General features: G+C 67.3%; 59 protein-coding genes, 1 tRNA gene and 1 pseudogene (1 of these 61 cut by a window edge). 43 read left to right on the top strand and 18 right to left on the bottom strand.

Features of this window, described 5'->3' with window-relative positions:
• The 3 genes from H162_RS30705 to H162_RS0112625 all read right to left on the bottom strand — a co-directional run.
• Window positions 1-1620, bottom strand: a 1620-nt coding sequence (locus H162_RS30705) for a cobalamin-dependent protein (RefSeq protein WP_020653836.1), incomplete at its 3' end; no start/stop codon positions are given.
• Between the two features lie 119 nt (window positions 1621-1739).
• Window positions 1740-5306, bottom strand: coding sequence for an indolepyruvate ferredoxin oxidoreductase family protein (locus H162_RS0112630; protein ID WP_020653835.1), 3567 nt, complete (start codon window positions 5304-5306; stop codon window positions 1740-1742).
• Between the two features lie 192 nt (window positions 5307-5498).
• A complete protein-coding gene (locus tag H162_RS0112625; RefSeq protein WP_020653834.1) occupies window positions 5499-6440 on the bottom strand; it encodes a LysR substrate-binding domain-containing protein in 942 nt (313 codons plus the stop codon).
• Window positions 6441-6545: 105 nt separating this feature from the next.
• On the opposite strand from H162_RS0112625, the gene H162_RS0112620 reads away from it, so the two are divergent.
• Entirely contained in the window at window positions 6546-7772 is a 1227-nt protein-coding gene (locus H162_RS0112620; protein ID WP_026354571.1) for an HD-GYP domain-containing protein, read from the top strand.
• Here the strand turns inward: H162_RS0112620 and H162_RS0112615 are convergent.
• Window positions 7769-8509, bottom strand: coding sequence for an SDR family oxidoreductase (locus H162_RS0112615; protein WP_020653832.1), 741 nt, complete (start codon window positions 8507-8509; stop codon window positions 7769-7771). The genes H162_RS0112620 and H162_RS0112615 overlap by 4 nt on opposite strands.
• Window positions 8510-8708: 199 nt before the next feature.
• On the opposite strand from H162_RS0112615, the gene H162_RS0112610 reads away from it, so the two are divergent.
• The 4 genes from H162_RS0112610 (at window position 8709) to H162_RS35570 (ending at window position 11748) form a co-directional block, all read left to right on the top strand.
• Window positions 8709-9317, top strand: coding sequence for a 2-hydroxychromene-2-carboxylate isomerase (locus H162_RS0112610; RefSeq protein WP_020653831.1), 609 nt, complete (start codon window positions 8709-8711; stop codon window positions 9315-9317).
• 68 nt (window positions 9318-9385) lie between these two features.
• Window positions 9386-10297, top strand: coding sequence for a LysR substrate-binding domain-containing protein (locus H162_RS0112605; protein ID WP_020653830.1), 912 nt, complete (start codon window positions 9386-9388; stop codon window positions 10295-10297).
• Between the two features lie 114 nt (window positions 10298-10411).
• Window positions 10412-11626, top strand: coding sequence for an MFS transporter (locus H162_RS0112600; RefSeq protein WP_020653829.1), 1215 nt, complete (start codon window positions 10412-10414; stop codon window positions 11624-11626).
• Window positions 11623-11748 carry a hypothetical protein gene (locus tag H162_RS35570; RefSeq protein ID WP_020653828.1) on the top strand — a complete coding sequence of 42 codons (126 nt, stop codon included), beginning with the start codon at window positions 11623-11625 and terminating at the stop codon, window positions 11746-11748. Before H162_RS0112600 ends, H162_RS35570 begins: the two co-directional genes overlap by 4 nt.
• Before the next feature lie 7 nt (window positions 11749-11755).
• On the opposite strand, the gene H162_RS0112590 is transcribed toward H162_RS35570, so the two are convergent.
• Window positions 11756-12793 carry a GGDEF domain-containing protein gene (locus H162_RS0112590; protein WP_020653827.1) on the bottom strand — a complete coding sequence of 346 codons (1038 nt, stop codon included), beginning with the start codon at window positions 12791-12793 and terminating at the stop codon, window positions 11756-11758.
• Between the two features lie 314 nt (window positions 12794-13107).
• Here H162_RS0112590 and H162_RS0112585 point away from each other — a divergent pair, with 314 nt between their 5' ends.
• From H162_RS0112585 to H162_RS30700, 13 genes and pseudogenes are all read left to right on the top strand, one after another.
• Window positions 13108-13293 (top strand): Flp family type IVb pilin, encoded by a 186-nt coding sequence (locus tag H162_RS0112585; protein ID WP_020653826.1) that lies wholly within the window; start codon window positions 13108-13110, stop codon window positions 13291-13293.
• Between the two features lie 324 nt (window positions 13294-13617).
• A complete protein-coding gene (locus H162_RS0112580) occupies window positions 13618-14136 on the top strand; it encodes an A24 family peptidase (RefSeq protein ID WP_020653825.1) in 519 nt (172 codons plus the stop codon).
• 104 nt (window positions 14137-14240) lie between these two features.
• The gene (locus tag H162_RS0112575) at window positions 14241-15611 is read left to right on the top strand and encodes an ATP-binding protein (RefSeq protein WP_229452043.1); all 1371 of its coding nucleotides are present in this window, start codon (window positions 14241-14243) and stop codon (window positions 15609-15611) included.
• Window positions 15608-16459, top strand: coding sequence for a Flp pilus assembly protein CpaB (cpaB, locus tag H162_RS0112570; protein WP_020653823.1), 852 nt, complete (start codon window positions 15608-15610; stop codon window positions 16457-16459). Before H162_RS0112575 ends, cpaB begins: the two co-directional genes overlap by 4 nt.
• Window positions 16460-16483: 24 nt before the next feature.
• Entirely contained in the window at window positions 16484-18025 is a 1542-nt protein-coding gene (locus H162_RS0112565) for a type II and III secretion system protein family protein (RefSeq protein WP_020653822.1), read from the top strand.
• Window positions 18026-18049: 24 nt separating this feature from the next.
• Window positions 18050-18313 (top strand): hypothetical protein, encoded by a 264-nt coding sequence (locus tag H162_RS0112560; RefSeq protein WP_020653821.1) that lies wholly within the window; start codon window positions 18050-18052, stop codon window positions 18311-18313.
• Between the two features lie 31 nt (window positions 18314-18344).
• Window positions 18345-19520, top strand: coding sequence for a CpaE/TadZ family protein (locus H162_RS0112555; protein ID WP_020653820.1), 1176 nt, complete (start codon window positions 18345-18347; stop codon window positions 19518-19520).
• 26 nt (window positions 19521-19546) lie between these two features.
• Window positions 19547-20893 (top strand): TadA family conjugal transfer-associated ATPase, encoded by a 1347-nt coding sequence (locus tag H162_RS0112550; RefSeq protein WP_020653819.1) that lies wholly within the window; start codon window positions 19547-19549, stop codon window positions 20891-20893.
• A 12-nt stretch (window positions 20894-20905) separates the two neighbouring features.
• A complete protein-coding gene (locus tag H162_RS0112545) occupies window positions 20906-21883 on the top strand; it encodes a type II secretion system F family protein (protein ID WP_020653818.1) in 978 nt (325 codons plus the stop codon).
• 7 nt (window positions 21884-21890) lie between these two features.
• Entirely contained in the window at window positions 21891-22838 is a 948-nt protein-coding gene (locus tag H162_RS0112540) for a type II secretion system F family protein (RefSeq protein ID WP_020653817.1), read from the top strand.
• A 2-nt stretch (window positions 22839-22840) separates the two neighbouring features.
• A pseudogene (locus tag H162_RS35730) lies at window positions 22841-23257 on the top strand (tetratricopeptide repeat protein); the annotation flags it as partial.
• 82 nt (window positions 23258-23339) lie between these two features.
• Window positions 23340-23903 carry a LytR C-terminal domain-containing protein gene (locus H162_RS0112535; protein ID WP_020653816.1) on the top strand — a complete coding sequence of 188 codons (564 nt, stop codon included), beginning with the start codon at window positions 23340-23342 and terminating at the stop codon, window positions 23901-23903.
• 151 nt (window positions 23904-24054) lie between these two features.
• The gene (locus tag H162_RS30700) at window positions 24055-24507 is read left to right on the top strand and encodes a BON domain-containing protein (RefSeq protein ID WP_020653815.1); all 453 of its coding nucleotides are present in this window, start codon (window positions 24055-24057) and stop codon (window positions 24505-24507) included.
• Window positions 24508-24540: 33 nt separating this feature from the next.
• Here the strand turns inward: H162_RS30700 and H162_RS0112525 are convergent, their stop codons facing one another.
• Both H162_RS0112525 and H162_RS0112520 read right to left on the bottom strand, forming a co-directional pair.
• A complete protein-coding gene (locus H162_RS0112525) occupies window positions 24541-25308 on the bottom strand; it encodes a head GIN domain-containing protein (RefSeq protein WP_026354569.1) in 768 nt (255 codons plus the stop codon).
• Window positions 25309-25480: 172 nt separating this feature from the next.
• Entirely contained in the window at window positions 25481-26782 is a 1302-nt protein-coding gene (locus tag H162_RS0112520) for a sugar MFS transporter (protein WP_020653813.1), read from the bottom strand.
• Window positions 26783-27123: 341 nt separating this feature from the next.
• On the opposite strand from H162_RS0112520, the gene H162_RS0112515 reads away from it, so the two are divergent.
• The 9 genes from H162_RS0112515 to makE all read left to right on the top strand — a co-directional run bounded on the left by H162_RS0112515 (window position 27124) and on the right by makE (window position 36224).
• On the top strand, window positions 27124-29433 hold the full coding sequence (locus H162_RS0112515) for a sigma-54-dependent transcriptional regulator (RefSeq protein ID WP_020653812.1): 2310 nt from the start codon (window positions 27124-27126) through the stop codon (window positions 29431-29433).
• A complete protein-coding gene (locus H162_RS0112510; RefSeq protein ID WP_020653811.1) occupies window positions 29423-30628 on the top strand; it encodes a DUF917 domain-containing protein in 1206 nt (401 codons plus the stop codon). The genes H162_RS0112515 and H162_RS0112510 overlap by 11 nt, the downstream gene beginning before the upstream one ends.
• 11 nt (window positions 30629-30639) lie before the next feature.
• Window positions 30640-31350: an aspartate/glutamate racemase family protein gene (locus H162_RS0112505; protein WP_020653810.1), complete on the top strand. Its 711-nt coding sequence runs from the start codon at window positions 30640-30642 to the stop codon at window positions 31348-31350.
• Between the two features lie 258 nt (window positions 31351-31608).
• On the top strand, window positions 31609-32007 hold the full coding sequence (locus H162_RS0112495) for a DUF1842 domain-containing protein (protein WP_026354568.1): 399 nt from the start codon (window positions 31609-31611) through the stop codon (window positions 32005-32007).
• A gap of 48 nt (window positions 32008-32055) precedes the next feature.
• Window positions 32056-32448: an alpha-pore-forming tripartite toxin MakABE regulator gene (gene makC, locus H162_RS0112490; RefSeq protein WP_020653807.1), complete on the top strand. Its 393-nt coding sequence runs from the start codon at window positions 32056-32058 to the stop codon at window positions 32446-32448.
• Window positions 32449-32467: 19 nt separating this feature from the next.
• Window positions 32468-32860, top strand: coding sequence for an alpha-pore-forming tripartite toxin MakABE regulator (gene makC / locus H162_RS0112485; protein ID WP_020653806.1), 393 nt, complete (start codon window positions 32468-32470; stop codon window positions 32858-32860).
• 1 nt (window position 32861) lies between these two features.
• Window positions 32862-33926, top strand: a complete 1065-nt coding sequence (gene makB / locus H162_RS0112480; RefSeq protein WP_020653805.1) for an alpha-pore-forming cytotoxin subunit MakB — start codon at window positions 32862-32864, stop codon at window positions 33924-33926.
• A 36-nt stretch (window positions 33927-33962) separates the two neighbouring features.
• Complete coding sequence (gene makA / locus H162_RS0112475) at window positions 33963-35111, top strand: alpha-pore-forming cytotoxin MakA (RefSeq protein WP_020653804.1); 1149 nt, start codon at window positions 33963-33965, stop codon at window positions 35109-35111.
• A 57-nt stretch (window positions 35112-35168) separates the two neighbouring features.
• Window positions 35169-36224: an alpha-pore-forming cytotoxin subunit MakE gene (makE, locus tag H162_RS0112470; RefSeq protein WP_020653803.1), complete on the top strand. Its 1056-nt coding sequence runs from the start codon at window positions 35169-35171 to the stop codon at window positions 36222-36224.
• Window positions 36225-36277: 53 nt separating this feature from the next.
• Here makE and H162_RS0112465 read toward each other — a convergent pair.
• From H162_RS0112465 to petA, 6 genes are all read right to left on the bottom strand, one after another.
• Window positions 36278-36353: transfer RNA gene (locus H162_RS0112465), tRNA-Thr, on the bottom strand.
• A gap of 30 nt (window positions 36354-36383) precedes the next feature.
• On the bottom strand, window positions 36384-36860 hold the full coding sequence (locus H162_RS0112460; RefSeq protein ID WP_020653802.1) for a ClpXP protease specificity-enhancing factor: 477 nt from the start codon (window positions 36858-36860) through the stop codon (window positions 36384-36386).
• Between the two features lie 114 nt (window positions 36861-36974).
• Window positions 36975-37586: a glutathione S-transferase N-terminal domain-containing protein gene (locus H162_RS0112455; protein WP_026354566.1), complete on the bottom strand. Its 612-nt coding sequence runs from the start codon at window positions 37584-37586 to the stop codon at window positions 36975-36977.
• A 98-nt stretch (window positions 37587-37684) separates the two neighbouring features.
• Entirely contained in the window at window positions 37685-38449 is a 765-nt protein-coding gene (locus H162_RS0112450; protein WP_020653800.1) for a cytochrome c1, read from the bottom strand.
• A gap of 31 nt (window positions 38450-38480) precedes the next feature.
• Entirely contained in the window at window positions 38481-39896 is a 1416-nt protein-coding gene (locus H162_RS0112445; protein ID WP_020653799.1) for a cytochrome b, read from the bottom strand.
• A gap of 1 nt (window position 39897) precedes the next feature.
• Entirely contained in the window at window positions 39898-40512 is a 615-nt protein-coding gene (gene petA / locus H162_RS0112440; protein WP_026354565.1) for a ubiquinol-cytochrome c reductase iron-sulfur subunit, read from the bottom strand.
• Window positions 40513-40739: 227 nt separating this feature from the next.
• Between petA and mscL the strand changes: the two genes are divergently transcribed.
• From mscL to H162_RS0112420, 4 genes are read left to right on the top strand one after another with little or no spacing between them, the layout of a single operon-like run.
• On the top strand, window positions 40740-41150 hold the full coding sequence (gene mscL / locus H162_RS0112435; RefSeq protein WP_020653797.1) for a large conductance mechanosensitive channel protein MscL: 411 nt from the start codon (window positions 40740-40742) through the stop codon (window positions 41148-41150).
• Window positions 41147-42340 (top strand): Do family serine endopeptidase, encoded by a 1194-nt coding sequence (locus H162_RS0112430; RefSeq protein WP_020653796.1) that lies wholly within the window; start codon window positions 41147-41149, stop codon window positions 42338-42340. Before mscL ends, H162_RS0112430 begins: the two co-directional genes overlap by 4 nt.
• Before the next feature lie 19 nt (window positions 42341-42359).
• On the top strand, window positions 42360-43049 hold the full coding sequence (locus tag H162_RS0112425) for a DUF2461 domain-containing protein (protein WP_020653795.1): 690 nt from the start codon (window positions 42360-42362) through the stop codon (window positions 43047-43049).
• A 14-nt stretch (window positions 43050-43063) separates the two neighbouring features.
• Window positions 43064-43438, top strand: coding sequence for a cupin domain-containing protein (locus tag H162_RS0112420; RefSeq protein ID WP_040787223.1), 375 nt, complete (start codon window positions 43064-43066; stop codon window positions 43436-43438).
• A 133-nt stretch (window positions 43439-43571) separates the two neighbouring features.
• Here the strand turns inward: H162_RS0112420 and H162_RS0112415 are convergent, their stop codons facing one another.
• The 5 genes from H162_RS0112415 to H162_RS0112395 all read right to left on the bottom strand — a co-directional run bounded on the left by H162_RS0112415 (window position 43572) and on the right by H162_RS0112395 (window position 46420).
• On the bottom strand, window positions 43572-44600 hold the full coding sequence (locus H162_RS0112415) for an NAD(P)H-dependent glycerol-3-phosphate dehydrogenase (protein ID WP_020653793.1): 1029 nt from the start codon (window positions 44598-44600) through the stop codon (window positions 43572-43574).
• Between the two features lie 18 nt (window positions 44601-44618).
• Window positions 44619-45059 (bottom strand): SH3 domain-containing protein, encoded by a 441-nt coding sequence (locus H162_RS0112410; RefSeq protein ID WP_020653792.1) that lies wholly within the window; start codon window positions 45057-45059, stop codon window positions 44619-44621.
• A 74-nt stretch (window positions 45060-45133) separates the two neighbouring features.
• Window positions 45134-45592, bottom strand: a complete 459-nt coding sequence (gene secB, locus H162_RS0112405; RefSeq protein WP_026354562.1) for a protein-export chaperone SecB — start codon at window positions 45590-45592, stop codon at window positions 45134-45136.
• Window positions 45593-45733: 141 nt separating this feature from the next.
• Window positions 45734-45997, bottom strand: coding sequence for a glutaredoxin 3 (gene grxC, locus H162_RS0112400; protein ID WP_026354561.1), 264 nt, complete (start codon window positions 45995-45997; stop codon window positions 45734-45736).
• A 21-nt stretch (window positions 45998-46018) separates the two neighbouring features.
• Entirely contained in the window at window positions 46019-46420 is a 402-nt protein-coding gene (locus H162_RS0112395) for a rhodanese-like domain-containing protein (protein ID WP_020653789.1), read from the bottom strand.
• A gap of 86 nt (window positions 46421-46506) precedes the next feature.
• Here H162_RS0112395 and gpmA point away from each other — a divergent pair, with 86 nt between their 5' ends.
• From gpmA to gspN, 12 genes are all read left to right on the top strand, one after another.
• Window positions 46507-47253: a 2,3-diphosphoglycerate-dependent phosphoglycerate mutase gene (gene gpmA, locus H162_RS0112390; protein WP_020653788.1), complete on the top strand. Its 747-nt coding sequence runs from the start codon at window positions 46507-46509 to the stop codon at window positions 47251-47253.
• A gap of 10 nt (window positions 47254-47263) precedes the next feature.
• On the top strand, window positions 47264-48703 hold the full coding sequence (locus H162_RS0112385) for a murein hydrolase activator EnvC family protein (protein ID WP_020653787.1): 1440 nt from the start codon (window positions 47264-47266) through the stop codon (window positions 48701-48703).
• Window positions 48704-48711: 8 nt separating this feature from the next.
• Window positions 48712-50187 (top strand): S41 family peptidase, encoded by a 1476-nt coding sequence (locus H162_RS30695; RefSeq protein WP_020653786.1) that lies wholly within the window; start codon window positions 48712-48714, stop codon window positions 50185-50187.
• Between the two features lie 87 nt (window positions 50188-50274).
• Window positions 50275-51027 (top strand): HesA/MoeB/ThiF family protein, encoded by a 753-nt coding sequence (locus H162_RS0112375; protein WP_020653785.1) that lies wholly within the window; start codon window positions 50275-50277, stop codon window positions 51025-51027.
• A gap of 141 nt (window positions 51028-51168) precedes the next feature.
• Window positions 51169-51597, top strand: coding sequence for a type II secretion system major pseudopilin GspG (gene gspG, locus H162_RS0112370; protein WP_020653784.1), 429 nt, complete (start codon window positions 51169-51171; stop codon window positions 51595-51597).
• 9 nt (window positions 51598-51606) lie between these two features.
• On the top strand, window positions 51607-52089 hold the full coding sequence (gene gspH, locus H162_RS0112365) for a type II secretion system minor pseudopilin GspH (RefSeq protein WP_020653783.1): 483 nt from the start codon (window positions 51607-51609) through the stop codon (window positions 52087-52089).
• Window positions 52090-52091: 2 nt separating this feature from the next.
• A complete protein-coding gene (gspI, locus tag H162_RS0112360) occupies window positions 52092-52472 on the top strand; it encodes a type II secretion system minor pseudopilin GspI (protein WP_020653782.1) in 381 nt (126 codons plus the stop codon).
• Window positions 52469-53149 (top strand): type II secretion system protein GspJ, encoded by a 681-nt coding sequence (locus H162_RS0112355; RefSeq protein WP_020653781.1) that lies wholly within the window; start codon window positions 52469-52471, stop codon window positions 53147-53149. The genes gspI and H162_RS0112355 overlap by 4 nt, the downstream gene beginning before the upstream one ends.
• Window positions 53149-54126: a type II secretion system minor pseudopilin GspK gene (gene gspK, locus H162_RS0112350; RefSeq protein WP_020653780.1), complete on the top strand. Its 978-nt coding sequence runs from the start codon at window positions 53149-53151 to the stop codon at window positions 54124-54126. The genes H162_RS0112355 and gspK overlap by 1 nt, the downstream gene beginning before the upstream one ends.
• A 16-nt stretch (window positions 54127-54142) precedes the next feature.
• Window positions 54143-55351, top strand: coding sequence for a type II secretion system protein GspL (gspL, locus tag H162_RS0112345; protein WP_026354558.1), 1209 nt, complete (start codon window positions 54143-54145; stop codon window positions 55349-55351).
• Window positions 55348-55866, top strand: a complete 519-nt coding sequence (locus H162_RS0112340) for a type II secretion system protein M (protein ID WP_020653778.1) — start codon at window positions 55348-55350, stop codon at window positions 55864-55866. The genes gspL and H162_RS0112340 overlap by 4 nt, the downstream gene beginning before the upstream one ends.
• On the top strand, window positions 55863-55926 hold the start of the coding sequence (gspN, locus tag H162_RS0112335; protein ID WP_026354557.1) for a type II secretion system protein N. 710 nt of this gene lie beyond the right edge of the window; only the first 64 of its 774 coding nucleotides appear in the window; the start codon lies at window positions 55863-55865; the stop codon falls past the right edge of the window. The genes H162_RS0112340 and gspN overlap by 4 nt, the downstream gene beginning before the upstream one ends.

Below are 55926 nucleotides of genomic sequence, written 5' to 3'. Positions count from 1 at the left end.
GCGGATTTCCTTGTCGCGGATTTTGACGACATAGTCTTCGCCCGCATAGGCGGCCTGCATGTCGGGCCACATCGCCAGCAGCTTCTTGGCGCCGCCGTCCATGGCGTGGTCGCGCTCCGTGATCAGGTCGTCGAAGTCGGCGCCCTTGTTGGCGGCGGCCAGCATGCGCTTGGTCTCGCTGAGTTGCTGGCGCTCGCGCGCCAGCGTGACCTGCTTCCTGACGTTGCGGTGGTAGCCGCGCACGGTATCGGCGATCTCGGCCAGGTAGCGCGCGCGTGCCGGCGGAACGATCACGTTCTTGCCGCTCGAGTACTTCTGCGACGGGCCCTGCAACTTGCCCGTTTCGATGCGAAGGCCCAGTTCGGCCAGCTTCGGCAGCAGGCCGTGGTACAGGGCGGTCACGCCGTCGTCGTTGAAGCGCGACGCCTGGGTGCCGTAGACCGGCATCTCGTCCGGGGACTTGCTCCACAGTTCGCGGTTGCGCTGGTACTGCTTGGCGACGTCGCGCAGCGCGTCCTGGGCGCCCTTGCGGTCGAATTTATTAATCGCGATGAAGTCGGCGAAGTCGAGCATGTCGATCTTCTCGAGCTGGGACGCGGCGCCGAATTCCGGGGTCATCACGTACATCGAGCTGTCGACGTGCGGGACGATGGCGGCGTCGCCCTGGCCGATGCCCGAGGTCTCGACGATCACGAGGTCGAAGCCGGCCACCTTGCAGGCGGCGATCACGTCCGGCAGCGCCTGCGAGATTTCGGAGCCGGCTTCGCGGGTGGCGAGCGAGCGCATGAACACGCGCGCCTGGCCGTTCCACGGGTTGATCGCGTTCATGCGGATCCGGTCGCCCAGCAAGGCGCCGCCCGACTTGCGGCGCGACGGATCGATCGAGATCACGGCGATGTTCAGGCGGTCGCCCTGGTCGAGGCGGATGCGGCGGATCAGTTCATCGGTCAGCGAGGACTTGCCCGCGCCGCCGGTGCCGGTGATGCCGAGGGTCGGCACCTTCAGGGTGTCGGCGCGCTCGACCAGCTGCTTGCGGAGAAGAGGGTCGACCTTGCCGCTCTCCAGCGCCGTGATCAGCTGGGCCAGCGGGCGGTGGCGCGCGGCGATCTCGCCTTCGCGCAGCACCTCCAGCGAGGTGGGCGCATAGGGCGACAAATCGATGTCGCAGGTTTCCAGCATCGAACGGATCATGCCGACCAGGCCCATGCGCTGGCCGTCTTCCGGGCTGAAGATGCGGGTGACGCCGTAGGCGTGCAGTTCCTCGATCTCGCTCGGGACGATCACGCCGCCGCCGCCGCCGAACACCTTGATGTGGGCGCCGCCGCGTGCCTTCAGCAGGTCGATCATGTACTTGAAGTATTCGACATGGCCGCCCTGGTAGCTGGAAATGGCGATGCCCTGCACGTCTTCGGCCAGCGCCGCGGTGACGACTTCGTCGACCGAGCGGTTGTGGCCGAGGTGGATGACTTCGGCGCCGTTCGACTGCAGGATGCGGCGCATGATGTTGATCGAGGCGTCATGGCCGTCGAACAGCGAGGCGGCAGTGACGAAGCGCACCTTGTTGGCCAGCTTGGTCTGCTCGGGGATGTCCAGTTTCGCGGCGGGGGTGATGTCGTTCATTGGTAGTCCTTGGGGTCGGATGAGGACGAGGGATTCTTGGTACGGTATATGACGTTAACGTTAACGTCAAGAAGGGTTCGCGGTCGCCCCCGCCAAGGCAGGGGCGACATGTCGGTCGATCAGGCTGCGCGACGCTTGACCTTGCCGGACAGCAGCTCAGCCTTGCGTTCACGGAACTCGGCCACGGCCTTTTCCTTCACGTGGCCGAAGCCGCGGATCTGTTCCGGCAGCGAGGCCAGTTCGACCGCCTGGGCGTGGTTCGCGGCATCCAGTGTGCCCAGCAGGCTGTCGATCATCCCGCGGTATTCGCCAATGAGAGCACGCTCCATCTTGCGCTCCGCGGTGTAGCCGAACACGTCGAACGCGCCGCCGCGCAGGCCCTTCAGCCTGGCCAGCATCCTGAACGCGCCGAACATCCACGAGCCGTACTGCGCCTTGACCATGTGGCCCTTGGCGTCCTTCTTGGCGAACAGCGGCGGGGCCAGGTTGAACTTGAGCGAGAAGTCGCCTTCGAACTGGGTCTTGAGCTGCTCGACAAACTTGCCGTCGGTGTACAGGCGCGCCACTTCGTACTCGTCCTTGTAGGCCATCAGCTTGAAGTAGTACTTGGCGACCGCGGTCGACAGCTTGCTGCCCAGGCCCTTCGCCGTCTCGGCGGCGCGCACGCGCGCCACCAGGTCTTCGTACACGGCGGCATAGGCGCGGTCCTGGTAGCCGGTCAGGAACTCGATGCGCTTCCTGATCAGGCTATCCAGGCTTTGCGGCATCTGCACCACGATCGCCTGCGACGGGATCGCCTGCTTCTCGACGCGCTTGAAGTCCACGGCGGCGCGGCGGCCCCACAGGAAGCTCATCTTGTTCGAAGCGACCCCCACGCCATTCAGTTCGATCGCGCGCAGCAGGGCGGCTTCGCCCAGCGGGATGCGGCCCTTCTGCCAGGCGTAACCCATCAGGAACAAATTGGTAGCGATCGAGTCGCCCATCAGCGCGGTCGCCAGCCTGGTGGCGTCGACGAAGTCCACGCCTTGCTCACCGCCGGCGGCTTCCAGGATCAGCGCGCGCACTTCCGCGGCCGGGAATTCCCAGTCGCGCTGCTGGGCGAAGGTGCCGGTCGGCTGCTCGTGCAGGTTGACGATCGCCAGGGTGCGGCCCGGACGCATCTTCGAGACGGCATCGGCCGCGCCGGTGGTCAGCATGTCGCAGCCGAGGATCAGGTCCGCTTCGCCGGTGGCGATGCGCTGGGCGCGCAGGCGCTCCGGCGTGGCCGCGATCTTCACGTGCGAGGTGACCGAACCGTTCTTCTGGCTCATGCCGGTCATGTCCAGCACCGAGGCGCCCTTGCCCTCGAGGTGGGCGGCCATGCCCATCAGCGCGCCGACGGTGATCACGCCGGTGCCGCCGATGCCGTTGATCAGGATGTTGTACGGATGCTCGATGCCCGGCAGGGTCGGGGCGGGGAGGGCGCCCCAGCCGTCATCGGCGCCGTTCTTGCTCACGCCGGCCTTGCTCTTCTTCAGCGTGCCGCCTTCGACGGTCACGAAGCTCGGGCAGAAGCCCTTGGCGCACGAATAATCCTTGTTGCACGAGGACTGGTCGATCTGGCGCTTGCGGCCGAATTCCGTTTCCTTCGGCAGGATCGAGACGCAGTTCGACTGGATGCCGCAGTCGCCGCAGCCTTCGCACACGGCTTCGTTGATCACCATGCGCTGGTTCGGATCCGGGAACTCGTTCTTCTTGCGGCGGCGGCGCTTCTCGGCGGCGCAGGTCTGGTCGTAGATGATGACGGTCACGCCCGGCAGCTCGCGCAGTTCGCGCTGGATGTCGTCCATGTGCTTGCGGTCGTGCAGGGTGACGAGCGCCGGCAGGGCCGAGCGATCGGCGTAGCGCGACAGGTCCTCGGTGACCAGGGCGATGCGCTTGACGCCTTCGGCCGCCATCTGCTGCGCGATCATCGGCACCGAGGTGGTGCCGTCGACCGGCTGGCCGCCGGTCATCGCGACCGCGTCGTTGTACAGGATCTTGTAGGTGATGTTGACCTTGGCCGACACCGCCGCGCGGATCGCCAGGTAGCCGGAGTGGAAGTAGGTGCCGTCGCCCAGGTTCTGGAACACGTGCGGCACCTTCGAGAACGCGGCCTGGCCGATCCAGGGCGCGCCTTCGCCGCCCATGTGGGTGGTCAGCTTGTTCATCTCCGGGTAGATCGAGGTCGCCATCACGTGGCAGCCGATGCCGGCCAGCGCGAACGAGCCTTCCGGCACCTTGGTCGAGCTGTTGTGCGGGCAGCCGGAGCAGTAGAAGGCCGGGCGGAACGGCGTCGTAATAGCCTTCTGCAGTACGGCGTCCTTGGCGTCCAGGAAGGCCAGGCGCGCCTTGATCAGGTCACGGGTGGCGTCGTCCAGGCCGAGGCGGCCGATGCGGCTGGCGATCACGCGCGCCACCTGGGCCACCGAGAAGTCGGCTTTCGGCGGCAGCAGCCAGTCGCCGCGCGGCGCCACCCATTCGCCCTTGTCGTCGAACTTGCCGACGATGTGCGGACGCACGTCGTCGCGCCAGTTGTACAGCTGTTCCTTGAGCTGGTACTCGACCACCTGGCGCTTTTCCTCGACCACCAGGATCTCGTCCAGGCCCTGCGCGAATTCGCGCACGCCGTCCGGTTCCAGCGGCCAGATCATCGCGACCTTGTACAGGCGCAGGCCGACTTTGGCGGCCATCGCTTCGTCGATGCCCAGTTCTTCCAGCGCTTCCAGCACGTCGAGGTAGGACTTGCCCGAGGCGATGATGCCCAGCCTGGCGTTGGCGCTGTCGATCGTGGTGCGATTCAGCTTGTTTTCACGGGCATAGGCCAGCGCCGCATAGATCTTGTAGTCCTGCATCAGCGCTTCCTGGTTGCGCGCCTGCTGGCCCAGCGGCACCGACGACAGCCTGGTATTCAGGCCGCCTTCCGGCATCGCGAAGTCCTTCGGGTACTTCACTTCGACGCGGAACGGGTCGGCGTCGACCGAGGCGCTCGATTCGACCGTGTCGGCCAGCGCCTTGAAGGCCACCGCGCAGCCGGAGTAGCGCGACATGGCCCAGCCGTGCACGCCCAGGTCCAGGTATTCCTGCACGTTGCAGGGGTAGAGCACCGGGATCATGCAGGCCGAGAAGATGTGGTCGGACTGGTGCGGCAGGGTCGACGAATAGGCGCCGTGGTCGTCGCCGGCCACCAGCAGCACGCCGCCGTGCTTCGCGGTGCCGGCGTGGTTCATGTGCTTGAAGACGTCGCCGCAGCGGTCCACGCCCGGGCCCTTGCCGTACCACATGGCGAACACGCCGTCGTACCTGGCCGGGCCGATCAGGTCGACGGTCTGGGTGCCCCAGACGGCGGTGGCGGCCAGGTCTTCGTTCACGCCCGGGACGAACTGGATGTGATTGGCGTCCAGGTGGCCCTTGGTCTTCCACAGGGTTTCGTCCAGGCCGCCCAGGGGCGAGCCGCGGTAGCCCGAGATGAAGCCGGCGGTGTTCAGGCCGGCGGCGGCGTCGCGCTCGCGCTGCATCATCGGGAGGCGGACCAGCGCCTGGATACCCGACAGGAAGATGTTGCCCGATTTGGCGGTGTACTTGTCGTCCAGGGTGACGGTGGTGAGGCGGGACGAAAAGTCGGGGGCAACGCGGGGCTCATCGCCCGGCATGACGGTATCTGGCATGTCTGGTCTCCAAAATGGTAATTCGGCTGGTTCCCGCGTGCGGCGCCGGGTAGGCGGGCGGCAGGTGGCGTCGCAGGGCGACGGCGGCAAGGCGCCGGGTATGGCGCTTTTTAACCGCGTGGAGTGTAGGGTTTTAGCCGTCCACAAGCCAATAGGGTTTGCGGATGGGGGTATAAGAAAAAATGATGACTGTTATTCAGCCAGGGCGGCCAGCCGCGCCCCGGGCCAGGCCGCGCGGGCGCACAGGTCTTCGGTGACTTCGCGCACCAGGCGGCTGATGGCGGCGGCGGCATTCGTCAGCGGGATGTTGCGCGAACCGCACAGGATCACGTGCCGGGTCACGGCCGGGTCGCCCACCGGCCAGGCGGACATGGCCCCGCGCGCGATGTCGTCCTGCAGCGGCGCCAGCGGCAGCAGGGTGGCGCCGATATCGGCCAGGATGGCCGAGCGCAGGATGGTGATCGAATTGATCTCGAGGACGTTGCGCAGCGCCAGTCCGGCGCCATGCGCCACCTGCTCGACCAGCGGCCGCACGCCGTGCTGGCGCGCCGGCAGGATCAGGGTGCTGTCCAGCGCCTGGCGCAGGGTCAGGGAGGCGGAAGCGGGCGCGAAGCTGGAACCGGTGCGGCAGATGAACACCAGGTCTTCCTCGACCAGGGGCGTGGCCGTGAACTGCGCGGTGGGCGCGTCGTCGAACAGCACCGCCAGGTTCAGGCGCCCCGACTTGAGCTGCTCGGCCAGGTTGCCCGAGATTTCCTCGGTCAGCTGCAAGGTGATCTCGGGATAGCGGGCGCGCACCGCCGTCAGCAGCGGTAGCGCCAGGGCGCCGGAAATGCTGTGCGGCAGGCCGAGCGTGACGCTGCCCGAAGGCCGGTCGGTCGACTGCACCACCGCCGCGCGCGCATCCGCCACCTGCTTCAGGATCGCCTGGGCGTGCTCGTAGAACACCTTGCCGGCGTCGGTACTCACCACCCCGTGCGCCGAGCGGTGCAGCAGCTGTGCACCCAGTTCTTCTTCCAGCTGGCGCAGCTGCTGGGTCAGCGCAGGCTGGGCCACGTGCAGCACTAGGGCCGCGCGCGACAGCGAACCGTGGTCGACGATGGCAACGAAATAGCGCAGCTGGCGGAGTTCCATGAGAGTGTGTTCTGCAGGCAACAAGTGGTGGTGACGATGAGCAATATTGCTATACTGCATGGTCGTCGCGAGGCGGCGAGATTAACACATTAGCAGGGAAACAAGATGTTGAAGAAGGTGGATTCATCCCAGCTGAAACTCGGAATGTTCATCCATGACCTGGATTGCGGCTGGATGGAACATCCCTTCGTGCGCAGCCGCTTCGCGCTCACCAGCGAAGACGAGATCCGCAAGATCCGCAGCGCCGGCATCCGCGGCGTCGTGATCGATTGCGCGCGCGGCCTCGACATCGATGACGCGCCGACCCTGGCCCAGGCCGACGCGGCGACCGAGGCGGAAGTCGCCGCGATCGCGGCCCGGCCGGTGGTGCCGCTGAAGGTGGCGCTGGGCGAGGAGCTGGGGCGTGCCGCCATGGTCCGCAAGCAGGCGGCCGGCCTGGTGCGCACCGTGATGCAGGACGCGCGCCTCGGCAAGGCGGTCGAGCTGGACCAGGTCAGTCCGGTGGTGCAGAGCGTGACCGAATCGATCCTGCGCAATTCCGGCGCGCTGCTGGGCCTGCTGCGCATCAAGAACAAGGACGACTACACCTTCCTCCACTCGGTCAGCGTGTGCGCGCTGCTGGTGGCCTTCTGCCGCTCGCGCGGGATGGACGAGGAGACGATCTACCAGGCCGGCATCGGCGGCCTGCTGCACGACACCGGCAAGGCGCTGGTGCCCGACGAGATCCTGAACAAGCAGGGGCGCCTCACCGACGAGGAATTCGCGGTCATCCGGAAGCACCCGCGCGACGGCTACGACATCCTGCGCAAGTCAGGCGGGATCGGCGCGATCCCGCTCGACATCACCCTGCACCACCACGAGCGGCGCGACGGCAGCGGCTATCCGGAAGGGCAGGGCGAGGGCCGGATCAGCGAGCTGGCCCAGATGGCGGCGATCGTCGACGTGTACGACGCGATCACCTCGGACCGCTGCTACCACAAGGGCCTGCCGGCGGCCGAGGCGCTGCGCAAGATCTACGAGTGGAGCAAGTTCCACTTCAACCCGGTCCTGGCCCAGGAATTCATGCGCTGCGTCGGCATCTACCCGGTCGGCACCCTGGTGCTGCTGGAGTCGGGGCGCCTGGGCGTGGTGATCGAGCCGCACGAGACCAGCCTGCTCACGCCCAAGGTGAACGTCTTCTTCCATACGAAGAGCCGGGCCTATATCAAGCCCCAGACCGTGGACCTGTCGAAGGGGCTCGGCTTCGGCGGCGGCGACCGGATCGTGCGCCACGAGTCGCCGGAAAAATGGCAGGTCGAACCGCTGCGCTTCCTGCAGGTGGCGCAAGCCTAGAGGCCGCCCGAGCAGCGCAGGGTGGCGCCGGTCACGTAGGACGCCGCGTCGGACAGCAGCCACAGCACCGGCTCGGCGATCTCCGCCGGCGTGGCCAGGCGCTGCATCGGAATCTTCGGCGCCACCCGTTCCGGCCGTCCCGGCTCGCCGGCCGCGGCATGGATCCCGGTCAGGGTCGACCCCGGCGCCACCGCGCACACGCGGATCCCTTCCTGCGCCAGTTCGCGCGCCAGTCCCAGGGTGAAGGTCTCGAGCGCCGCCTTGCTGGCCGCATAGTGCACGAACTCGTGCGGGCTGCCGATGGTGGCGGCGATCGACGACAGGTTGACGATCACGCCGCGCGTGCCCGAGCGCCGGAAGGAGCGGACCGCGGCGCGGCTGCAATGCATGGCGCCGTAGACGTTGGTGCGGAACACCGCTTCGATGGCCGCGGGGTCGGTATCCATGAAGTTCGCGATGCGTCCGGTGATGCCCGCGTTGTTGACCAGGGCCGAAGGCGCTCCGAGTTCCGCCTCGATCCGGTCGAACATGCGCTCCACTTCCTCCTGGTCGCCGACGTCGGCCTGGATCGCGAGCGCCGTTCCGCCGTCCTGGCGGATACTGGCCGCCAGCGCCTCGGCGGCCGCCGTGTCGTGCTGGTAGTTGAGCGCCACCGCATAGCCGCCGGCGGCGGCGCCCCTGGCCACCGCGGCGCCGATGCCGCGTCCCGCGCCCGTTACGATCAGTACCCGCTGCATGTGTTCTCCCTGGCTGCCTGGCATGCCCCAGTGTCGCCGCTGGCACGGTTTTCGGCAAGCGCGGGCGCCGCATGCCAGGCATGCGCGGTAGGCATGCGTTCCATGCATAAAGAACGTGGCCCGGCAGGCGCAGTCTTTCTATACTGCGGTACGGACCGGCGCGCGGCGCCGGCATGTTCCATTCCTGCCCGGGAGTCCCATGACCGCACCTGCAGCGCCCACCATCGAATTCTGGTTCGAGTTCGGCAGCAACTACAGCTACCTGTCGCTGATGCGCATCGAAGAGCTGGCCAGGCGCGCTGCCGTGCGCCTGGTCTGGAAACCCTTCCTGCTCGGCCCGATCTTCCTCGAACTGGGGTGGAAAAGCCCGCCTTTCGTCGTGCAGCGGGAAAAGGGCGAGTACGTCTGGCGCGACATGGCGCGCCGCGCGAAGAAATATGGACTGCCTTTCGTGCGCCCGACGGTGTTTCCGCGCCGCGCGCTGCTGCCGATGCGGGTCGCGCTGCTCGGCGCGGACCAGCCATGGATGGGCGAGTTCTGCCGCCGCGTCATGCTGCGCAACTGGGCCCAGGACCTCGAGATCGATACGCCGGCAGCTGTGCTGGCCGCGCTCGACGGCCTGGTTGCCGATCCGTCCGCGCTGGTGCGGGCGGCCGGGGAAGAGGACGCCAAGGCGCGGCTCCGCGCCCAGACCGCCGCCGCGCGCGGGCTCGGGATCTTCGGCGCGCCCACCTTCCTGGTGGAGGGCGAGATGTTCTGGGGCGACGACCGCCTCGACGATGCGCTCGCGGCCGCACACGAAGGCTGAGAAGACGGCGCTTCCCTGCCGGCGCCTCGCGCACTACCATGGAACGGGAACCCTACTGCGAGGCAGACATGCAATTCACCTCCCTTCCTCCGCTGGATGCGCTGAAAGGCTTCGTGGCCGCGGCCAGGCGCGGGAGCATTACCGCCGCCGCCCAGGACCTGTGCCTGACGCAATCGGCCGTGAGCCGCCAGATCCAGAGCCTCGAGGAGCGGCTCGGCACGCCGCTGTTCGTGCGCGGGAACCGCGCCATCGTCCTCACCGAAGCGGGCCAGCAGCTGTACCGCCTGGCCGGCCCCTGGCTGGAACAGCTGGCCGGATTCGCGGCCTCGCTCAGGGCCGGACCGAAGGCGCGTCCGGTCACCGTCTCGGCCAGCATCGGCGTGGCCGCCCTGTGGGTGCTGCCCCGGCTGGGTGCATTCCAGGCCCTGTATCCGCACGTCGACGTGCGCCTGGCGGCCAGCAACCAGCTGCATGACCTGGAGCGCGAAGGCATCGACCTGGCGATCCGTTATTGCAGCGCGAGCCAGGCGCCGCGCGTGGCGCTGCACCTGTTCGACGAGGTGGTGGTGCCGGTCGCCAGTCCCGGGCTTGCCGCCCGGGCGTTCCGCTCACGCGCCAGCCTGCTCGGCGAGGTATTGCTGGACCTGGACGACCATGGCCGCTCCTGGCTGACGTGGCCCGGCTGGCTGCGCGAGCGCGCCTTCGAGAACCCGCAGCCGCGCGGCTATTTGCACTTCAACCAGTACGACCAGGTGATCCAGGCCGCGCTCGAGGGACATGGCGTCGCGCTCGGCCGCCTGGCCCTGGTCGAGCCGATGCTGCGCGCGGGACGCCTGGCCGCGCTGGCCGATGAAACGCAGCGCATTCCCGAGCGCGCCTACTGGCTGCTCGACGCCGCCGGGCCGGCGCGTCCCGAGGTGGCGCTGTTCCGCGACTGGCTGCTGCACGAATCGCGCCTGAGCCGGCAGTCGCTGGCCTAGGCCGGCCGCGCATGCATGCGCGCGGCGCATGGGACATGCGAAAAAATGCCGTTTGTGGCCTGGCCAGGCGCTGGCGATACTGGACTGGTCATCCACCGGAACAGGAAGCGCATCATGTCCACGTCATCGCGGTTCAGTCCGCTCTCGCTGGTGCTGTTCGGCGGCGCCATCATGGGCCTGGCGCTGGGAATACGCCACGCACAGGGCCTGTTCCTGGTCGCACTGGCCCCGGCGTTCGACGGCAACCGGGCCGATTTCGCCCTCGCGCTCGCGGTACAGAACCTGGTGTGGGGCCTGACCCAGCCGCTGGCCGGCATGCTCGCCGACCGCTTCGGTTCACGGCGCCTGATCGCCGCCGGCTGCCTGCTGTACGCCCTTGGCCTGGTGGCGATGGCGCGCGCCACGACCGGCTTCGAGCTCGTGCTCGGCGCGGGCGTCGTGCTCGGCGTCGCCCTGTCCTGCACCGCGTTCGGCGCGGTGTATGGCGCGCTCAGCCGCATGCTGGTCCCGGGACGGCGCAGCTGGGGCCTGGGCCTGGCGGGCGCCGTCGGAGGGCTGGGCCAGTTCCTGGCCATTCCCGTCACCCAGGATGCGATCGGCACCGTGGGCGCGCAGGGCGCGCTGCTGATGCTGGCGGGGGCGATGGCGCTGTTGTGCGTATGCGCGCTGCCGCTCGACGACCGGCGCGCGGATGCGGCTCCGGCCGGCCATCCGCAGGCGCTGGCGCCCGTGCTGCGCGCCGCATTCCGGCACCGCGGCATGTGGATGCTGGGCCTGGGCTTCCTCGCTTGCGGTTTCCAGCTTGCCTTCATCGCCACCCACCTGCCGGCCTACCTGCTGGACCGCGGCTTCGGTGCACGCGAGGCCGTGGTGGCGCTGTCGCTGGTGGCCATGGCGAACGTGGCCGGCACCTATGTCTGCGGGCTGCTCGGCGCGCGCCTGCGCAAGCCGCACCTGCTCTCGGTCATCTACCTGATCCGCTCGGCCGTGATCGCCCTGTTCGTGCTGGCCCCGCTGGGCGAGGGGACGCTCTACCTGTTTTCGCTGGCGATGGGACTGCTCTGGCTCGGGACGGTGCCGCTGACCACCGGCATCGTGTCCCAGGTATTCGGCACCCGCTACCTGGCGACCCTGTTCGGCTTCGTCTTCCTGGGCCACCAGGTCGGCAGCTTCGCCGGCGTGTGGCTGGGCGGTGCGGTGTTCGACGCCACCGGCTCCTATGGCCTGGTGTGGCTGTGCGCGGTGGCCGTCGGCCTGTTCGCCGCCGTCATCCACTGGCCGATCAGCGATGCGCCGCTGGCGGCGCCGCGTCCGGCGCACGCGGCATGAACGCAGCGCTGCGCGCGTGGGGCGTGGTGGCGGCCCTTGCGGTGGCGATGCTGTGGGGCTGCTGGCGCCTGCTGCGCCCGGAAGCCTGGATGGCCCTGCTGGGCGCGCTGTCGGTCTGCTAGCGGCGGCTCAGAAGAATTCGGCGGTGTCGTTGGTGGCGATGGTCCGCAGCAGGCCGTGGGCGACCAGTTCCTCGTAGTGGCAGGCGCGGTTGCGGCCGTTGGCCTTGGCGTAGTAGAGCGCCTGGTCGGCGTGGCCGAGCGTGACCACCGGCGAATCGGCCGCACTGACGCTGGTGAAGCCGACGCTGACGGTGACCCGGCCCACCTGCGGAAATTCATGCGCTTCGACATTGGTGCGGAAGCGGTCGATGATGCGCCAGGCGTTCTCCAGGGTCGTCGAGCGCAGCAGCACCACGAATTCCTCGCCGCCGAAGCGGAACACCCGGTCCTGCGCGCGGAACGAGGACTGCAGCAGGTTGGCGATCAGGATCAGGACCTCGTCCCCGTACAGGTGGCCGAAGCGGTCGTTGACGCCCTTGAAGTGATCGACGTCGACCACCGCCAGCCACTGCTGTTCCTGGCCCTGGTGATGGCGCCGTTCCGGCCGGCCCGGCACCAGGGGCTCGGTGTCGGAGGCCTGCAGCATGCGCGCCAGCTGGTCGTCGAAGGTCTTGCGGTTCAACAGCCCGGTGAGCGAATCGCGTTCGCTGTAGTCGAGCAGGTTCTGGAAGTTGCGGTAGACGCCGACGATGCCGCCGATCGTGTGGATCGCCTCCGCCGTGAATGGCTCCTGATGCACGATCTCGAGGCAGGTGTCGGCCGTGTCGCCGAACCAGATCGGCAGCCACAGGCGGTGCAGCCCGTCCGCCCCGACGGCGTCGGCGCGCGCAGCGTGCTGTTCCAGGCATTGCGCAAGCGCGGGGAAGGCGGAGATCGGCTCGCCGGGACTGGTGCCGTCCGCCGGCTCCTCGGGGCAGGCCACGCCGCCCGCGCGGATGCAGGCGCGCGAACGCACGAAGGTCTGGCCGCATACCGTGGCGAGGGTCAGCACCCGTGTCTGGGCCGCGCCCGACAATTCCTGTACCGCCGAAACCACGGAAATGTCCAGCATCGTGTGATCGCGGTGGCCAGTCATGTCCACCATGTGTCGCAGCAGGGAATCCATGTCGTTCACAGAAACGTCGTCAGGAAAAACGAGGCTTGTCGGTCTCACCGGGATGCCGCTTTTTTGAGCGGCAAGAGAAACAGGATAAAGCCTTTTTGTACTAGAGGCAACTATTCTTGACAATTTTCATCATTTATCCCGGCAGTTTATTCTTCATCAGAATGTTTAATTTCCGTATGGAAAATTTGTCTGTGGTCAACTTGCCGTGTGGAACTATTCGCTACAGTGAACGTACTGGCAAACGCAGTACAGCAAGTCGCGGTGGGGCCCCATCGCAGCCAGTGCATCCCTCAACCACCACAAGGAGTTTTGTCATGAGCACCATTACCTCCGCAATCAAGGCATTCGTTGCTGACGAGAACGGTGTGACGGCGATCGAGTATGGCATGATCGCCGCCCTCATCGGTGTCGCAATGGCTGCGGTTGCCGGCCAGGTTGGCGAGAAGATCCACGACGCGTTCGAGTACATCCGCGACAAGTTCGTGATCCCGGCCGCCTGATCGCCATTGCCCCCGGTGCGCGGTCCGGCCCCGGGGGCTTTTTTTGTTTTCACGGACTAGCAGGAAGATGTGGCATTCGGGGTCAGGTCTGTCATTCGGACATGGACGCACAAGCCTTGCGAAATCTCAGAACGGTTTTAAGTATGCCGGGACTTCTTCCTCTTTCCGACATGGCTCGTGATGCGCGGGTTTCGATGACAAAGTGAGCCGAGCATTGACGAGTTTGGGATAAACAAACCAGCATTTTGAGATAGAGCAAAGGTATTCGCTCAGTGTCCGAATGACAGACCTGACCCCGAAAAGAACCTTTTTTCGGGAGGTATCATGATGGTCGCACCCTATCTCGACACCCTGCTGCTGCTGATGGTGACGGCCGCAGCGATCAACGACCTGGCCAGCCGCCGCATTCCCAACCTGCTGCTGCTGGCCGGCGCCCTCGGCGCGCTGTGCCTGCACCTGCTGTCGCCGGCGCCGCTGTCCGCGCTGCTGGCCTGGCTGGGAGGCGCCGCCACCGGCCTGCTGGTGTTCCTGCCGTTTTACCTGGTCCGCGGCATGGCCGCCGGGGACGTCAAGATGATGGCCGCGGTCGGCGCCTTCACCGGCCCGCGCGAGGCGCTGGCCATCGCCGTCCTGGCCTGGTGCGCGGGCGGCGTGATGGCGCTCCTGATCATCGTCTGCAAGGGCCGCCTGCGGCTGGCGCTGAGCAACCTGTGGGCCATGCTGCGTCCGGCCCTGCTGCGCCTGCCTCCCGGGCCGTCGCTGCGGGAAAGCGCCGGTTCCATGCCCTACGGGGTGGCGATCGCGGCCGGCACCCTGGCCGTTCTTGCCGGCCGCTACGGATAAAACTGCTTGAGTCCGCTATTTGCTAGGCATCAAACGACGCCGGAGGGCGCTCGTTAGAATCAAATCAAGTTCCCCGCATTCGTACTGCATCGAGCAGGAGGTTCATGATGGAAGCGTTATCGGCCCATGCCGCCGTCCTCCAGGGCGAGCGCGCGGCGGAGGTTCCCGACGGCGACGTGGCCGCCGTGCTGCCGCGCCAGGCGCGCACCGTGCGCGACACCGGATTGGAACCGCGCTTCGTGACCGCCCTCGTGGTCAAGGCCATGCATGCCGGCGGCAAGATGCCGCTGTCGCTCCTGACCGGCCGCCTGCGCCTGTCGATCGGCGTGGTGCGCGAGGTCCTGCAGCAGCTGATCGCGGCCCAGCAGGCCGAGGTGGCCTGGTCCGGCGACTCCGACATCGACGTGCACTACCAGCTGACCGCGTTCGGGCAGCGCGCCGCCGGTGAGTACCTGCTCGAATCGCGCTATGCCGGCCCGGCCCCGGTGCCGCTGGCCGTGTACCGCGCCGTGGTGGCGCGCCAGTCGCTGCGCCAGCCCGGTTGCGCGCGGATCACGCCCGCCGAACTGCAGGCGGTGCTGGGCGACGACGGCATCGAACCCGGCATGCGCGAACTGATCGGCGCGGCCCTGCATTCGAACCGGCCGATGCTGCTGGTCGGTCCCTGCGGCAGCGGCAAGACCACGCTGGCGCGCAAGTTCGCGCGGCTGCGCCAGGAACCGGTCGCGGTGCCGCATGCGGTGCTGGTCAACCACGAGATCGTGCAGCTGTACGATCCCGCGCTGCATCCGGCGCCGCTGGCGCCGCGCGGGATGGAAGACCGGCGCAGCGTCGACGCGCGCTGGGCGCTGTGCCAGCGGCCGCTGGTGCAGGTCGGCGCCGAGCTGACCCGCGACATGCTCGAACTGCGCCACGATGGCGCCAGCGGCGTGTTCCATGCGCCGCCGCACCTGCTGGCGAATAACGGGCTGCTGGTGGCCGACGACCTGGGGCGCCAGCGCCTGCCGGCCGGCGAGCTGCTGCACCGCTGGCTCGGCGCGCTCGAGCAGGGCCAGGACCATGTGGCGGTGCCGGGCGGGCCCACGCACGCGCTGCCGTTCGACGTGACCCTGGTGCTGGCCACCAGCCTCGCGCCCGAGTCGGTGCTCGACGAATCCTGCATGCGCCGCATCGGCTACCGCATCGCCATCGGTCCGCTGCCGGAAGCGGCTTACCGCGCGCTGCTGCGGCGCCAGGCCCGCCTGCGCCGCATCGAGGTCGACGAGACGGCGCTCGATTTCCTGCTGAACGACCTGCACCGGCGCACCCGGCGTCCGCTGCTGGCGGCCTTTCCGGACGAACTGCTCGGCCGGATCGCCGATTTCGCCGCATTCGCCGGGCGCACGCCGCGGCTCGATGCGGACAGCGTGGCACAGGCCTGGAGCAGCCTGTTCGGCGCCGTTTCCCTGCCGGCTCCATGGGGAGAGGCGCGATGAAGAACAAGCGTGCAGTGATCGTGATGGCGCTGGCCGTCGTCTTCGGACTGGGCGCGGTGCTGCTGGCCGCACAGTGGCTGCTCAACGCGCCCGCCGCCAGCGCCGGCCGCATCGTGGTGGCGGCGGCCGACATCGACATCGGCCAGCGCCTGGCGCCGGGCATGCTCAAGCTGGTCGACTGGCCGGCCGACAGCATTCCGAAGGGCGCCTACCTCGCACCCGACAAGCTCAGCGGGCGGGTGGTCAGGAGCAGCGTGCTGGCGGGCGAACCGGTCAGCGAGGCCAGGCTGGCACCTAGGGGCACCCTGGGCGGCCTGTCGGCCCTCATCACCGAGGGCAAGCGCGCCATCACGGTGCGCGTCAACGACGTGATCGGCGTGGCCGGCTTCGCGCTGCCCGGCAACTACGTCGACATCATCGTCAGCACCGAGACCGAGCCGCAGCCGCAGCAGCAGTCGGCCGGGGTGCGCGAGCAGAGCATCTCGAAGATCGTGCTGGAGCGGATCCTGGTGCTGGCGGTGGCGCAGGAAGTCAGCCGCGACGAGACCAAGCCGAAGGTGGTCAACGCCGTCACGCTCGAAGTCACCCCCGAGCAGGCGGAAAAGCTCGACCTGGCGCGCAGCGTCGGCACCCTGTCGCTGGCGCTGCGCAACCAGGTCGATCCGGCCGCGGCCCGGACCGGCGGCGCCACCAAGCAGAACCTGCTGCCGGCGCCCGTCACGCTGCGCCCGGTCGCGCTGCCGGTCGCGCAAAGGCCGCGCAGCACGGCGCCGCGTCCGGCCGCGCCGCCAAGGCGCGACTGCGTGCGCGTCATCAACGGCCTGCACAGCTCGCAGGAATGCTTCTGAGTCCACTCGCCCGGGATACATGCCATGACTAGTCGCCCCACGATTGCGCGCTCAAGCGCGCTGAGCGCCTGCCTCGCGGCAGGGCTGGCGCTGGCCGCCGGCGCCCTGGCCGCACCGCGCGCCCCGGCCCCCCGTTCCGACAAGGCGCCCGCGGCGGGCATGGGCTGCAGCGGGGAAGTGGTGCGCCCGGCCCGGATGTCGCTCGACGCCGGCAAGTCGACCATGCTGAAGCTGCCGGAACCGGTGCGCCACCGCAGCGTCGGCAACCCGGGCGTGGTGCAGGCCATGCTGGTCGCGCCCGACACGCTGTATATCGCCGCCGTCGACGTCGGCGGCACCAACATGATCGTGCAGGGACGCAGCGGCCTGTGCACCGTGCTCGACATCGTGGTCGCGATGGACCCGACCGGACTGCAGGCGACCCTGGCCGCGGTCATGCCGGAAGAAAAGGACATCCGGGTGCTGGCCGCCGCCGATTCGCTGGTCCTGAGCGGCACCGTCAGCGATGCCGGCGCCGTGGCGCGCGTGGTCGAACTGGCGCAGGCCTACGTGCGCCGCCCGCTGCGCCGGCTGTCGGCGGCGGCCAGGGACGACACCGACGGCGTGATCGAGGTCGGCCAGCAGGGCGGCGCGGGCGGCGGCGCGGCGTCGGACCCCGCGGCGCGCGTGGTCAACCTGCTCGGCGTCAGCGCGCCGCAGCAGGTGCAGCTCGAGGTCAAGGTGGCCGAGGTCTCGAAGACCCTGCTCGAGCGGCTCGAATCGGGCACCCGCTTCAGTTTCGGTTCCGGCAGCTGGACCACGATGCTGGCGGCGAATTTCCTGAGCGGGATGACGCGCGGCGGCCTGTCCGGCGAGAAGACCAATGGCAACCGCTTCGGCATCGAGGCCGACAGGCAGGACGGCCTGGTGCGCATCCTGGCCGAGCCGAACGTGCTGGCGATCAGCGGGCAGGAGGGCACCTTCCTGGCCGGCGGCAAGTTCTACATTCCGGTGGCCCAGGACAACAACAAGATCACGCTCGAGGAAAAGGAATTCGGCGTCGGCCTGCGCTTCACCCCGACCGTGCTGGGCGGCGGGCGCATCAACCTGAAGGTCGCGCCCGAAGTGTCGGAGCTGTCGCGCGAGGGGATCGGCATCCGCGCCGTCGGCGTGTCCGGCACCGCGATCCTGCCGCTGGTGACCACGCGCCGCGCCAGCACCACGGTGCAGCTGCACGACGGCCAGAGTTTCGCGATCGGCGGCCTGGTCAAGAACAACCTGGTCACCAACCTGAAAGGCCTGCCCCTGCTGGGCGAGGTGCCGGTGCTGGGCGCCCTGTTCCGCAGCACCGATTACCAGGCCGACCGCACCGAGCTGGTGTTCGTGATCACCGCGCGCCTGGTCAAGCCGATCGTGGGCGCCGGCTATGCGCTGCCCACCGACAGGGTCGGCGCGCCGACGCGCGCCCAGCTCATGCTCGGCGGGCGCCTGGAAGGCGAGGCACCCGCGTCCACCACAGCGGCTGCCTCGACGCCGGCCATCGCGCCGCCGCCCGCGCAGACCAGCGGCGGCTTCGAACTGAAATAGGGGACGGCCATGTCAAGAATAGCGATGAGGACGCGTTGGATCATGCTGGCGCTGGCGGCTGCCATGGCGCAGGGCTGCGCGCAGCAGGGGCCGCGCTGGGAGCGCGAATTCGGCGGCGCGGTGCGCGCCAACCTGGCGGCGCAGGTGCTCGATCCCGCCGCCGGCGCGAACGCCGATCCCGCCAGCGGCGTCGACGGCCGCGCGGCGCGCGGGGCCATCGAGCGCTACCAGCGCTCGTTCGCCCTGCCTCCAGAGCCGGCCCCTTTGCTGGTCGGCGCGCAACAATGAAGTCCGGCCGCCACGCCAGCGCGGAGATCCCATGAGAGCGCTCCTGATCAGCCGCGACAGCCACCTGTACTCGGAGATCGCCTCCCAGGGCGCGGCCCGCGTGCCCCCGCTGCACCTGGCGGCCACCCGCTCCAGCATGCGCGACGCGCTCGACCGCCCGGAGACCGAGATCCCGCAGCTGGTCATCGTCGACGCCAGCGACATCGAGCCTTCCGAGGCCGGCCTGCTGGAACGCCTCGGACGCCAGTATCCGTCCGCCCACCTGATGCTGCTGACCGACCACCACCAGCCCGAGCTCCTGATCAACGCGATGCGCGCCGGCGTGCGCGAAGTGCTGCAGCTGCCGCTGGTGCACCGCGCCTTCCACGAATCGATGGACCGGATCTCCGCCGCCGCCGGCGTGTCCGCCATGCGCGACGGCAAGGTGCTGGCCTTCATCGCCTGCAAGGGCGGCAGCGGCGCGACCTTCATCTCGACCAATTTCGGTTATGCGCTGGCGACCCTGGCGGGCAAGAAGGTGCTGCTGATCGACCTGCACGGACAGTTCGGCGACGCCGCGCTGTACGTGTCGGACCAGAAGCCGGGCATGACCCTGTCGGACGTGTGCGCCCAGATCGCGCGCGTGGACGCGCCCTTCCTGGCGTCCTGCCTGGTGCACGTGACCGAGGGCTTCGGCGTGCTGGCCGCGGCCGACGACCCGGCCCAGGCCAAGGAGGCCAGGCCGGAGCACATCGACACCATCCTGCGCGTCGCGCGCCAGCACTACGACTACGTGCTGCTCGACGTCGGCCGCCAGATCGACGCGGTGTCGCTGCGCGCGCTCGACGGCACCGACACCATCTATCCGGTGCTGCAGCTGGCGCTGCCCGACATCCGCGACGCGCGCCGCCTGCTCGACATCTTCCGTTCGCTCGGCTACGTGCTCGACCACATCCGGCTGATCGTCAACCGCTACGAGAAGGGCGGCAAGCTGCGCCTGCAGGACCTGCACGCGGCGCTCGGCTGCGAAGTCGTGCACACCTTCCCGAACGACTACGTCGCGGTCACCGATTCGGTCAACCAGGGTGTCCCGGTGCTGCAGCTGTCGCGCTCCAGCGCCGCCGCGCGCAGCCTGGCCGAGATGGTCGAGCTGGTGACGGCGCTCCCGGTCCAGGAAAGCCGCGGGCTGTTCGAGCGCCTGTTCGGACGCGCGGATACCGATTACTGAGCCGACAACTGAGCATTGGAGAATCCATGTCCCTACGCGAACGCCTGGCGCAGTCGGGCCAGGAGCCCCCCGCCGGCGCCGGCCTGCCGGAGTCGGCCAACCAGGCCTACCAGGAGCTGAAGAAGCTGATGCACCAGATGATCCTGGACCGGATCGACCTGGAGCGCCTCAAGCGCCTGACCCCGGAACAGTTCAAGCACGAGCTGGCGCTGCTGGTGCAGCGCATCATCGAAGAGGAGCGCATCGCCCTCAACCAGCACGAGCGCCATCACCTGGTGCTCGATATCCAGCACGAGATGCTCGGCTTCGGGCCGCTCGAGCCGCTGCTGAACGATCCCACCGTCTCCGACATCCTGGTCAACACCGCCAGCAAGGTCTATGTCGAGCGGCGCGGCAAGCTGGAGCTGACCGAGATCAGCTTCCACGACAACGCCCACCTGATGAAGATCATCGAGAAGATCGTCTCGCGCGTCGGGCGCCGGGTCGACGAATCGAGTCCGATGGTCGATGCGCGCCTGCCCGACGGTTCGCGCGTGAACGCCATCATTCCGCCGCTGGCGGTGGACGGCCCGCTGCTGTCGATCCGGCGCTTCGGCGCCAGCCCGCTGACGGTGCAGAACCTGCTCGACTACAAGAGCCTGACCCCGCCCATGATGCAGGTGCTGGAAGGACTGGGCACGGCCAAGGTGAACATCCTGATCTCGGGCGGCACCGGCAGCGGCAAGACCACCCTGCTGAACCTGATCTCGGGCTTCATCCCGGCCAGCGAGCGGGTGGTGACGATCGAGGACGCGGCCGAGCTGCAGCTGCGCCAGCCGCACGTGGTGCGCCTGGAGACGCGTCCGCCCAACATCGAAGGAAAGGGCGAGGTCACGCAGCGGGCGCTGGTGCGCAACGCGCTGCGCATGCGCCCCGACCGCATCATCCTGGGCGAGGTGCGCGGGGCCGAGGCGCTCGACATGCTGCAGGCGATGAACACCGGCCACGAGGGCTCGCTCGCCACGATCCACTCGAACACCCCGCGCGACGCGCTGTCGCGGCTGGAGAACATGGTCAGCATGGCCGGCGTCAACCTGACCGCGCGCGCGATCCGCCAGCAGATCGTGTCGGCGGTCACGGTGGTGGTGCAGGTCTCGCGCCTGACCGACGGCACGCGCAAGATGGTCAGCCTGCAGGAAATCACCGGCATGGAGGGCGAGATCATCTCGATGCAGGAGATCTACCGTTTCGAGCAGCGCGGCGTGGACGGCGAGGGCAGGGTGCTCGGGCATTTCTGCGCCACCGGCGTGCGCCCGCGCTTCGCCGACCGGCTGCGGCTGTTCGGCGCGGCGGTGCCGGACGACGCCTTCGATCCGGACCGGATGTTCGACTGAGCGGAGGACGGCATGGACGCAGTGTTCTACGGCTTCGTGGTGCTGGTGTTCGCGGCGGTGATCCTGGCGACCGAAGGGATCTACCTGTGGTGGATCGGCAGCCATGGCGCGGCCGCGCGCCGCATCGCGCGCCGCCTGCAGGTCATGTCGGGCGGCGCCGGCCGCAGCGGCGAGCGGATCTCGATCCTCAAGCAGCGCCGCTACAGCGGCAATCCGGCGCTCGACCGGCTGCTGCACGGCATGCGCCTGGCGCACCGGATCGACGCCCTGCTGGTGCAGGCGGGATCGCGGCTGTCGGTCAGCCAGTTCGGCGCCTGGTCGCTCGGCTGCATGCTGGCCGCGCCGTTCGCGGTGTCGGCCTGGCCGGCGCCGTGGCCGCTGCGCGTCCTGCTGGCCGGCGCCGGCTTCGGCCTGCCCTGGCTCCTGGTGCGCCGCGCGCGCCGGCGCCGCCTGCTGCGCATCGAGCGCCAGCTGCCGGAGGCCGCCGACTTCATCGCGCGCGCGCTGCGCGCCGGCCACTCGTTCAGCAACGTCCTGCAAATCGTCGGCAACGAGCTGCCCGAGCCGCTCAGCCTCGAATTCCGCATCGCGCGCGAGGAAATCAACTACGGCGTGCCGATGAACGAGGCGCTGCACGGCATGGCCGCGCGCATTCCGCTGACCGACCTGCGCTACCTGATCATCGCCGTGCTGATCCAGCGCGAATCGGGCGGCAACCTGGCGGAAATCCTCTGCAACATCAGCCAGATCATCCGCGCCCGCCTCAAGCTGGTGGCGCACGTGCGCGTGCTGTCGGCCGAAGGCCGGATGTCGGCCTGGATCCTCGGGCTCATGCCGCTGGCGGTGATGGGCGTCATGCTGGTCACCAGTCCGGACTACGTCGGCATGCTGTGGAAGGACCCGGCCGGCGTCCGCATGCTCTGGTACGGCGCCGGGATGATCGTATTCGGGGTGTTCTGGCTGCGCAGGGTCATCCGCATCCGTCTCTGAGGCCGACATGAATCCAGCGCAACTGATCTTCCTGCTCATCGTCTTCATCGTCGTGTGCGCCCTCGGCTGGCTGGGCGTGGCGCTGTTCGCTCCGCTCGCCCTGCGGGCGCGCCTGGGCCGCTTCCTCGGACCGCCCGGGCGCGAAGGCGAGGCCGCGTTCGCGGCGGGCGGCTGGGTGGAGCGCCTCGCCAGCGTGGCCAGGCCCCTGACCCGCCTGTCGATTCCGGAGGAGGGCTGGGAAAAATCGACGCTGCGCACCCGCTTCATGAACGCCGGCTGGCGCCACCCGTCGGCGCCGACCCTGTATTTCGCCTCCAAGACCGGACTGGCCCTGCTGGTGCCGGCGTTGCTGGCCCCTGTCCTGTACCTGCACGGCGGCGCGCTCGGCGGCGGCGAGCTGCTGGCGGTCCTGCTGCTGGGCGTGGCGTTCGGCTACTACGCACCGAACGCCGCACTGGCGCGCATCGTCGCGCGCCGCCGGCGCGAGATCTTCGAGACCATCCCCGACGCCCTCGACCTCCTGACCGTGTGCGTGGAGGCGGGGCTGAGCCTGGAGCGCGCGATGGTCAAGGTGGCCGGCGAGATCCACATCAAGAGCCTGGTGCTGTCGCAGGAGCTGCAACTGGTGCTGATGGAGATGCGCGCCGGCTTCACCAAGGAAAAGGCGCTGCGCAACTTCGCGCTGCGCTCCGGGGTGGAGGATGTCGACACCCTGGTGGCGATGCTGGTGCAGTCCGAACGCTTCGGCACCAGCGTCGGCGACTCGCTGCGCGTGCATGCGGATAACCTGCGCTACAAGCGCCGCGTGATGGCCGAGGAGCGCGCGGCGAAGATCGGCCTGAAGCTGCTGTTCCCCCTGATCTTCTGCATTTTCCCCACCTTGATGATGGTCCTGCTGGGACCGGCCGCGATCCAGATCTCGCGGACCCTGGGCGCGCTGCCCGGCGCGCGCTGAACATGGAGCCTGCGATGCGAACCCTGACTGCCCTGTCCTTGCTGTGCGCCGGCGCGGCCGGCCTGCTGGCCTGCTCGCCGTACCAGGCGCGTCCCGAGGCCGCCTTCGCGGCGCAGGCGACCGACACCTACGTGGCCGGCCGCAACCACCACCTGGCGCGCCGCTACGACGAGGCGCGCGCCGCCTACCAGGCGGCGCTGGCGGCGCAGCCGGATCATGTCGACGCGCGCAACGGCCTGGCCACCCTGCATGCCGAGCAGCGCGATTTCCCGGCCGCGCTCAGGATCTGGCGCGGCCTCACCGACGATCTGACCATGTCCGCGGGAGCGGGCAAGGCCTACCTGTTCAGCAACCTTGGCCAGGCCTACTTCCTGAGCGGCGACTACGACAAGGCCATGGTCGCGCTGGAAAAGGCCTGCCTGCTCGATCCCCTCAGCCACCGTTCCTGGCAGCTGCTGGGGGAAACCCTGCGCAAGCTCGGACAGGAGGAGCGCCGAACAGATGCTGAAACAGGCCGCCGCATTGCGCCAGCACGACCTGCGCGCGGATTTCGCCAGGACCGGGACCAGGACCGCGGTCGCCGCGATCGGCCAGGCGCTGCAGGCGCAGGGGCGCGAGGAACCGGCCTGGGCCGAGGCGCGGCTGGTGGCCGGGGCCGACGGCATGCTGACGCTGCATCGTGGCGCGCCGCCCGCCGCGGCGGCCGCGCAGCCGGCGGAAGCGGAGACAGTGCGCCTCGAGATCAGGAACGGGAATGGCGTGACCGGCATGGCGCGCGCGCTCTCGCGCAAGATGGTCGCGCCGGGACTGATGGTGACGCGGCTGTCGAACGAGCAGGGCTTCGGCGTGCGCCACACGCGCATCGAATACGAGGCGGCCTACCTCGATGCCGCCCGCAAGCTGGCGCAGCACGTCGGCAGCGCGCAGCTGCGCGAGGTGCCCGAATGCGCACCGGCCGACCTGCGGCTGGTGCTGGGGCGCGACATGGCCGGACGGCGCCAGGCCTTCGTCAGGCAAGATGCATTGCGCACGGTTAGCATCGGTGTGCCGGTGGATACGCTGTGACCGATCCGGCGCGCCGCAGGGGCGGCGGTGACGTTGCGCTCAGGTATATTCAGCGTCACCTGTGCAGAAACCTGACACTTTGTAGCGTGCCAAACCCCGGTTGTTCTATGCTTGGACGATAGGCAGATCCGCCTATTTCCGGGAGCCCGACATGAAACTTGCAAAGCGTCTCCATCTCGCCCTGCCCGCCCTGGCCCTCGCCCTTCTGAGCGCCTGCGCATCGACCGGTACCCGCCAGGGAGCCGGCGAATATCTCAGCGACGCCTTCATCACCAGCCGTGTCAAGACGGCATTCGCTTTCGACCCACAAGTCAAAGCGACCGAAGTAAGGGTCGAAACGTACAAGGGAACCGTGCAGCTTAGCGGCTTCGTCGATTCGCAGGCGAGCGCGCAGCGCGCAGGCGAAGTGGCGCGCCACGTGAGGGGCGTGAAGAACGTCAAGAACGACACGATGATGCGATCGGGCGAGCCGGCAATCAAGCCCGCGCCGCCTGCCGTCGCAGCGCCGCAGCCGGCCCCGCAGCCGGCCGTCGCCACGCCGGAGCCGGCCGCCGCGGCGCCGCAGTCGGCGGATGCCGCGGCGCGCTCGGGTTCGGGTCAATAGCCGGCCTGGCGAGGCATCGCACCTGGGCAAGCCTTATTTCCAGCTGATCTTGCCCATGCCGCTGGTACTGGCGTTGCGCTTGGCCGGATTGCCGAACACGGTGGCCGAACCGAGGCCGCTCAGGCGCACGTCCGCAGCGCGCGCGGCGTGCACCGTGGCGCCGCCAAGGCCGCTCAGGTCGAGGTCGACCGTGTCGGCCTGCAGTCCCTCGGCTTCCAGGCTGCCGACGCCGGCCAGTTTGGCCTGCAGCAGCCTGGCCTGGCCAGTGACCGTCATGCGTCCGGCGCCGCGCAGGTTCAGGTCGACGCGTTCGGCGCGCAGGCCGTTCAGGGTCATGCCGCCGACGCCGCCGAGACGCGCGTCGACCTTGCGGTAGCCGCCGTCGACGGTGACGGCGCCGGCGCCGTCCAGGGCCAGCCGCACCGTGTCGCCCGAGAAGCCGGTGACGGTCGACGCGCCGACGCCGTGCGAGGCGAATTCGGACAGGTTCGGTACGGTCAGTTCGGCGCGCAGCCTGTGCTCCATGTCGCCCTTGCGGGTATTGAAGGATTCGGTGCCGATTTCCAGCGTGTCGCCGCGCTGCGCGGTGGTGATGCGCTGCACGTAGCGGCGGTCGCCGGACACCACCAGCGACGGCGTCGCGCCCTGGCGCACGACCAGGTCGACCACGCCGCCCAGCTTGACCTTGGTGACCTTGGCGTCGACGCTGCGGGTTTCGCGTACGGGTTCGTCGGCGTGGGCGGGGCTGGCGACCAGGGCGAGCGAGCCGGCGACGAGGGCTGCGGTCAACAGTGTTTGCATGGCGGTTCTCCGGATAAGTTTGCGATGGAAACAGAATAAGACAAGGCAGCCGGTGCGCCGCGTGGATTGCGACGGAATGCCTATTTGGCGGGATGGACCGCAGCGCAGCAGGAAGTCTGCGCCCTAAAAAAAAATGCCTGCGGATGCAGGCATTCTTGTGTGCGCAGGATGATTATCCGGCCGCCACCTTCTGGCGATGCAGGTTTGCATACTTCACGCCGAAGTACATGATGAACAGGTAGCATGCGGCAGGCGCCAGGAACGAGGGCTGCAGGCCGACGGTGTCGGCCAGCGCGCCCTGCACGAAGGGCACGATGGCGCCGCCCACGATCGCCATGCACAGGATGCCCGAGCCCTGGCCGGTGAACCTGCCCAGGCCGTGCAGCGCGGTGCTGAAGATGGTCGGGAACATGATCGAGTTGCACAGGCCGACCGCCAGGATCGCCCACATCGCCATGCTGCCTTCGCCGAAGACCGCCACCAGCACCAGCAGGATCGCGCCCAGCGCGGTGAGCGCCAGCGACTTGCCCGGGCTGACGTAGCGCATCACCGCAAAGCCGATGAAGCGTCCGACCAGGGCGCCGCCCCAGTACAGGCTGACGTAGTGCGCCGCATCCGCGTGGCTCAGGCCCGCGATGTGGCTCTCGCCGAGGAAGTTGATCAGGAAGCTGCCGATGCTCACTTCCGCGCCGACGTACAGGAAGATCGCCAGCGCGCCCAGCACCAGGTGGCGGTAGGCCAGCGCGCCGCCCCTGGCATCGGCTTCGGCCGCGCCAGTCGCATGGCTGATCTTCGGCAGGCGCGCAAGCGCGAACAGCACCGCCAGGATCGCCAGCGCCGCGGCCAGTCCCAGGTAGGGACCCTGCACTGCGGCCGCCTCCTGGGCGCGGTAGGCCGCCTGCTCGGCCGGAGCCATGGCCGCCAGCTGGTCGGCGCCGAGCGAGACCGCCGACAGGATCAGGATGCCGCCCAGCGCCGGCGCCACGGTGGTGCCGAGCGAATTGAAGGCCTGGGTCAGGGTCAGGCGGCTGGAGGCGGTGCGCGCCGGTCCGAGCACGGTGACGAAGGGATTCGCCGCCACCTGCAGGATCGTGATCCCGCTGGCCAGCACGAAGAAGGCGAACAGGAACAGGCCGTAGCCGCCCTGGGACGCCGGGTAGAACAGGGCGCAGCCGGCGGCCGCAATCAGGAGCCCGGTGACGGCGCCGCTCTGGTAGCCGATGCGGCGGATCAGGACGCCGGCCGGCAGCGACACGATGAAATAGGCGCCGAAGAAGCAGAACTGCACCAGCATCGCCTGCAGGTAGGTAAGGGTGTACATCGACTTGAGGTGCGGGATCAGCACGTCGTTGAGCGAGGTCAGCAGCCCCCACATGAAGAACAGGATGGTCACGATGACCAGTGCCCCGGTTTGCGGATTGTGCTCTGCGTCCGTGACGCCGGCGACTGCCGGGTTGGGTGCTGTACTCTGCATGGTGTCTCCGATGTAATTAAATTACAGTGTCGCGATAGTGTCCGACAGCATAGCCGAAACGCCGTGCCCTGCGAAATATTGTTCAGTAATTAGTCGCACTTCAGCGCACTTCTTCGCAACGCAGCGCCTGGGCGTGGCCCGCCGCGCCGCTCGCGCCCTGTTGCATTACTACCACCACCGGCCATTCTCCTGAGCCGCTCCTTCCACGCTTACCCTCTCCGGATGAAGATGCCTGGGCAGATGGTATTTTTGTCATCCTGCTGATACCCTGAGTAAATACAAGTTACTTCAGGGGATGATATGCCGTTGGGGACTACGAGTAACAGCCACAGGCGCGCGCCATGACCGGCGACGCCAGGGCGAACCGGCCCGCACCCGCGCGGGCGGTGGTCGGCAATTCCGCCGTCATGCGGCACCTGTGCGGCATGGCCGAACGTGTCGCGCTCACCCAGCGTGCGCTCCTGATTTGCGGTCCGTCCGGCGCCGGCAAGGAAGTCATCGCCCAGCTCGTGCACCAGCACAGCGCCGCCCGCGACGCGCCCTTCGTCGACGTCAACTGCGGCGCCATTCCCGAAGCCCTGTTCGGAGCCGAACTGTTCGGCTCCGAGCGCGGCGCCTATACCGGGTCGGTGGCCAGCCGCCGCGGCCACTTCGAGATGGCGAGCCTGGGCACGCTGTTCCTCGACGAAATCGGGGAACTGCCGCTCGCCCTGCAGCCGAAGCTGCTGCGGGTACTGGAAACACGGACCTACCGCGCGGTCGGCTCCAACGAGATCCGCCGTTTCGAAGGCCGCATCATCGCAGCCACCCATTGCGACCTGCCCGCCATGATCAGGGCCGGAAAATTCCGTGAAGACCTGTACTATCGCCTCGCGGTGTTCGTCCTCGAGGTGCCGGGCCTGGACCAGCGGCGCGAAGACATTGCCGACCTGGTGTCCCATTTCGCCGCCTGCCAGCCGCGCCGCCTGACCTTCACCCCGGCCGCGATCGACTTCCTGTGCAAGCGGCCCTGGCCGGGCCAGGTGCGCGAACTGCGCAATGCCATCGACCGCCTCGCCGTGCTGGCCGAATCGCCGATCGTCAACGTCGAGGTGTTGCACAAGTGCCTGCCGCACCAGGCGGCGCCGCAAGCGGTCGCGCAACCGCTGGCCGAGGCGCTGATGCGGCTCGACGGCGACAACAAGCTCGCCGCCGCCGAAAAGCTGCTGATCGACCACGCGCTGCGTCTGTCGGACGGCAACAAGGCGGCCGCGGCGCGCCTGCTCGGGGTCAGCCGCAAGGCCGTCGAGCGGCGCATGAGCGCCCGCGAGGACCGCCTGCAACTGGCGCAGCGCTGCCTCGACGAGGGAACGCGCTTGTCCGAATGCGCCGAATTCCGCGACGCCATCCCGGTGCTGCAGCATGGGCTCGACAAGCTGGCCGACGCCTCGCTGCAGGACGACCAGTTGCGCCTGCGCCTGGAGCTGCATCGCCTGCTGGCGGTGTGCCACCGCAGCGTGAATGGCTGGCTCAGCGTGGACGCGCGCAGCTGCTACCAGCGGGCGCTCGAGCATGCCCACGAGCTGGGCGACGAGGCCGAGGTGACGACGCTGCTGTTCGGCATCTGGAGCACGCAGCTGATGTCGCTCGAACTGGCCGCCGCCCGCGCCACCGCGCAGGAAATGCTGCAGCGCGCGCAAGGAAGCGCCCGCCCCGAACTGGTCCGCCAGGCGCACCTGGCGCTGGCCAACACCTTGTACTGGCTGGGCGACAGCCAGGAAGCGCTGGCCTGCCTGACGCGCGCCGGCCTGATCGGCGCCACCCTGCACGACGGCGCCGGCAGCCAGGGTTTCGACGTGGTCGACCTGGCCCTCACGCTCGAAGGCCTCTCCGCTTTCCAGATGGGCGCCTTCGGCCGGGGCAGGGCGGCATGGCACCGCCTGATCGTGCGCAGCGGCCCCGACAATCCGCACGCCTTCAACCGCGTGCTGGCGCTGCAGGGCGCGGCCTGGCTGGCCTGCATGTTCGGCGATGCGGAGCGGCTCGGCCCGCTGGCAAGCGACCTCGAAGCGGTCGCGCGCGAGCATGGCTTCATCTTCTACCGCGGCATCGGCCAGGTCTTTCTCGCTTGTACGCTGAAGCCCGGACGCACGCCGCTGGAGGCCGAAGCGGCGCTGGCCGACGGCTACGAAAAACACATGCTGTGCCAGGGCGGCTACCTGTTCAACTGCTTCCAGGCGTGGAAGCGGGGCGAGCTGCTGCTCGACGCGGGCGCCGCGGCCCAGTGCGAGGCGCTGATCGCGCAGGCGCTGGAACTGGCCATCACCCAGCAGGACCGCGCCTACCTCGCGCAGCTGATCGAGGTCCGTGCCCGGGCCCTGCTGGCCATGGGCGATGCCGCCGGCGCCGAGCGCGAGCTGCGCTCCGCCCTGTCCACCGCCGAAGTGCTGGGCGCCGTGCCGGCCCGCCTGAGCGCCTCGACCCACCTGGCGCGCCTGCTGGCCGATTCGGGACGCGCCGCCGAGGGCAAGGCCTTGCTGGGACGCTCCCTGCGCGGCGTGGAAGTCGACATGCGTGTGACCCAATTTGCCCAGGCCGCCGCGCTGCTGTCCGAGCTTGGCGCCGAAGGCTCCATCGCAGTACCTATGAAAGGACGTGTCCATGGCGTATGAGTTGCAGAAAACGGAACTGGATCCGCTGATACTCGGCGGTTGCTTCTTCGGCAGCGGCGGCGGTGGTACGGTCGAGTCCGCGCGCAGCCTGCTGGCCCACTTCGAGGTCGGCAGCTATTACCCGCGCGCTACGGTGCGCGTGGTCGGCGTCGATGAAGCCCTCGAGGGCGACACCGTCATGGTCGCCTACCTTGGTTCGCCCAAGGCCATCGACGGCGCGACCTATCCGGACGGTCCGGTGCAGGCGGTCCGGGAAATCATGGACCGGCTCGCCTCGCAAGGCCGCACACTCGCCTACGTCGTGCCGCCGGAGAGCGGCGCGCTCGGTTTCATCGTCGCCTGCCTGGTCGCCGCCAAACTGGGGCTGGCGGTCGTCGATGGCGACGGCGCCGGCCGCGCCGTGCCCTCGCTGCCGCAACTCACCTATGCCGCGGCCGAAGTCAATCCGCGCCCGGCCTTCCTGGTCAGCCAGTCGGGCCTGAGCGTGGAGCTCGATGTCAAGCCGCGCCAGGGCGGCAACGGCGGCCTGGCGCACCAGCAGGATGTCTCGGAAATGATCGACCAGATGATGCGTCCGATCGTCTCGGAGTCGGACTTCGCCCAGTTTGGCGGCCTGGCCATGTGGATCATGGCGCCGTCCGTGCTGGCAGGCGCGCTGCCGATCCGCGGCACCCTCACGCGCGCCCTGGACATGGGCAAGGCGCTGGCGGAGCGCCGCTTTGCCACCGCAACGCAAGTCGTCGCCCATCTGCGCGAGGCGTACGGCCTCGATGCCCAGGTCATCCACGGCCCGGGCGAGTTCGTGAAGGCCGACACCGATACCGGCGGCGGCTTCGACATCGGCCGTATCACCTTGCAAGGGAACACCGGCACCTGCACCGTGGTCTACCAGAACGAATCGCTGATGGCCTGGAACAGCGCTTCGCCCATGCCGCTCTGCATGGCGCCCGACAGCATCGCCTACTTCGTCGGAGGCGCGGGAGAGCCGGTGTTTTCCAATGGCGACCTGGTACAGGCCGACGGCTCGCTCAAGCCGGCGCTGAAGCACCGCACCGTCACCCTGATCGGCATCGGCGCCGATCCCGCGCTGCGCAAGCCGGGGGGACTCAACCTGGACAGCTTCATGAAGCTGCTGAAGCAGATGGGTTACTACGGCCCGTATGTCGCGCTCGGCGCGCGGGGAGGACAGGCATGAGGAAGGGCCGCATGCGCATCGCCATCCTGGCCCCGGTCGGCACCGACAAATATAACCAGCGCCTGTTCGAGGCCGTCAAGCCGGTGATCCCGCCCGACGTGGATGTCGAAGTGCGCAACCTGCCCGATGGCCACGACTGCATCGAGTACCGCGTCGACTGGCTGCAGAACGGCTATCCGGTCGTGCTGCTGGCCAAAAAGCTGGAGCAGGAGGGCTTCGACGGCATCTGGCTGAGCGACTTCGACATGTGCGGCGTCGAGGCGGCGCGCGAGGTGATCGACATTCCGATCATCGGCGGCTTCTCCAGTTCCGCCTTCACCGCGCTGGCGCTGAGTTCGCGCCTTTCGATCGTCACGATCCTGCAAAGCACGCTCGCCATGCAGCGCAACCACATGCAGGAATACGGCCTGGAAGACAGTTTCGCGTCGATCCGGGCGATCGATTGCCCGGTGGACCAGCTCGACAACCTCGACACCGTCATCGTCAAGGCCTTCCAGGCGGCGATGCTGGCCGTCAAAGAAGACGGCGCCCAGTCGATCCTGCTCGGCTGCACCGGCTTTGTCGGCGTCGCCGAGCGCGTGTCGGCGCTGCTCGAGGATGCCCTGCAGATGTACGTGCCGGTGATCGATCCGAACCAGGCCGGCTTCAGCATGCTGGTGTCCCTGGTGCGCATGCGCCTCAGCCAGAGCCGGGCCTGCTACAGCAAGGACAGGAGCGCCTGATCGTCCGGCGACTCCACGCCTGCCGGGGCCCGCTTGCGGGCCCTTCTTCATTCCTCCTCGTGCATGCGCATTTCCGTCCATCGGGCCAGCGCCAGGTGGACGAATTCGTCCATTTCGATCGGCCTCGGCGTCGCCGTTTCCAGCCGCTTTCCTTTCAAATCAATCGCTTGGCCAAGTGGCACAGGGCTTGCAGTAGGGACCGGGCGAGCTCGGCAATATTGCCGGACCGCTCGTCCACCAACCCATCTGGAGACTGCCATGTCAGCACCCGACTTTTCAGCTGTTAGCCTCGTTTTCCTCACGGCCGGCAACATCGACGTTCCCGGCGCACCCGTGTTGAACCTCGCGCTCCTGTACGACGGACAAACCGGCGCCGTCAGCGGTGAAGCCCTGGTCACGCAAGCCATCGCCCCGCCGGATGGGCGCCTGCTGGTGCGCAGCGTCAGCGGCGAGGTCCACGGTCTCGGCATCGGTGGCGCCACCCGCGTCATGTCGCTGCGCGGCGAGTACATCTACACCCTGCCGGCGCCGGCGATCGGCAGCATCAGCGAAAAATTCGAAGCGAACTTCGTCATGAACCAGCAGTGGGTCGGCCACGGCAGCTTCCAGTACGGCGGCAAGACGATCCAGAACGTCCCGATCAAGCCGCGCGGCTGATGCCGACACGCCGGGCATGGAGCCCGGCCTCATGCCGTGGAGGACGCGATGAATACCTTATCCGTACTGGTCGTGGTCGATGCGCTGGGCGCACTGTCCAGCGGCACGCTGATGGACAACGTCTACCTGGTCGACTCCAGCCGCTACCTGGGTTCGTGGCAGGAAGGCACCGACAGCCTGCATACCCTGTGCCAGGACGGGCAGCTGATCCGCTGGTATGCCACCGGTGTCAGCCCCGGCAGCAGGGTCGCCATCACGGGATTCGCCGGTCCCATGGCCGACCAGGGCATTTGCGTGCCGGTGTCGAGCGGCGGCGCGGACGGCGACTACTGGACCGGCCGGGTGGCAAGCCGCGGCAGCTTCGCCTCCTGGCCGTATGTCGTGAGCCTGGCGCTGGGCGGACAGGTCATGCGCTTCAGTCCGTACTTGAAAGTCGATTAACCATAACAAGGAGAATGCAATGAACACTATCGACGTACTGATCGTGGTCGATGTACAGGGCGCACTGGCTGGATCGCTGCAGGACAACGTCTACCTGATCGATACCAACAAGCACGTGGGTTCCGGCAGCGAAGGCCAGGCCGAACTGAAAACGGTGTGCAAGGACGGCCAGGTGATCAACTGGAGCGTGACCCCGGTGTCGCCGTCGAGCGACGTCAACATCACCAGGTTCACCGGGCAGATGATCGCCGACGAGATCTGCGTGCCCACGCCGGTGACGGCGCTGGGCGTCACCTACTGGACCGCGCGCGTCGAGGCGCGCGGCACCACCGGCGCCCAGCAGTATTCGGTCGAGCTGACCATGGACGGCAAGGCCATGAGCTTCGATCCCTTCCTGAGCATCGGCGGCTGACATGCTGAGCCCCGCAATCAACACGGCCAAGGACTTGCTGACGCAGGCGCTCAACGAAGTGATCCGTCTCGACAAGTACGCCACGTCCGCCGACAACATCGTCATCGGCAAGCTGCCTGCCGATCCCGACTGGCTCGCTTCCGTGCGCAGCCGCACCTCCCAGCTGGGCGACGCCGGCGTCGCCTGGATGATGGAAAAGCCCGACCTGTGGGCCACGGTCCTGGTGCAGTTCACCGATTACGTCACCGCCTTCCAGGGCGTGGCCGAGATGGCGCAAGGCGGCAAGATCACTACCTCGGCGCAATGGGTGGACCTGCTGTCGCATGTGCTGCTGCCCCAGCTTGGCCAGGCGGTGGCGCTCACCAACGCGGTCGACGTGCGGGTCCAGAAGGCCATGCAGCGCTTCTCGGTGATCCAGCCGCTGCTGGAAGCGAGCATCGACGAGGGATGGACGGAACTGGCGCACGAAGAGCAGCAGATGATCAAACTGGCTTCCGAGCTGACCCACCTGCAGGACAAGGTGGCGTCGCTGGAGTCGTCGATCACCAGCGGCGTCATCAGCAGTGGGCAGGGTGCGATCACGACCTCGGTCAAGACGATCTACAGCATCGTCACCGCAGCGGGCGCCGGGTTTTCCTTCCTCTCGCTGGGCGTGTCGGTGCTCACGGTCGGCAAGTCGTACTACGACCTGGTCACGGCGACCAACGAGATCGCGGACACCCTGACCGGGATCGCCGCGCTGCAGTTGCAAGCAAGCGAAGAGGCCCAGGCGGCGGCGGGCACCAAGCTGATCCTGCAACTGGTCTACAACCTGCAAAAGTCCTTCCTCGCCATCCAGCACGTGCTGCCGCAAATCAGTGCGATGTGGAACGCCGAACTGGAGAAGCTCCAGTCCGTCATCGAAGCATTGCAAAGTGGTGCCGATCCGCAGACCTACTTTGAAATTTTTTCCATCCCGACCGCCGCGGCCAACTGGCAGGCGATCAACGACTTCGCCATGGCCATTCCCAACCTCAAGCGCGAAGTCGGCAAGCCCGTACTGCTGAATCCGCTCGATCCGATCTGATTCACCCTCATCCCCATTCACCGAAAGGACATCACCATGCACGCAGTCGATCTCCCCCTCAGCAATGAACGCCGCGCCATCGCCGCCAGCAACGACAACGTGAACAGCACCGACACGCTGCAACAGAAGACCCAGCAGGCCTTCGTCACGCTCTCGCTCATCACCCAGGCTTGCCATGGCATTCTGAACACGGTGCTGGTGGCGCCGTCGCCCAAGCCGGCCTGGTTCGACGGGCTGCAATCCAAGCTCGATACCGCCAAGGCGCATGCCACCCAGTGGATCGACAACATCGCCCCTGGTGTCACCGGCGGCGTTCCGGTGCAGGTGATCAACTACGGCACCACCTACAGTGCATTCACCGCGCAGATCATGTCCATCGTCAACGCCCACCCGGACGCGCAAGGGGCCACCAACCAGTATGTGGTGCAGGTCAAGCAGCTGGTGGAAGCGCTGGACCAGTCGGTGTCGAACATCATCACCAATGCCGAAACGACCGCCCAGATGCTCAAGGAGTGGGGCGACCTGATGCAGAAGTCGCACGACGACCTGGTGACGGGGGCGGCGAATATCCAGAGCGCGGAAACGGATCTGGCGACGGACATCCAGAAGATGAACAATGCGATCTCCACGCTGAACGAGATGATCCACAAGGAAAACATCGCCATTGCGGCCTCGGCCGGCGGCATCGGCCTGGGCCTGCTGCTGCTCATCGCCGGCATCGCGCTGGCGCCTGAAACCGGCGGCGCATCGGCCTACCTGGTGGCCGGTACGGGCGCGGCGCTGATCATTGGCGGCTCCGTGACCTGGGGCGTGATGCAGGCCAAGATCGACAAGCAGTTCAAGGAAATCGCGGCCGACCAGAAAGAGCTGGACGACGACAAGCGCCAGCTGGTGGCGCTGCAAGGCCTGGCGAGCTCGTCGAACCAGTCGATCCAGTACGTCACCGATTCGACCAATGCCTTGTCCGACTTCCGCACCTCCTGGGCGGTGTTCCAGGGCGAGCTGCAAGGCGTGAAGGCCAAGCTCGACCTGGCCGAAACGAGCCTCAGCACCATCGTGCAGGGCGCCTTCACCACGGCGGCCGCCAACGAATGGGCCGACGCGACCAACTTCGCCGAGTCCCTGGCCAACGCACCCGTCAAGGTAGTGGCCAAGCAATTGCCGATGCAATCCCAGGCTGCCTGATCCGCCTGCCCGCCGGCCGCGCCGCGGCCGGCGTTTCACCATCGCCGGGAGAAACCCATGAGTTTCAATGCCGCCGCCGTCAATCCGCAGATCGACCTGAGCATGAACCGCATGCTGATGCTGAATGCCTCCTGCCAGGCCGTGATCGAGGCCGAGATCGCGCAGGTCGCGTCGCCGTGGTACCGGCAACTGGACCAGGAACTGGGCGCGGCCGAAGAGCTCGTCATCGCCTGGCGGCGCAGCGGCGTCATGTATTTTGAGAATGCGATCCTGGACGCCGTCGGCGTGGTTGGCGATGCCTTCCTGGGCGCGCAGTCCACGATCGACGCCATGTTTTCCCAACTGGAGCGGGATGTCACCCCGGCCGGGAAGGCCGCACTGGTGGCGCAGCTGCGCGCGCTCCAGCCGCCCCTGCACACCCTGACCGCCCGGACCGGCGATTACCTCGGCCGCCTGAAGGCCTTCCAGGTCGCCATGGCGACGCCGCATGCCGGCATGGCGACCACCATCGCCCAGGTCCAGGCACAGGAAGCGGGCATCCAGGCCGCCATCGACAGCATCAACCGGCAGATCGCAGCGCTGACGACCCGGATCAATACCGACCGCGACCTCATCGCCAGGGCGCAAAAGGCGCGCAGCGACGGCATCGTCGAAACCGTCTTCGGCGTCATCTTCGCCCCGTTCACGGGCGGTTTGTCACTGATACTGGCCGGTATCGGGGTGGCTTCGATCGCCGCGGCGCAGGACAAGGTGAACGCCATGGAGTCCAACGTGTCCGGCTATCAGCACACGATCGCCGGCGACCAGTCCACGCTCAAGGCGGACCAGGCCATCATCGCCACCCTGGGTGCGCTGACCATGAGTACCGGTCTCGTCATTAGCGACCTCGACAACATCGATGCGGCGCTGGATGGCTTGCGCACCAGCTGGGATGTATTCGATGGGGAGCTCGCAGGCGTGATCGACAAGCTCGGCCTGGCCACCAGCGCAGCCGACCTGGTCGTGATGCAGGCGTGGTACGGCAGCGCCTGCGCGGAGTGGAAGCTGATTGCGGAGCATGCGGCCAGCCTCTTGCATCCCGCCATTACCACGCGCATCGTTTCGATTGGATAAAGAAAAAGGGTTACATGTCGGAACATGTAACCCTTTGTTCTTGCTGCTCATTCTGGTGCCGACTGCAGGACTCGAACCCGCCACCTGATGATTACAAATCAACTGCTCTACCTGATGAGCTAAGTCGGCAATGTGATCGTTAGAGCAAGGATTATACCCTTATTTGATACGGGTCAACGTCGGGCGTCCGCCTTTTTTGGGCGGCTCGTTGTCGTCATCCGGCGGCGTAGTGGACTCGGCCGTGGAGGCGCTCTCGGAAGCCGGCACCGCCGACAGCGAGGCCGATGCGGGCTCGTCGGCCGTCGCCGGCATGTCCGCCGCGGTCACGTTGACCTCGAAGGCCATGCCCTGGCCATTCTCGTTCGCGTAGATCGCCAGCACGTTGTGCACCGGGATGTAGATCTCGCGCGACACGCCGTTGAAGCGCGCACGGAAATGGATCGCGTCGTTGTCCATCTTCAGCCCGGACGTGGCGCCGTAGCTGATGTTCAGGATGATCTCGCCTTTCCTGACGTATTCCATCGGCACCGTGGTGGCGGAATCGACCTTGACCGCAAGGTAGGGCGTGTAGCCGCTGTCGGTGCACCATTCGTAGATGGCGCGCAGCAGGTAAGGCTTGGTGGAGATCTCGGACATGGCTTTGTTGATAAAAAGATACTAAAGTACGCGCCAGTTTACCCCATTCCCAGGAACGTGGCGAACCGGCGTGTACGGACTGCAGGGCGGCCCGGGGGAGCCGCCCGCGCGCCATCAGCGGCGCATCACCTTCTCGGACGGGGTCAGCGCCTCGATGTAGGCCGGGCGCGAGAAGATGCGCTCGGCGTACTTCATCAGCGGCGCCGCGGTCTTCGACAGCTCGATACCGTAGTGGTCCAGGCGCCACAGCAGCGGGGCGATCGCCACGTCCAGCATCGAGAATTCGTCGCCGAGCATGTACTTGTTCTTCAGGAACAGCGGCGCCAGGGTGGTCAGGCGGTCGCGGATTTCCGAGCGGGCCTTGTCGTGGCTCTTGTCGTTCGTCTTGTTGCGCTCGCTTTCCAGCGTGTGCACGTGGACGAACAGTTCCTTCTCGAAGTTGAACAGCATCAGGCGGGCACGGGCGCGCATCAGCGGGTCGGCCGGCATCAGCTGCGGGTGAGGGAAGCGCTCGTCGATGTACTCGTTGATGATGTTCGACTCGTACAGGATCAGTTCGCGTTCGACGAGGATCGGCACCTGGCCGTACGGATTCATCGTCGAGATGTCCTCCGGCTTGTTGAACAGGTCGACGTCGCGCACCTCGAAGTCCATGCCCTTTTCGAACAGGACCAGGCGGCAGCGTTGAGAGAACGGGCACGTGGTGCCGGAGTAGAGAACCATCATGGTTTATAGTTCCTTAAGAAACAAAGGGGTGAAGCGCAAAGCGACTCACCCCGAAAAATGATTGCCCGTATTATAGCCAACCGGGCAGTGAAAGCGAATTACTTCACATCCTTCCAGTATGACGCGTTCAAGCGCCAGGCCAGGAAAGCGAACACGGACATGAACAGAAGGACAATGACACCCAGGCGTTTGCGGGTGTTTTGCGCCGGTTCCGCCATCCAGCCCAGGTAGGCGACCAGGTCGGCGGTGGCGGTGTCGAACTCCTGCTGGCTCATGGCGCCGGGCGCCACCTGCTCGAAGCCGGCGAACTTGTGCACCGTCTTGCCGGCGTCATGCGGATCGGCTTCGTCGACGAATTTCGCAGTGCGTACGCCCTGCAGCTGCCACATCGCGTGCGGCATCGCCACGTTCGGCACCACCATGTTGTTCCAGCCGGTCGGGCGGGTGTCGTCCTTGTAGAAGGTGCGCAGGTAGGTATACAGGTAGTCCGCGCCCGAGCCGGCCGGCGAGGACTTGGCGCGCGCGATCACCGACAGGTCCGGCGGCACCGCGCCGAACCAGACCTTCGCATCGTCGGCGCGCATCGCCGTCGTCATCATGCCGCCGACTTTGTCTTGCGAGAACAACAGATTGTTCCTGATCTGATCCTCGGACAGCCCCAGGTCCTGCAGGCGGTTGTAGCGCATCGAGGTCGCCGAGTGGCAGTTCAGGCAATAGTTGACGAACAGCTTGGCGCCATTCTGCAGCGCCGACAGCTCGCTGCGCTCGGGCGCGCGCTCGAGCGGGAAGCCGCCCTCGGCGGCGAATGCCAGCCCCGGCACCAGGGCCAGGACTGCGATCAGTTTCTTCGCAAAGAATTTCATGGGTTGTCCTTGTGCTCTCTGATGATGTCGATCAATGCGGGGTGAAGCTCAGGCGATTCGGCACCGGCTTGAAGGTGCCCATCGTGCTCCACCACGGCATCAGCAGGAAGAACGCAAAGTACAGCAGGGTGCAGACTTGCGAGAGGATCGTGAACGACGGCGTCGGCAGCTGGGTGCCCAGGTAGCCCAGGGTCAGGAAGCACAGCGCGAACACCACGAACAGCCAGGTGTGCCAGTCCGGGCGGTAGCGCAGCGAGCGGGCCGGCGAGTGGTCCAGCCACGGCAGGAAGGCCAGGATCATGACCGACGAACCGAACAGCACCACGCCCCAGAACTTCGCTTCCAGCACCTGCGGCAGCATGCCGATGATGAGCACGAGGCCGATCGCGGCGATCGCGATCTTGGCGCGGTAGGACAGGCGCGACTTGAGCCAGATGAACACGACATAGGCGGCGACCGCGGCCATCAGCACGTACATGAAGTCGGCCGTGGTGGCGCGCAGCACCGAGTAGAACGGCGTGAAGTACCAGGTCGGCGCGATGTGCGGCGGGGTCTTCATCGAGTCGGCCGGCAGGAAGTTGTTGTACTCCAGGAAGTAGCCGCCCATTTCAGGCGCGAAGAACACGACCGCCGAGAAGATCAGCAGGAACACCGACACGCCGAACAGGTCCTTGGTGGTGTAGTAGGGGTGCGAGTGGATCGCGTCGACCGGATGGCCGTGCTCGTCCAGGTTGTCCTTGACTTCGATGCCGTCCGGGTTGTTCGAGCCGACTTCGTGCAGCGCCAGGATGTGCGCGGCCAGCAGGCCCAGCAGCACCAGCGGCAGGGCGATCACGTGGAAGGCGAAGAAGCGGTTCAGGGTGGCGTCCGACACCACGTAGTCGCCGCGGATCCACAGCGACAGGTCGGGACCGATCACGGGAATCGCGCCGAACAGGTTGACGATCACCTGCGCGCCCCAGTACGACATCTGGCCCCACGGCAGCAGGTAGCCGAAGAAGGCTTCCGCCATCAGGCACAGGAAGATCCCGAAGCCGAACAGCCAGACCAGCTCGCGCGGCTTGCGGTACGAACCGTACAGCAGGGCGCGGGTCATGTGCAGGTAGACCACGATGAAGAAGGCCGAGGCGCCGGTCGAGTGCATGTAGCGCACCAGCCAGCCCCAGGGCACTTCGCGCATGATGTATTCGACCGAGCCGAACGCGAGCGCGGCGTCCGGCTTGTAGTGCATGGTCAGGAAGATGCCGGTGACGATCTGCAGCACCAGCACCAGCAGGGCCAGCGAGCCGAACACGTACCAGACGTTGAAGTTCTTGGGGGCGTAGTAGCGGCCCCACTGGTCGTTCCACAGCTTGGTCAGCGGGAAGCGGTCGTCGACCCAGGCCAGCGCCTTCTCGGCGGCCGGCGCGTTCGCGGGAAGCTTGGTTTCTTTGAATGGGCCTGCCATCTTATGCCTCGCCTTTCTCGTCTTTGCCGATCACCAGCCTGTTATCCGACAGGTACATGTACGGTGGAACATCCATGTTGGTCGGCGCCGGCTTGTTCTTGAACACGCGCGCCGACAGGTCGAAGGTGGAGCCGTGGCAGGGGCAGAGGAAGCCGCCCGGCCAGTTGTCCGGGAGGTTCGGCTGGGGGCCGGAGTTCAGGCGCGAGGAGGGGGAGCAGCCCAGGTGCGAGCAGATGCCCACGGTCACCAGCACTTCCTTGTGCTCGATGCGCGCGCGGTACGGGTTCTTGGTGTATTCCGGCATCGGCAGCTGGAATACCTTGTCGGAGGCCGGATCGGCGAGTTCGGCGTCGATCTTGGTCAGATTGGCCATCATTTCCGGTGTCCGGCGAAGAATCCAGACCGGCTTGCCGCGCCATTCGACGACCTTCATTTCGCCGGGCTTGACGTCGGAGATATCGACTTCGACGGGAGCGCCCGCGGCTTTCGCGCGTTCAGAGGGCTGGAAGGTGCTGACGAGGACTCCCGCCGTGGACACACCAACGACACCGCCTGCCGCGCATGTAGCGACGATCAAACCGCGTCGGCCTGGATCGACCTGCTTATCATTACTCATACCAACCCCACTCCGTGAAAAACGAAACTTAAGAATTAATAAAGAGCTTCCAGCAACACAAAATTATATGTGAACGGCAATACCGATTGGAAAAAAATTATCAAGGGTACATGGTTGGCAAAATGCCCGTGCCAGCGCACGCCTTTCGGAAGGCAGAGCGACATCCATAATCGGGATGCTTGGGGTATGATGGAACTGCTTGTATCAATAACAATTCGAGGAATCCAATGGCGATGCTAAGCGAGTTCAAGAAGTTTGCGGTACGCGGCAATGTGGTCGACCTGGCCGTGGGCGTGATCATCGGCGCGGCCTTCGGCCGGATCGTCGATTCCCTGGTCCAGGACATCATCATGCCGCCGATCGGAAAGCTGTTCGGAGGCCTCGACTTCGCAAACTATTATATTCCTCTCAACAACCAGGCTTACAACTTACCGCTTGTCGAAGCAAAAAAAGCCGGTGCAGTGTTGGCATATGGTAACTTTCTGACCATCTTGCTCAACTTTATCATCCTGGCCTTCATCATTTTCCAGATGGTGAAGCTGGTCAACCGCCTGCGCGGCCCGGCGGACGCCGAGGCGGCCGCGATTGCGGAAGAGGTCGTTCTGCTGCGCGAAATCCGGGACTCCCTGAAGAAGTGAAAGACGGCACCCTCCACGACATCGTCAGGCGCCCCAGTGCGCCGCGCCGGCTCTGGCTGCTGTTCGCACAGGCAGTCACCGTCGCGCTCGCCCTGTATTTCGTGATCGCGGTGCTGCGGCCGGAATGGCTGGAACGCCCGCCGACGCCGGTCCAGGTCGGCGCACCGGGCAAGTCGGTGCCGATGCTGCAGGCCGCGCCGGCCGCCACCGCCGGCAGCTTCCGCGAGGCCGCCGGCAAGGCGATGCCGGCCGTGGTCAACATCTTCACCAGCAAGGCGTCGCGCCAGGCCCATCCGCTGCTGAAGGACCCCTTCTTCCGCCGCTTCTTCGGCGACCGCCTGCCGCCGGACGAGCAGCTGGCCAGCCTGGGCTCGGGCGTGATCGTCAGCGGCGACGGCTATATCCTGACCAATTTCCACGTGGTCGAGGGGGCGGATGCGATCGAGGTCGGCCTGGCCGACGGCCGCAAGGCCCCGGCGCGCATGGTCGGCACCGATCCCGAGACCGACCTGGCCGTGATCCGCATTGCGGAAAGCAACCTGCCGGTGATGGTGCTGGGCGACCCCGAGCAGGCGCGCGTGGGCGACGTGGTGCTGGCCATCGGCAATCCCTTCGGCGTCGGCCAGACCGTCACCCTGGGCATCATTTCCGCGCTGGGCCGCAACAACCTGCACATCAACCACTTCGAGAACTTCATCCAGACCGACGCCGCGATCAACTTCGGCAACTCGGGCGGGGCGCTGGTCGACACCAATGGCCACCTGCTGGGCATCAACTCGGCCATCTATTCGCAGACCGGCGGCTCGGTCGGGATCGGCTTCGCGATTCCGGTCTCCACCGCCAAGACGGTGCTGGACTCGATCATCCGCCATGGCCAGGTGGTGCGCGGCTGGATCGGCATCGAATCGCAGGACATCACGCCCGAGCTGGCCACCAGCTTCGGCCTGGCGCGCTCGAGCGGGGCGATCATCGCCGGCGTGGTGCGCGGCGGCCCGGCCGACCGCGCCGGCGTCCAGCCGGGCGACATCCTGACTTCCGTGGGTGGCAAGCCGGTGGGCAGCACCAGCGACATGCTGAACCTCATCGCCCAGCTCGAGCCGGGCTCGAAGGCCGACCTGACCATCCTGCGCAAGAGCCGCAAGTCGACCCTGGGCGTGACCGTCGGCCGCCGGCCACGCCAGATTCCGTAGTTCCTTTTCCCCATTATCCATGCACCTGCGCGACCTGAAGCAATTCCTCACCGAACTCAGCGACAACAACAACCGACCCTGGTTCATCATGAACAAGCCGCGCTACGACATCCTGCGCGAGGAGTTCCTGGCGGTCGTGACCGACCTGATCCGCGAACTGGCGAGATTCGACAAGCAGGTGGCGGCCTGCGATCCGAAGAAGGCGATGTTCCGCATCAACCGCGACATCCGCTTCTCCAACGACAAGACGCCCTACAAGACGCGCTTCTCGGCCGGTATCACGCCGAGCGACAAGCGGCGCCCGAGCGCGGCGGGCGGCCCGACGTATTACTTCCACATCGAAGGCAATGGCAAGCTGCTGTTCGGCGCGGGCGAATACCTGCCGCCGGGGCCGCGGCTGAAGGCGATCCGCGAGCACGTCGTCAACGATGCGCCTGGATTTGCCAAAATGTTGAAGAATAAGCATCTCCGGGAGCGCTACGGCGACCTGCAGGAAGAAGACAAGCTGCAACGTCCGCCCAAGGGCTTTGACCCCGGCCATCCGCACATCGAGTACCTGAAGCTGAAGAGCTTTTTCGTGTGGACCGAGGTGGACCTGGAGCTGAATGCGCCGGACAAGCTGGTACCCTTGCTGGCAAGCGGATTCAAGGATGCGTTCGCGCTGGTCACCTGGCTGCGCGGTGTGCCGGAAAACTATGACGAGCAATAAAGAAGGAGGGCGACATGGCCTTGCAACACGCAGTATCGGGTGAAAAGATCGTATTGCAGCGCGGGGATGACGACATCGCCCATTTCACGTCGATCGCCCTGGTCAAGACCGAGACGATGGAGCTGATCCGGCTGGTGGTTCCGAAGGAAAAGCCGGTGCCCGAGCACCGCGTGGAAGGGGAGGTGACCCTGCTGTGCCTCGAGGGCGAGATCGCGCTCGACGCGCATGGCCGCACGATCGTGCTGCGGCCGAACGAGATGGTCTATCTGGCGGCCGGCGAGCCGCGCACCATTCGCGCCAACAGGGATGCGGTGGCGCTCATGACGATCCTGATGGGGCCGGTGCGCGCGGGTGGACCGACCAAGGATCCGCGCGGGGCGGCGAACTGATATTCACGCGGGACGGCGAACTCAGGTAGGGTGGACGGCTTTGCCGTCCACGCGGTGATCGTTACCGGTGCTGCATTCGTACGCGATGATCTCGCCGCCAACTATCACCGCGTGGGCGGACAAGCCGCCCACCCTACGCCAGCTCGATCCTCGGGTCCCGCGCCAGCAGCCTGGCCGCCATCTCGCTGGCCGCCATTCCATCGAACAGCACGCTGGCCACCGCCTCGGTGATCGGCATCTCCACCCCCATCCTGTGCGCCAGCTCGCGCACCGATTTCGCGCACGGCACACCCTCGGCCACGTGCCCGAGTTCCCGCACGATGGTGTCGAGCGCCTTGCCCTCGGCCAGCGCCAGGCCGACCCGGCGGTTGCGCGACAGGTCGCCGGTGCAGGTCAGGATCAGGTCGCCCATCCCGGTCAGGCCCATGAAGGTGCCGGGCTGCGCGCCCAGCGCCGTGCCCAGGCGGGTGATCTCGGCCAGGCCGCGCGTGATCAGGGCCGCGCGCGCATTCAGGCCCAGGCCCAGGCCGTCGGCGGCGCCGGTGGCGATCGCCATCACGTTCTTGACCGCGCCGCCCACTTCGACGCCGACCAGGTCGTCGCACGAATAGACGCGCAGGTTGTTGCCGTGCACCGCCGTCACCACGCGTTCGCGCAATTCATTCGAGCTCGACGCCACGCTCAGCGCGCACGGCAGCCCGCGCGCCACTTCCTGCGCGAACGACGGGCCCGACAGCGCCGCGCCCGGCACGCCGTCGCCCAGCACCTCGGCCACTACCTGGTGCGGCAGCAGGCCGGTGTCGGCTTCGAAGCCCTTGCACAGCCAGACCACGTTCGGGATGGCATGCCCGCGCAGCCGTTCCAGCAGCGGACGCAGGCCGGCCACCGGGCAGGCCGCGATCAGCAGCGGCGCTTCATCGGCGCGCGCCTCCAGCACATGGGCCAGCGCGGCGTCGAAATCGCTGGTCACGCGCAGGCTGGCCGGCAGCGGATGGCCCGGCAGGTAGGGGTTCTCGCGCGCGGCCTCGGTCTCGGCCATCTGCTGCGGGTTGCGGCCCCACAGCAGCACGTCGTGGCGCGCGGCCAGCGCGATCGCCACCGCCGTGCCCCAGGCGCCCGCGCCGAGCACGACGATCTTGGAAGCTTGTTTGTTATCTTGCATGAAATCCCAACAGTGGAACTACAGGCCCCAGATATCGGTGGCCTTGATGTAACCGGTGATGCCGTCGCGGTGGCGCACGCGCGCCCAGGTCAGCGCGGTCGGATCGACCAGTTCGAGCAGGACGCCCTTGTCGGCGGTCATGAGGACCTGCGAGCTGTCGTTCGCATCCGCGAACACCTTGGCGCCGGGCACGCTCACCAGCACGTTACGCCGTGCCGACAGGCCGTTGGCCGGGGTCCAGGCGACATCGCCGTTCATGTCGCGCACCTTGACCCATTCGCCATAGCTGAGCATGACCTGCACCGGCATGCCTTGCGGCGCCACGTACAGTTTCTTGCCCTTGGCGGACGGGGTGTCGTACAGGATCGCGGCGGGCGTGCCGACCGTCTTGAAATCGAAGGCGTGCGCAGCCGATGCTGCAAGGAACAGCAGGCCTGCGAGGAAGCGGGAAAGGATCATGGCGGGCCTTGGATGGACAAGAACCGGAACGCCGGCGGTGGAACGGGCGTCGCAAGCGACGCCCGCGGGAGGGATTACTGTGCGGTGCCGGTAGCGGCTTCTGCCAGGGCCTGGCGGCGCTGCTGGTAGAAGGCTTCGAAGTTGATCTCGGCCAGGTGCACCGGCGGGAAGCCGGCGCGGCTGATCACGTCAGCGATGTTGGCGCGCAGGTAAGGGTAGATGATGTTCGGGCAGCCGATGCCCAGCAGCGGATCCATCTGGTCAGCCGGGATGTTGCGGGCTTCGAAGATGCCGGCCTGCTTGCCTTCCACCAGGAACGCAACCTTGTCCTTCAGCTTGGCGGTGACGGTGATCGTCACGGTCGACTCGTAGATGCCTTCGGCGATGCTCTCGGCGCCGACGTCCAGCGACACTTCGATGGCCGGGGCTTCCTGCTCCAGGAAGATCGACGGCGAATTCGGTTGCTCCAGCGACATGTCTTTCAGGTAGACGCGTTGGATTTGGAATACTGGTTGCAGATTTTCGTCAGACATGGAACGCTTTCGTTGAAATAATTAAAGGATGACAGGGCGCCATCCCAGGTGCTGGGGTCAAACGCAACGGCAATTGTATCAAAATCAATTTGGATGCAATAGCGCTTTGCCGCCGCGTTGCAGACCTGTTTTGTACGCGCCTTACTCGCCGTTCAGCAGCGGATCCAGGCGGCCCGCCTGGTCCAGTGCGTACAGGTCGTCGAAGCCGCCCACGTGGGTGTCGCCGACATAGATCTGCGGCACGGTACGGCGACCGGTGCGCTGCATCATGATCTGGCGCTGTTCCGGGTCGAGGTCGACGCGGATGCGCTCGATGTCGGTCACGCCCTTGGCTTCGAGCAGGCGCTCGGCGCGCACGCAGTAAGGGCAGCTTGCGGTATGGTAAAGGACAACGTGGGCAGACATGATTCTTCCTTCCTTGACAGATTATTTGGTGAGCGGCAGGCCTGCGGCGCTCCAGGCCGCCAGGCCGCCTTCCAGGCTGTAGACATCCTCGAAACCGGCCTTCTGCAGCTGGCGGGCCGCCTTGTCGGAGCGCGCGCCGTTCTGGCACACCACCACGACGGTGCGGCTTTTCGACTTGTCCAGTTCGCCGATGCGTTGCCCCAAGTCTGACAGCGGGATGTGTTTCGCGTCGCGCAGGTGGCCGGCCGCGAAGTCGTCCGCGCCGCGCACGTCGACCACGGTGGTCTTGCCGCGGTTGATCATCTGCGTCACCTGCAGCGGCGTGGCGCGTTTACCGCGCGGCGCCAGGGCTGGCCACAGCAGCGCGCCACCCGAGATGACGGCGATCGCCACAATGAAAATATTATCGAGTATGAATTTCACAAGGCTTCCAATGGTTGAACTGAATCGGCGCATTATAAAATAGAAGGCGAACCATACACCCACCATCCTTTTTTCAAGACAAATTTATGTACAAAATCGTATTCATGCGCCATGGCGAATCGACCTGGAACCTGGAAAACCGCTTCACCGGCTGGACCGACGTCGACCTGACCGAGAAGGGCGTCGCCGAAGCAAAAACCGCCGGCCGCGTCCTCAAGGAGGCCGGTTTCAAGTTCGACCTGTGCTACACCTCGGTGCTCAAGCGCGCCGTGCGCACCCTGTGGCTGGCGCTCGACGAGATGGACATGATGTATCTGCCGATCATCAACGACTGGCGCCTGAACGAGCGCCACTACGGCGCCCTGCAGGGCCTGGACAAGGCCGAGACCGCCGCCAAGTTCGGCGACGAGCAGGTGCTGGTCTGGCGCCGCAGCTACGACACCCCGCCGCCGCCGCTGGCCGCCGACGACGAGCGCACCTCGTTCAACGACCCGCGCTACGCCGGCCTGGACAAGGCGCAGATCCCGCTCACCGAATGCCTGAAGGACACGGTCGCACGCGTGATGCCGGCCTGGGACGAGGAAATCGCCCCGGCCATCCGCGCCGGCAAGAACATCCTGATCTCGGCCCACGGCAACAGCCTGCGCGCCATCATCAAGATGCTCGACAACATCAGCGACACCGACATCGTCGGCCTGAACATCCCGAACGGCCAGCCGCTGGTGTACGAACTGGATGCCGACCTGAAGCCGATCCGCCATTACTACCTGGGCGACCAGGAAGCGATCGCCGCCGCCATGGCGGCCGTGGCCAACCAAGGGAAGGCAAAGTAAAGTCTTGCGTTTGCCATTCACGAAGTCGCTCGGGAGCGCGCTGCTGTGCGCCCTCCTGGGCATCGCGCTGTCCCCCGACGCTTTCGCCCAACGCCAGACCGAACGCAGCCGCCAGAAGGCGACTGCCGAGAAACAGCGGGCCGGCATCCAGCAAAAGCTGGAAGCGATCAAGCGCGACATCATCCGCACCGAGAGCGAAAAGGAAGACGCCGCCGATACCCTGGCGGAGTCCGAGGCCGCCATTTCGGACGCCAACCGCGCGCTGCGCGACCTGGCCGAGGAACAGGACCAGACCAGCAACCGGTTGCAGGACCTCGGCACCGAGCAGCAGCGCCTGGCGCAGACAATTGATTCTCAAAAGAAACAGTTGTCTGAATTGCTGCGCGAGCACTACGTGGCTGGCAACGAAGACCGGATCAAGCTGCTGCTGTCCGGCGACAACCCGAACCGGATCAACCGCGACCTGCAGATGATGGCCTATGTGTCGCAGGCGCAGGCGCGGCTGCTGGCCGCCCTGCGCGGCAACCTGGCCCAGGTCGAGGCCAACCGCGACAAGGTCGAGAACGCCCAGCAGGAGCTGGAAGAAATCGCCCAGGAGCAGCTCGACCAGAAGGCGCTGCTGGAGAAGGAAAAGGCGCGCCGCGCGGCGCTGCTGCAGAACCTGTCGAGCAAGCTGGCCGACCAGCGCAAGCAGGCCGACCGCCTGCAGCGCGACGAGCAGCGCATGAGCGGGCTGGTCGACCGCCTGACGCGCCTGATCCGCGAGCAGGCCGAGGCCGAGCAGCGCCGCCAGGCCGCGCTGGCCGCCGCCAGGGCCAAGGCCGAGGCGGAAGAGAAGGCGCGGGCGCTGGCGCGCGCCAAGGCGGCCCAGGAAAAGGCCGAGCGCGAACGCATCGCGCGCGCCAAGGCGGCCCGGGAGGCCAAGCCGGGCGCCAAGCCCGTGCCGATCCCGGAAGAACCGAAAGTGGTCGAGCAGCCGGCGCCGAAGCCGGCCGAGACCAAACCGTCCGCGCCGCCGCCGCCCGAGGTCACCCTGGCGCCGGCCGCCCCGGCGGGCGCCTTCGCCAGCCTGCGCGGGCGCCTGAACGCCCCGATCAGCGGCAGCGTGGCGGCGCGCTTCGGCGCCCGCCGCGGCGACGGCCCGAGCTGGAAAGGCATGTTCATCAAGGCCGCCGAAGGGGCCGAGGTGCGCGCCGTCGGACCGGGCCGGGTGGTGCACGCCGACTGGATGCGCGGCTTCGGCAACCTGATCATCATCGACCACGGCGGCGAGTACCTGTCGATCTACGGGAACAACCAGTCCCTGCTGAAACGCCCGGGCGACATGGTGCGCGCGGGGGAGGCGATCGCGAGCGCGGGCAATACCGGCGGCAACGAGGAATCGGGGCTATACTTTGAGCTCAGGCACCGCGGCAAGGCCTTCGATCCTGCAAGCTGGATCAAATTCTAGGGGCAAACATGGGCATCAAAGCAAAGAACATCGGGCTGATCGGCCTGGGCATGGTGGCCGGCGTGGCCGCGTCGTTCCAGTTCTCGGCCTATGCGCAAAAGAACGGCGCGCCGTTGCCGCTCGACGAGCTGCGCCAGCTGGCCGATGTCTACGGCCTGATCAAGACCGACTATGTCGAACCGGTCGAGGACAAGAAGCTGCTGTCCGAGGCGATCGGCGGCATGGTCGCCTCGCTCGACCCGCATTCGGTCTACCTCGACCCCAAGGCCTTCCGCGAGATGCGCGAGAGCGTGCAGGGCAAGTTCGTCGGCGTGGGCGTCGAGATCGCCACCGAGGACGGCTATGTCAAGGTGGTGTCGCCGATCGAGGACACCCCGGCGCACAAGGCCGGCATCAAGTCCGGCGACCTGATCACCCGCATCGACAACGTCCCGGTGCGCAACATGTCGGTCGACGAGGCCATCAAGCGCATGCGCGGCAAGGCCGGCAGCAAGGTCACCCTCACCATCGCCCGCCGCGGCGAGGACAAGCCCTGGGTGGTGCCGGTGACGCGCGAAAAGATCAACGTGCAAAGCGTCAAGGCCAGGCTGGTCGAACCGGGCTATGCCTGGGTGCGCGTCAGCCAGTTCCAGGAAAACACGCTGGAAGAACTGGCCCGGAAAACGACATCCCTGTATGCCGAAAATCCCGGGATCAAGGGCCTGGTGCTCGACCTGCGCAACGACCCGGGCGGCCTGCTGCCGGGCGCGATCGGCGTGTCGGCGGCCTTCCTGCCCCAGCCCGACCAGGTGATCGTCTCGACCAAGGGCCAGTTGCCGGATTCGAACCAGGTGTTCTATGGCCGCCGCGAGTTCTATGCGCAGCGCGGCGATCCGCTGGCCGGCCTGCCGGAAGCGCTCAAGACGGTGCCGATGGTGGTGCTGGTGAACAGCGGTTCGGCCTCGGCGTCGGAGATCGTGGCCGGCGCCCTGCAGGACTACAAGCGCGCGATCGTGATGGGCAGCCAGACCTTCGGCAAGGGCTCGGTGCAGACCCTGCGCCAGCTGTCGGCCGACACCGCGATCAAGCTGACCACGGCGCGCTACTACACGCCGAAGGGACGCCCGATCCAGGCCACCGGCATCGTGCCCGACATGCGGGTCGCGGAGACCGCCGAGGGCGACATGCTCAATGCGCTGCGCGTGCGCGAATCGGACCTGCAGCGCCACCTGGTGGCCGAGGGCGAGAAGAAGGCCGCGAGCGCCAGGGACAAGGCCGGCCAGGTGGACCAGCAGCAGCGCGCCCTGGCCCTGCTGAAGGAGCGCAAGCCGCTCGAGTTCGGCAGCAAGGACGACTTCCAGCTGGCCCAGGCGCTGAACCACTTCAAGGGCCTGCCGGTGCAGCTGGCCAAGGGCGAGCCGGAGGAACTCAAGCCGGTGCCGCAGCCCTTGCCGGGTGCGGAGCACAAGCCGCCCGAACTCAAGGCGCCGCCAGCCAAGAAATAAGCGTTTGCGGGGTGCACGCAAACCTGGGTCTCCGCGCAGGCGGGGGCCGGGCCTGCGCACCCGCAGCCCCCACGTTTACCCCACCCCATGAACGACAACCAACTCCTGCGCTATTCGCGCCACATCCTGCTCGACGACATCGGCATCGAAGGCCAGGAACGCCTGCTGGCCGCGCACGCGGTCGTGATCGGCGCCGGCGGCCTGGGTTCGCCGGCCGCGCTCTACCTGGCCGCGAGCGGCGTCGGCCGCATCACCCTGGTCGACGACGACGAGGTCGACCTCACCAACCTGCAGCGCCAGGTCATGCACACCACCGCCCGCGTCGGCCAGCCGAAGGTCGAGTCCGGACGCACGGCGCTGCTGGCGCTGAATCCCGAGATCGAGGTCGTCGCCCTGTGCGAACGCGCCGGCCCGGAACGCCTGCTGGAACTGGCGCGCTCGGCCACCGTCGTGCTCGATTGCAGCGACAACTTCGCCACCCGCCACGCGGTCAACCGCGCCTGCGTGGCCGCCGGCGTGCCGCTGGTGTCGGGCGCGGTGATCCGCTTCGACGGCCAGCTGTCCGTGTTCGACCCGCGCCGCGAAGGCGCTCCCTGCTATGCCTGCCTGTTCCCCGAGGACAGCCACTACGAGGACGCCGCCTGCAGCAGCATGGGCGTGTTCGCGCCCCTGGTCGGCGTGGTCGGCGCCACCCAGGCCGCCGAAGCCATCAAGCTGGTGGTCGGCATCGGCCAGCCGCTGGCCGGACGCCTGCTGCTGCTCGAGGGCCGGGCGATGGAATGGACCAGCATCGGGGTCGCACATAACCCGTCTTGCCAAGTCTGTATTAAGCCTGGCTGAACGTACAATTTAACGATACGTGCTCTGAACAAGGTGGCTTACAATGCATCCAAGGCTGCGACGCCTGTCATATTTCCGGCATATACTGACCGGCTTTACCGATTCACTGCCCAGATCACTATGAATATAAGTTCGCAACGTATGCAGCGCCGCCGCTTCGCCCGCGGCTTCACCCTGGTCGAGATCATGGTTGTCGTGGTCATCATCGGCATCCTCGGCGCCCTGGTCGTGCCGAAGCTGCTGGGCCGCACCGGCGAATCGCGCGTCACCGCCGCCAAGGTCGATATCGCGACCATGATGCAGGCACTCAAGCTGTACAAGCTGGACAACCAGCGCTATCCGACCACCGAGCAGGGCCTGCTGGCCCTGACCACCAAGCCGACCTCCGGTCCGGCGGCCAACGGCTGGAAGACCGGCGGCTATGTCGAGAAACTGCCGAAGGATCCGTGGGGTAACGCCTACCAGTACCTGTCGCCGGGCATCCATGGCGAAGTGGACATCTTCTCGCTGGGCGCCGACGGCCAGCCTGGCGGCACCGGCGAGGATGCCGACGTCGGCTCCTGGGAGTAAGTTCTTTTGATGCCGGCCACGCGCCCACCGCGCAAGGACTCCGGCTTCACCCTGGTGGAGCTGCTGGTCGTGCTGGTCATCATCGGCATCACGCTGGGGCTGGCTTCGCTGAACGCCATGCCGAGTCCGCGCCAGGACCTGCAGCAGGAAGCCCAGCGCCTGGCGCTGCTGCTGCAGCTGGCGCGCGACGAGGCCATCGTGCGCAACCGGCTGGTCGCATTCGAGGCCAACGGCGAACGCTACCGCTTCATCGTGCGCAACGATAACGGCTGGGAGCCGGTCACCCGCGACGACCTGCTGCGCGAACGCACTTTCAAGAACGCCCCGCTGCAGCTGAACCTGCAGCCTGCCGGCGCGTCCGGCGCCAGCGACCGGCTGCGCATCACCTTCGGCCGCGAACCGGTCGACAAGCCCTTCGTCCTCACCCTGGCCACCGGCGGCAACGCGGTCGCGATCCGCGCCGACGGGGTCGGGCATTTCACGGTCGAATGAGCATGCACCCGCGCCGCATCCACGGATTTACCCTGCTCGAAGTGCTGGTGGCCCTGGTCATCGTCGGCACCGCGCTCAGCGCGGGCCTGCGCGCGGTCGGCAGCCTGGCCACCAACAGCGCCGGGCTGCGCGCCTCGATGATGGCGACCTGGTCGGCCGAGAACCGCCTGGTGCAGATCCGCCTGGGACGCGAATTCCCCGAGGTCGGGAAGCGCAGCTTCCCCTGCCCGCAGGGCGACCTGAACCTGATCTGCGAGGAAGAGGTGCTGACCAGCCCGAATCCCCTGCTGCGCCGGATCGAAGTGTCGGTGTTCGACGTCGACAATCCGGGGCGCCGCATCGTCAAGCTGGTCCAACTGGTGCTGAGGCCTCCCCCGGTATGAAACTCGGCCTACAACGCGGAATACAACGCGCCACGCAGCGCCAGCCAGGCTTCACGCTCGTCGAGCTGCTGGTGGCGATCGCCATCCTGGCCATCGTCGCCGTGCTCGGCTGGCGCGGGCTGGACGGCATCGTGCGTGCGCGCATGTCGCTCACCGAGCAGATGGAAACCACGCGCGGCATGCAGCTGGCCTTCGCCCAGATGCAGAGCGACTGCGAGCACCTGGCCGACATCGAGGTGCTCGGCCGGCGCCCCTTCCTGCTGTTCGACGACGATCGCCTGACCCTGGTGCGCAAGGTCTTTGTCGAGAACGAAGCGTCGCGCCTGCAGGTCGTGTCCTACCGCGTGGCCGGCGGCCAGCTGGTGCGGCGCGAGTCGCCCGGCACCCGCGACCTGCAGCAGATCGACCAGCTGTGGGACGCGGCCAACTCCGATGCGCCGTCCGAGAATTCGCCGCCCGTGGTGCTGCAGGTCGGCGTGAGCGCGATGCAGGTGCTGGTCTGGCAGAACAATGCCTGGCGCGACGAGCAGAGCGAGGCCGCCGTCACCAATGCCCAGGCCGAGCAGCTGCCGGTGGCCGCGGGACAGACCCAGCTGCCGACCGGCGTGCAGGTCGCGCTGACCGTGCAGGGCCTGAAAGCGCCGATGCTCAAGTCCTTCCTGCTGGGAGGCACCTGATGCGCCTGCACCGCCAGCGCGGCGTCGCGGTGGTCACCGCCCTGCTGCTGACCACCCTGGCCATCTCGATCGTGGCCAGCCTGTTCTGGCAGCAGCAGGTCCAGGTGCGCTCGATGGAAAACCAGCGCCTGCACCTGCAGACCAAATGGATCCTGCGCGGCGCGCTCGATTGGTCCAGTGTGGTGCTGCGCCAGAGTAACTACAGCGGGGATTACACCTCGCTCGACCAGGTCTGGGCCACGCCGCTGGCCGAGACCCGGCTCGACCAGTACATCGAGCGCGAGCGGGTCGAAGGAGAGAATTTTGATGCTTCACTGTCCGGTAACATCATTGACGCCACCTCGCGTTACAATCTGGCCAACCTTGCCAAGGATGGCATCGTGGCTCCGCGGCAGCGGGTGATCTTCGGGCGCCTGCTGGACAACCTGCGCCTGGAAGCCCGCTTTGCCCAGCGGATCGCCGATTTCGTGGCGGCCGGGCAACCGGTGCCGACGATACCGACCGGGGGCGAGGAGCAGACGCCGCAGATGGGCCAGCGTCCGGCCAACATCAGCGGCACGCCGATGCCGCTGCTGCGGGTGGACGACCTGCTGGCGGTGCAGGGCATCACGCCCGAGATACTCGAGCGCCTGCGGCCCTTCGTCATCGTGCTGCCGACCACGCAGTTGACGGCGGTGAACGTGAACACGGCCCCGGCCGAGGTGCTGGCCGCGGTGTTGCCGGGGTACACGGTGTCGGAAGCGAACGTGCTGGTTGAACAGAGGAAGCGCGCAGCCTGGCGTGACCTGGGGCAATTCAAGACCGAGATCAAGAACACGGAAGGGCTGGTCGAGGGGTCGATCGGCGTGAGCAGCAATTGGTTTGTGGTGCAGAGCCGGATCCGGCTCGACCGCGCCGCCCTGAACGCCGACTCGCTGATCCAGCGCGACGGCACGATCGGCGGTGGTGTGAAAGTAATCTGGACCCGCCAGAACTAGAAGAAAGCGAGACAGTTTGACTACTCTTTATATACGGCACCCGGCCCGCGCGGAAGGCGAAGGCGCGCTGTGCCGGTTCGCGGTGGTGGCCGAGGGCGGCGCCATCGAGCAGCAGGGCGAGGGTGCGCTGCGCAACCTGGGCGACCTGGTCGCGGCCAGCCGCCGCGTGGTGCTGGTCCTGGCCGGCGCCGACGTCACCCTGCTGCCGGTCGAGGCGCCGCCGCTGAGCGGTACGCGCCTGCGCGCGGCCTTGCCGGCCCTGGTCGAAGAACACATCCTGGGCGATCCGGGCGAGTGCGTGCTGGTCGCCGGACCGCCGCTGCCCGACGGCCGCCGTCCGATCGCGGTGGTGCAGCAGGACTGGCTCGAGCCGATGGTGAAGGCCATCCTGGCCATGGGCGCACGCGCGGTCAGCGCCGTGCCTGCCCAGCTGTGCCTGCCGCTCCAGCCGGGCAACGTCAGCGCCGCCATCGGCGCCGGCGAACTGCTGCTGCGCCAGGGCCAGTACGAAGGCCTCGGCCTGGCGCTGGACAGCAACCCGGCGCTGGCGCTGCAGACCGCGCGCGCGCTGTCGGGCGACGCTCCGCTGGTGCTGTACGTGCCGAACGAACGGCTGGGCGAATACCAGATGCTGCTGGCCGAAGCCGGTCCCGGTATCACCGTGGAATCTGATTCCTGGGCGCACTGGATCGCCGGCACGAAGAGCTCGACCATGGACCTGGTGCCGGGCCTGGGCTCGGCCGGCGCGGTGCAGCGCGACTGGAGCCGCTGGCGCTGGCCGATCCGGCTGGCCGTGCTGGCGGTGGTGGTCAACATCATCGGCCTGAACATCGAGTGGCTGCGCCTGAAGCGCGAAGCCGACGCCGTGCGCCAGCAGATGACCCAGTCCTTCCGCTCGGTGTATCCGAACCAGCCGGCGATCGACCCGGTGGCCCAGATGCGCCAGAACATCGCGCGCGCCAAGGCCAATAGCGGCCAGATCGCGACCGACGAGTTCAACTGGCTGGCGGCCGCGTTCGGCGAATCGCTGCGCGCGCTCGCGCGCCAGCCCGGGCTTGCATCAATGGAGTACCGGGAACGGGCGCTGACCGTGCGCGTCAAACCCGACAGCATCGACCCGAACGCCGCCAGCCAGCTCAAGACGGCGCTGTCGGCACGCAACCTGACCCTGGAGGAAACGGCTCCCGCCACCTGGGTGATCCGTAGCACAGGAGCCAAGCCATGAATCTCACCAGCAAGATCGCGCAGGTACGCGAACGCGCGCTGTCCTACTGGATCGCGCGCACCGACCAGGAGCGCAAGTTTCTCACCGTCGGCGGGGCGGTGGCCGCGCTGGCGCTGCTCTACCTGGTGTTCCTGGATCCGGCGCTCGAAGGCCGCGCCGAGCTGAGGCGCTCGCTGCCCAACCTGCGCCAGCAGGCCGCCCAGCTGCAGGCGCTGGCGTCCGAGGCCCAGGCCCTGGCCGGTACGCCGGCCCCGGCGGTGACGCCGATGACGCGCGAAGGATTGACCGCCAGCATGAGCACGCGCGGCCTCACCGCCGCCTCCTTGAACATGACCGGCGAATACGCCAAGATCGAGTTGAAAGGCGTGTCGTTCGCCAACCTGATGGCCTGGCTCGACACCCAGCGCCGCGAGAACCGGGTGCTGGTGCAGGACGCCGCCTTCACCGCCCAGACCGCGCTGGGCCAGGTCGACGCCATGCTGACGCTGCGCCAGGGCAGCGCCCCGGCGCAATGAGGCGGGTGCTGCTGTGGGGTGCGCTGGTGGTGCTGGCGGTACTGCTCACGATCCTGGCCT

This window comes from Massilia niastensis DSM 21313 (assembly GCF_000382345.1).
In the GTDB taxonomy this organism is placed as follows: domain Bacteria; phylum Pseudomonadota; class Gammaproteobacteria; order Burkholderiales; family Burkholderiaceae_D; genus Telluria; species Telluria niastensis.
This window is presented reverse-complemented; position numbering and strand designations above follow the sequence as displayed.

Coding starts and splice junctions, on each gene's coding strand:
- H162_RS0112550 (WP_020653819.1), top strand. CDS start 19,547: ATGTCCCTACGCGAACGCCTGGCGCAGTCGGGCCAGGAGCCCCCCGCC.
- cpaB (WP_020653823.1), top strand. CDS start 15,608: ATGAAGAACAAGCGTGCAGTGATCGTGATGGCGCTGGCCGTCGTCTTC.
- H162_RS0112540 (WP_020653817.1), top strand. CDS start 21,891: ATGAATCCAGCGCAACTGATCTTCCTGCTCATCGTCTTCATCGTCGTG.
- gpmA (WP_020653788.1), top strand. CDS start 46,507: ATGTACAAAATCGTATTCATGCGCCATGGCGAATCGACCTGGAACCTG.
- H162_RS0112555 (WP_020653820.1), top strand. CDS start 18,345: ATGAGAGCGCTCCTGATCAGCCGCGACAGCCACCTGTACTCGGAGATC.
- H162_RS0112620 (WP_026354571.1), top strand. CDS start 6,546: ATGTTGAAGAAGGTGGATTCATCCCAGCTGAAACTCGGAATGTTCATC.
- H162_RS0112560 (WP_020653821.1), top strand. CDS start 18,050: ATGAGGACGCGTTGGATCATGCTGGCGCTGGCGGCTGCCATGGCGCAG.
- H162_RS0112460 (WP_020653802.1), bottom strand. CDS start 36,860: ATGTCCGAGATCTCCACCAAGCCTTACCTGCTGCGCGCCATCTACGAA.
- H162_RS0112525 (WP_026354569.1), bottom strand. CDS start 25,308: ATGCAAACACTGTTGACCGCAGCCCTCGTCGCCGGCTCGCTCGCCCTG.
- makE (WP_020653803.1), top strand. CDS start 35,169: ATGAGTTTCAATGCCGCCGCCGTCAATCCGCAGATCGACCTGAGCATG.
- H162_RS0112625 (WP_020653834.1), bottom strand. CDS start 6,440: ATGGAACTCCGCCAGCTGCGCTATTTCGTTGCCATCGTCGACCACGGT.
- H162_RS35570 (WP_020653828.1), top strand. CDS start 11,623: ATGAACGCAGCGCTGCGCGCGTGGGGCGTGGTGGCGGCCCTTGCGGTG.
- H162_RS0112520 (WP_020653813.1), bottom strand. CDS start 26,782: ATGCAGAGTACAGCACCCAACCCGGCAGTCGCCGGCGTCACGGACGCA.
- H162_RS0112505 (WP_020653810.1), top strand. CDS start 30,640: ATGCGCATCGCCATCCTGGCCCCGGTCGGCACCGACAAATATAACCAG.
- H162_RS0112450 (WP_020653800.1), bottom strand. CDS start 38,449: ATGAAATTCTTTGCGAAGAAACTGATCGCAGTCCTGGCCCTGGTGCCG.
- H162_RS0112495 (WP_026354568.1), top strand. CDS start 31,609: ATGTCAGCACCCGACTTTTCAGCTGTTAGCCTCGTTTTCCTCACGGCC.
- gspI (WP_020653782.1), top strand. CDS start 52,092: ATGCACCCGCGCCGCATCCACGGATTTACCCTGCTCGAAGTGCTGGTG.
- H162_RS0112420 (WP_040787223.1), top strand. CDS start 43,064: ATGGCCTTGCAACACGCAGTATCGGGTGAAAAGATCGTATTGCAGCGC.
- gspH (WP_020653783.1), top strand. CDS start 51,607: ATGCCGGCCACGCGCCCACCGCGCAAGGACTCCGGCTTCACCCTGGTG.
- makC (WP_020653806.1), top strand. CDS start 32,468: ATGAACACTATCGACGTACTGATCGTGGTCGATGTACAGGGCGCACTG.
- H162_RS0112425 (WP_020653795.1), top strand. CDS start 42,360: ATGCACCTGCGCGACCTGAAGCAATTCCTCACCGAACTCAGCGACAAC.
- H162_RS0112355 (WP_020653781.1), top strand. CDS start 52,469: ATGAAACTCGGCCTACAACGCGGAATACAACGCGCCACGCAGCGCCAG.
- makA (WP_020653804.1), top strand. CDS start 33,963: ATGCACGCAGTCGATCTCCCCCTCAGCAATGAACGCCGCGCCATCGCC.
- H162_RS0112585 (WP_020653826.1), top strand. CDS start 13,108: ATGAGCACCATTACCTCCGCAATCAAGGCATTCGTTGCTGACGAGAAC.
- H162_RS0112455 (WP_026354566.1), bottom strand. CDS start 37,586: ATGATGGTTCTCTACTCCGGCACCACGTGCCCGTTCTCTCAACGCTGC.
- H162_RS0112340 (WP_020653778.1), top strand. CDS start 55,348: ATGAATCTCACCAGCAAGATCGCGCAGGTACGCGAACGCGCGCTGTCC.
- H162_RS0112580 (WP_020653825.1), top strand. CDS start 13,618: ATGATGGTCGCACCCTATCTCGACACCCTGCTGCTGCTGATGGTGACG.
- gspK (WP_020653780.1), top strand. CDS start 53,149: ATGCGCCTGCACCGCCAGCGCGGCGTCGCGGTGGTCACCGCCCTGCTG.
- H162_RS0112510 (WP_020653811.1), top strand. CDS start 29,423: ATGGCGTATGAGTTGCAGAAAACGGAACTGGATCCGCTGATACTCGGC.
- H162_RS0112575 (WP_229452043.1), top strand. CDS start 14,241: ATGATGGAAGCGTTATCGGCCCATGCCGCCGTCCTCCAGGGCGAGCGC.
- H162_RS0112630 (WP_020653835.1), bottom strand. CDS start 5,306: ATGCCAGATACCGTCATGCCGGGCGATGAGCCCCGCGTTGCCCCCGAC.
- H162_RS0112615 (WP_020653832.1), bottom strand. CDS start 8,509: ATGCAGCGGGTACTGATCGTAACGGGCGCGGGACGCGGCATCGGCGCC.
- makB (WP_020653805.1), top strand. CDS start 32,862: ATGCTGAGCCCCGCAATCAACACGGCCAAGGACTTGCTGACGCAGGCG.
- H162_RS30695 (WP_020653786.1), top strand. CDS start 48,712: ATGGGCATCAAAGCAAAGAACATCGGGCTGATCGGCCTGGGCATGGTG.
- H162_RS0112600 (WP_020653829.1), top strand. CDS start 10,412: ATGTCCACGTCATCGCGGTTCAGTCCGCTCTCGCTGGTGCTGTTCGGC.
- H162_RS0112535 (WP_020653816.1), top strand. CDS start 23,340: ATGCTGAAACAGGCCGCCGCATTGCGCCAGCACGACCTGCGCGCGGAT.
- H162_RS0112445 (WP_020653799.1), bottom strand. CDS start 39,896: ATGGCAGGCCCATTCAAAGAAACCAAGCTTCCCGCGAACGCGCCGGCC.
- H162_RS0112515 (WP_020653812.1), top strand. CDS start 27,124: ATGACCGGCGACGCCAGGGCGAACCGGCCCGCACCCGCGCGGGCGGTG.
- H162_RS0112410 (WP_020653792.1), bottom strand. CDS start 45,059: ATGATCCTTTCCCGCTTCCTCGCAGGCCTGCTGTTCCTTGCAGCATCG.
- grxC (WP_026354561.1), bottom strand. CDS start 45,997: ATGTCTGCCCACGTTGTCCTTTACCATACCGCAAGCTGCCCTTACTGC.
- makC (WP_020653807.1), top strand. CDS start 32,056: ATGAATACCTTATCCGTACTGGTCGTGGTCGATGCGCTGGGCGCACTG.
- H162_RS0112590 (WP_020653827.1), bottom strand. CDS start 12,793: ATGGATTCCCTGCTGCGACACATGGTGGACATGACTGGCCACCGCGAT.
- gspG (WP_020653784.1), top strand. CDS start 51,169: ATGCAGCGCCGCCGCTTCGCCCGCGGCTTCACCCTGGTCGAGATCATG.
- H162_RS0112415 (WP_020653793.1), bottom strand. CDS start 44,600: ATGCAAGATAACAAACAAGCTTCCAAGATCGTCGTGCTCGGCGCGGGC.
- H162_RS30700 (WP_020653815.1), top strand. CDS start 24,055: ATGAAACTTGCAAAGCGTCTCCATCTCGCCCTGCCCGCCCTGGCCCTC.
- secB (WP_026354562.1), bottom strand. CDS start 45,592: ATGTCTGACGAAAATCTGCAACCAGTATTCCAAATCCAACGCGTCTAC.
- H162_RS0112545 (WP_020653818.1), top strand. CDS start 20,906: ATGGACGCAGTGTTCTACGGCTTCGTGGTGCTGGTGTTCGCGGCGGTG.
- H162_RS0112375 (WP_020653785.1), top strand. CDS start 50,275: ATGAACGACAACCAACTCCTGCGCTATTCGCGCCACATCCTGCTCGAC.
- petA (WP_026354565.1), bottom strand. CDS start 40,512: ATGAGTAATGATAAGCAGGTCGATCCAGGCCGACGCGGTTTGATCGTC.
- H162_RS0112610 (WP_020653831.1), top strand. CDS start 8,709: ATGACCGCACCTGCAGCGCCCACCATCGAATTCTGGTTCGAGTTCGGC.
- H162_RS0112605 (WP_020653830.1), top strand. CDS start 9,386: ATGCAATTCACCTCCCTTCCTCCGCTGGATGCGCTGAAAGGCTTCGTG.
- H162_RS0112565 (WP_020653822.1), top strand. CDS start 16,484: ATGACTAGTCGCCCCACGATTGCGCGCTCAAGCGCGCTGAGCGCCTGC.
- mscL (WP_020653797.1), top strand. CDS start 40,740: ATGGCGATGCTAAGCGAGTTCAAGAAGTTTGCGGTACGCGGCAATGTG.